The sequence below is a fragment of the Neobacillus sp. NPDC093182 genome, from assembly GCF_044754045.1.
This window is the reverse complement of sequence record NZ_JBIVOI010000023.1, coordinates 1-57,671: the sequence shown is the minus strand read 5'-3', so window position 1 is coordinate 57,671 and position 57,671 is coordinate 1. Positions and strand designations below refer to the sequence as shown.

55 protein-coding genes, 9 pseudogenes and 1 riboswitch (1 of these 65 running past the window's edge) are annotated in these 57,671 nt (G+C 35.0%); of the genes and pseudogenes, 53 read left to right on the top strand and 11 right to left on the bottom strand.

Translation table 11 applies throughout. The annotated features are described in order from the left end of the window. A pseudogene (locus ACIQAA_RS29430) lies at positions 1-297 on the top strand (CBO0543 family protein) (its annotated part extends 99 nt beyond the left edge of the window); the annotation flags it as partial. A gap of 312 nt (positions 298-609) precedes the next feature. Here the strand turns inward: ACIQAA_RS29430 and ACIQAA_RS29425 are convergent. After that, positions 610-897: pseudogene (locus ACIQAA_RS29425) on the bottom strand (Lrp/AsnC family transcriptional regulator); the annotation flags it as partial. Positions 898-1,251: 354 nt separating this feature from the next. Here ACIQAA_RS29425 and ACIQAA_RS29420 point away from each other — a divergent pair. The 19 genes and pseudogenes from ACIQAA_RS29420 to ACIQAA_RS29330 all read left to right on the top strand — a co-directional run. Then, positions 1,252-1,725: a hypothetical protein gene (locus tag ACIQAA_RS29420; RefSeq protein WP_402626685.1), complete on the top strand. Its 474-nt coding sequence runs from the start codon at positions 1,252-1,254 to the stop codon at positions 1,723-1,725. A gap of 284 nt (positions 1,726-2,009) precedes the next feature. Continuing rightward, positions 2,010-2,435 (top strand): hypothetical protein, encoded by a 426-nt coding sequence (locus tag ACIQAA_RS29415; RefSeq protein ID WP_402626683.1) that lies wholly within the window; start codon positions 2,010-2,012, stop codon positions 2,433-2,435. Positions 2,436-2,642: 207 nt separating this feature from the next. Beyond that, positions 2,643-2,741: riboswitch (purine riboswitch) on the top strand. Between the two features lie 69 nt (positions 2,742-2,810). Beyond that, on the top strand, positions 2,811-3,803 hold the full coding sequence (add, locus tag ACIQAA_RS29410; protein ID WP_402626681.1) for an adenosine deaminase: 993 nt from the start codon (positions 2,811-2,813) through the stop codon (positions 3,801-3,803). Between the two features lie 283 nt (positions 3,804-4,086). Further along, complete coding sequence (locus ACIQAA_RS29405; protein ID WP_071358291.1) at positions 4,087-4,524, top strand: VOC family protein; 438 nt, start codon at positions 4,087-4,089, stop codon at positions 4,522-4,524. A gap of 1,335 nt (positions 4,525-5,859) precedes the next feature. Continuing rightward, positions 5,860-6,429, top strand: coding sequence for an RNA polymerase sigma factor (locus ACIQAA_RS29400; protein ID WP_402626679.1), 570 nt, complete (start codon positions 5,860-5,862; stop codon positions 6,427-6,429). Then, positions 6,407-8,017, top strand: coding sequence for a DUF4179 domain-containing protein (locus tag ACIQAA_RS29395; protein ID WP_402626677.1), 1,611 nt, complete (start codon positions 6,407-6,409; stop codon positions 8,015-8,017). The genes ACIQAA_RS29400 and ACIQAA_RS29395 overlap by 23 nt, the downstream gene beginning before the upstream one ends. A 215-nt stretch (positions 8,018-8,232) precedes the next feature. Further along, the gene (locus ACIQAA_RS29390) at positions 8,233-8,397 is read left to right on the top strand and encodes an NUDIX hydrolase (protein WP_402626675.1); all 165 of its coding nucleotides are present in this window, start codon (positions 8,233-8,235) and stop codon (positions 8,395-8,397) included. Between the two features lie 302 nt (positions 8,398-8,699). Next, the gene (locus ACIQAA_RS29385; RefSeq protein ID WP_402626673.1) at positions 8,700-9,167 is read left to right on the top strand and encodes a UPF0158 family protein; all 468 of its coding nucleotides are present in this window, start codon (positions 8,700-8,702) and stop codon (positions 9,165-9,167) included. A 135-nt stretch (positions 9,168-9,302) separates the two neighbouring features. Continuing rightward, the gene (locus ACIQAA_RS29380) at positions 9,303-10,013 is read left to right on the top strand and encodes a class I SAM-dependent methyltransferase (RefSeq protein ID WP_402626671.1); all 711 of its coding nucleotides are present in this window, start codon (positions 9,303-9,305) and stop codon (positions 10,011-10,013) included. Between the two features lie 202 nt (positions 10,014-10,215). Next, a complete protein-coding gene (locus ACIQAA_RS29375; RefSeq protein ID WP_402626669.1) occupies positions 10,216-10,947 on the top strand; it encodes a class I SAM-dependent methyltransferase in 732 nt (243 codons plus the stop codon). Between the two features lie 667 nt (positions 10,948-11,614). After that, positions 11,615-12,131 (top strand): annotated as a pseudogene (locus ACIQAA_RS29370) (O-acetyl-ADP-ribose deacetylase). Positions 12,132-12,532: 401 nt separating this feature from the next. Continuing rightward, positions 12,533-13,096 (top strand): RNA polymerase sigma factor, encoded by a 564-nt coding sequence (locus tag ACIQAA_RS29365; RefSeq protein ID WP_402626667.1) that lies wholly within the window; start codon positions 12,533-12,535, stop codon positions 13,094-13,096. Beyond that, on the top strand, positions 13,074-13,844 hold the full coding sequence (locus ACIQAA_RS29360; RefSeq protein ID WP_402626665.1) for a hypothetical protein: 771 nt from the start codon (positions 13,074-13,076) through the stop codon (positions 13,842-13,844). The genes ACIQAA_RS29365 and ACIQAA_RS29360 overlap by 23 nt, the downstream gene beginning before the upstream one ends. Further along, positions 13,841-14,713: an ABC transporter ATP-binding protein gene (locus ACIQAA_RS29355; RefSeq protein ID WP_402626663.1), complete on the top strand. Its 873-nt coding sequence runs from the start codon at positions 13,841-13,843 to the stop codon at positions 14,711-14,713. The genes ACIQAA_RS29360 and ACIQAA_RS29355 overlap by 4 nt, the downstream gene beginning before the upstream one ends. Next, positions 14,710-15,840, top strand: a complete 1,131-nt coding sequence (locus ACIQAA_RS29350) for a hypothetical protein (protein ID WP_402626661.1) — start codon at positions 14,710-14,712, stop codon at positions 15,838-15,840. The genes ACIQAA_RS29355 and ACIQAA_RS29350 overlap by 4 nt, the downstream gene beginning before the upstream one ends. Positions 15,841-16,202: 362 nt before the next feature. Beyond that, positions 16,203-16,763: an RNA polymerase sigma factor gene (locus tag ACIQAA_RS29345; RefSeq protein WP_402626659.1), complete on the top strand. Its 561-nt coding sequence runs from the start codon at positions 16,203-16,205 to the stop codon at positions 16,761-16,763. Positions 16,764-16,951: 188 nt separating this feature from the next. Continuing rightward, a complete protein-coding gene (locus ACIQAA_RS29340) occupies positions 16,952-17,419 on the top strand; it encodes a GNAT family N-acetyltransferase (RefSeq protein WP_402626657.1) in 468 nt (155 codons plus the stop codon). Between the two features lie 543 nt (positions 17,420-17,962). Further along, the gene (locus ACIQAA_RS29335) at positions 17,963-18,184 is read left to right on the top strand and encodes a glycosyl transferase (RefSeq protein WP_402626655.1); all 222 of its coding nucleotides are present in this window, start codon (positions 17,963-17,965) and stop codon (positions 18,182-18,184) included. Between the two features lie 187 nt (positions 18,185-18,371). Then, positions 18,372-18,605 (top strand): annotated as a pseudogene (locus ACIQAA_RS29330) (glutamate racemase); the annotation flags it as partial. A gap of 483 nt (positions 18,606-19,088) precedes the next feature. Here ACIQAA_RS29330 and ACIQAA_RS29325 read toward each other — a convergent pair. From ACIQAA_RS29325 to ACIQAA_RS29315, 3 genes are all read right to left on the bottom strand, one after another. After that, a complete protein-coding gene (locus ACIQAA_RS29325) occupies positions 19,089-19,364 on the bottom strand; it encodes a hypothetical protein (protein WP_402626653.1) in 276 nt (91 codons plus the stop codon). Between the two features lie 159 nt (positions 19,365-19,523). Then, positions 19,524-19,952 carry a CBO0543 family protein gene (locus ACIQAA_RS29320; RefSeq protein WP_402626651.1) on the bottom strand — a complete coding sequence of 143 codons (429 nt, stop codon included), beginning with the start codon at positions 19,950-19,952 and terminating at the stop codon, positions 19,524-19,526. A gap of 370 nt (positions 19,953-20,322) precedes the next feature. Then, positions 20,323-20,874, bottom strand: coding sequence for a DUF3231 family protein (locus tag ACIQAA_RS29315; RefSeq protein WP_402626650.1), 552 nt, complete (start codon positions 20,872-20,874; stop codon positions 20,323-20,325). A gap of 438 nt (positions 20,875-21,312) precedes the next feature. Here ACIQAA_RS29315 and ACIQAA_RS29310 point away from each other — a divergent pair, with 438 nt between their 5' ends. Both ACIQAA_RS29310 and ACIQAA_RS29305 read left to right on the top strand, forming a co-directional pair. Continuing rightward, entirely contained in the window at positions 21,313-22,227 is a 915-nt protein-coding gene (locus ACIQAA_RS29310) for an MraY family glycosyltransferase (RefSeq protein ID WP_402626648.1), read from the top strand. Positions 22,228-22,476: 249 nt separating this feature from the next. Next, positions 22,477-22,692: a CPCC family cysteine-rich protein gene (locus ACIQAA_RS29305; RefSeq protein WP_402626647.1), complete on the top strand. Its 216-nt coding sequence runs from the start codon at positions 22,477-22,479 to the stop codon at positions 22,690-22,692. A gap of 52 nt (positions 22,693-22,744) precedes the next feature. On the opposite strand, the gene ACIQAA_RS29300 is transcribed toward ACIQAA_RS29305, so the two are convergent. Continuing rightward, positions 22,745-23,581 (bottom strand): alpha/beta fold hydrolase, encoded by an 837-nt coding sequence (locus ACIQAA_RS29300; RefSeq protein ID WP_402626645.1) that lies wholly within the window; start codon positions 23,579-23,581, stop codon positions 22,745-22,747. Between the two features lie 251 nt (positions 23,582-23,832). On the opposite strand from ACIQAA_RS29300, the gene ACIQAA_RS29295 reads away from it, so the two are divergent. From ACIQAA_RS29295 to ACIQAA_RS29185, 23 genes and pseudogenes are all read left to right on the top strand, one after another. After that, the gene (locus tag ACIQAA_RS29295) at positions 23,833-24,273 is read left to right on the top strand and encodes a MarR family winged helix-turn-helix transcriptional regulator (protein WP_402626644.1); all 441 of its coding nucleotides are present in this window, start codon (positions 23,833-23,835) and stop codon (positions 24,271-24,273) included. Between the two features lie 217 nt (positions 24,274-24,490). After that, positions 24,491-24,667, top strand: a pseudogene (locus tag ACIQAA_RS29290) (SDR family oxidoreductase); the annotation flags it as partial. A 225-nt stretch (positions 24,668-24,892) separates the two neighbouring features. After that, positions 24,893-25,597 carry a response regulator transcription factor gene (locus tag ACIQAA_RS29285; protein WP_402626643.1) on the top strand — a complete coding sequence of 235 codons (705 nt, stop codon included), beginning with the start codon at positions 24,893-24,895 and terminating at the stop codon, positions 25,595-25,597. Continuing rightward, positions 25,594-26,607, top strand: coding sequence for a sensor histidine kinase (locus tag ACIQAA_RS29280; RefSeq protein ID WP_402626641.1), 1,014 nt, complete (start codon positions 25,594-25,596; stop codon positions 26,605-26,607). The genes ACIQAA_RS29285 and ACIQAA_RS29280 overlap by 4 nt, the downstream gene beginning before the upstream one ends. 74 nt (positions 26,608-26,681) lie before the next feature. Continuing rightward, the gene (locus ACIQAA_RS29275; protein ID WP_402626640.1) at positions 26,682-27,446 is read left to right on the top strand and encodes an ABC transporter ATP-binding protein; all 765 of its coding nucleotides are present in this window, start codon (positions 26,682-26,684) and stop codon (positions 27,444-27,446) included. Beyond that, on the top strand, positions 27,421-29,307 hold the full coding sequence (locus ACIQAA_RS29270; protein ID WP_402626638.1) for an ABC transporter permease: 1,887 nt from the start codon (positions 27,421-27,423) through the stop codon (positions 29,305-29,307). Before ACIQAA_RS29275 ends, ACIQAA_RS29270 begins: the two co-directional genes overlap by 26 nt. A gap of 205 nt (positions 29,308-29,512) precedes the next feature. Continuing rightward, positions 29,513-29,869 carry an AMP-binding protein gene (locus tag ACIQAA_RS29265; RefSeq protein ID WP_402626636.1) on the top strand — a complete coding sequence of 119 codons (357 nt, stop codon included), beginning with the start codon at positions 29,513-29,515 and terminating at the stop codon, positions 29,867-29,869. Between the two features lie 465 nt (positions 29,870-30,334). After that, entirely contained in the window at positions 30,335-30,796 is a 462-nt protein-coding gene (locus ACIQAA_RS29260; protein ID WP_402626635.1) for a hypothetical protein, read from the top strand. A gap of 172 nt (positions 30,797-30,968) precedes the next feature. Next, positions 30,969-31,427, top strand: a complete 459-nt coding sequence (locus ACIQAA_RS29255; protein ID WP_402626633.1) for a hypothetical protein — start codon at positions 30,969-30,971, stop codon at positions 31,425-31,427. A 135-nt stretch (positions 31,428-31,562) separates the two neighbouring features. Further along, complete coding sequence (locus ACIQAA_RS29250) at positions 31,563-31,985, top strand: DUF7878 domain-containing protein (protein ID WP_402626631.1); 423 nt, start codon at positions 31,563-31,565, stop codon at positions 31,983-31,985. Between the two features lie 122 nt (positions 31,986-32,107). Next, on the top strand, positions 32,108-32,500 hold the full coding sequence (locus ACIQAA_RS29245) for an RDD family protein (RefSeq protein ID WP_402626629.1): 393 nt from the start codon (positions 32,108-32,110) through the stop codon (positions 32,498-32,500). Positions 32,501-32,814: 314 nt separating this feature from the next. Next, the gene (locus ACIQAA_RS29240) at positions 32,815-33,327 is read left to right on the top strand and encodes a GNAT family N-acetyltransferase (protein WP_402626627.1); all 513 of its coding nucleotides are present in this window, start codon (positions 32,815-32,817) and stop codon (positions 33,325-33,327) included. Positions 33,328-33,866: 539 nt separating this feature from the next. After that, positions 33,867-34,067 (top strand): cold-shock protein, encoded by a 201-nt coding sequence (locus tag ACIQAA_RS29235; RefSeq protein WP_168242950.1) that lies wholly within the window; start codon positions 33,867-33,869, stop codon positions 34,065-34,067. 411 nt (positions 34,068-34,478) lie between these two features. After that, positions 34,479-34,993: pseudogene (locus ACIQAA_RS29230) on the top strand (DinB family protein). A gap of 262 nt (positions 34,994-35,255) precedes the next feature. After that, on the top strand, positions 35,256-35,924 hold the full coding sequence (locus tag ACIQAA_RS29225; RefSeq protein ID WP_402626624.1) for a DNA alkylation repair protein: 669 nt from the start codon (positions 35,256-35,258) through the stop codon (positions 35,922-35,924). 436 nt (positions 35,925-36,360) lie between these two features. After that, positions 36,361-36,549, top strand: a complete 189-nt coding sequence (locus tag ACIQAA_RS29220) for a hypothetical protein (RefSeq protein WP_076370500.1) — start codon at positions 36,361-36,363, stop codon at positions 36,547-36,549. A 135-nt stretch (positions 36,550-36,684) separates the two neighbouring features. Beyond that, positions 36,685-37,343: pseudogene (locus tag ACIQAA_RS29215) on the top strand (DUF3885 domain-containing protein). A gap of 144 nt (positions 37,344-37,487) precedes the next feature. After that, on the top strand, positions 37,488-37,898 hold the full coding sequence (locus ACIQAA_RS29210; RefSeq protein ID WP_402626622.1) for a hypothetical protein: 411 nt from the start codon (positions 37,488-37,490) through the stop codon (positions 37,896-37,898). 420 nt (positions 37,899-38,318) lie between these two features. Then, positions 38,319-39,728, top strand: coding sequence for a spore germination protein (locus ACIQAA_RS29205; RefSeq protein ID WP_402626620.1), 1,410 nt, complete (start codon positions 38,319-38,321; stop codon positions 39,726-39,728). Positions 39,729-39,734: 6 nt separating this feature from the next. Beyond that, positions 39,735-40,919 (top strand): Ger(x)C family spore germination protein, encoded by a 1,185-nt coding sequence (locus ACIQAA_RS29200; protein WP_402626618.1) that lies wholly within the window; start codon positions 39,735-39,737, stop codon positions 40,917-40,919. Positions 40,920-40,923: 4 nt separating this feature from the next. Further along, complete coding sequence (locus ACIQAA_RS29195) at positions 40,924-42,009, top strand: GerAB/ArcD/ProY family transporter (RefSeq protein ID WP_402626616.1); 1,086 nt, start codon at positions 40,924-40,926, stop codon at positions 42,007-42,009. Continuing rightward, complete coding sequence (locus tag ACIQAA_RS29190) at positions 42,009-42,218, top strand: hypothetical protein (RefSeq protein WP_402626614.1); 210 nt, start codon at positions 42,009-42,011, stop codon at positions 42,216-42,218. The genes ACIQAA_RS29195 and ACIQAA_RS29190 overlap by 1 nt, the downstream gene beginning before the upstream one ends. Positions 42,219-42,645: 427 nt before the next feature. Then, positions 42,646-42,951, top strand: a pseudogene (locus ACIQAA_RS29185) (SRPBCC domain-containing protein); the annotation flags it as partial. A 249-nt stretch (positions 42,952-43,200) separates the two neighbouring features. Here the strand turns inward: ACIQAA_RS29185 and blaI are convergent. Further along, positions 43,201-43,581 carry a penicillinase repressor BlaI gene (gene blaI, locus ACIQAA_RS29180; protein ID WP_252202846.1) on the bottom strand — a complete coding sequence of 127 codons (381 nt, stop codon included), beginning with the start codon at positions 43,579-43,581 and terminating at the stop codon, positions 43,201-43,203. Further along, the gene (locus tag ACIQAA_RS29175) at positions 43,562-45,373 is read right to left on the bottom strand and encodes a BlaR1 family beta-lactam sensor/signal transducer (RefSeq protein ID WP_402626706.1); all 1,812 of its coding nucleotides are present in this window, start codon (positions 45,371-45,373) and stop codon (positions 43,562-43,564) included. The genes blaI and ACIQAA_RS29175 overlap by 20 nt, the downstream gene beginning before the upstream one ends. A 324-nt stretch (positions 45,374-45,697) precedes the next feature. On the opposite strand from ACIQAA_RS29175, the gene bla reads away from it, so the two are divergent. Both bla and ACIQAA_RS29165 read left to right on the top strand, forming a co-directional pair. After that, complete coding sequence (bla, locus tag ACIQAA_RS29170; protein ID WP_402626612.1) at positions 45,698-46,630, top strand: class A beta-lactamase; 933 nt, start codon at positions 45,698-45,700, stop codon at positions 46,628-46,630. Positions 46,631-47,203: 573 nt separating this feature from the next. After that, positions 47,204-48,313: a glycosyl hydrolase family 18 protein gene (locus ACIQAA_RS29165; RefSeq protein WP_402626610.1), complete on the top strand. Its 1,110-nt coding sequence runs from the start codon at positions 47,204-47,206 to the stop codon at positions 48,311-48,313. 95 nt (positions 48,314-48,408) lie between these two features. On the opposite strand, the gene ACIQAA_RS29160 is transcribed toward ACIQAA_RS29165, so the two are convergent. After that, on the bottom strand, positions 48,409-49,785 hold the full coding sequence (locus tag ACIQAA_RS29160; protein ID WP_402626608.1) for an aminotransferase-like domain-containing protein: 1,377 nt from the start codon (positions 49,783-49,785) through the stop codon (positions 48,409-48,411). Between the two features lie 164 nt (positions 49,786-49,949). On the opposite strand from ACIQAA_RS29160, the gene ACIQAA_RS29155 reads away from it, so the two are divergent. Both ACIQAA_RS29155 and ACIQAA_RS29150 read left to right on the top strand, forming a co-directional pair. Next, on the top strand, positions 49,950-50,852 hold the full coding sequence (locus tag ACIQAA_RS29155; protein WP_402626606.1) for a DMT family transporter: 903 nt from the start codon (positions 49,950-49,952) through the stop codon (positions 50,850-50,852). A 183-nt stretch (positions 50,853-51,035) separates the two neighbouring features. Further along, positions 51,036-51,641 carry an FMN-binding negative transcriptional regulator gene (locus tag ACIQAA_RS29150; RefSeq protein ID WP_402626604.1) on the top strand — a complete coding sequence of 202 codons (606 nt, stop codon included), beginning with the start codon at positions 51,036-51,038 and terminating at the stop codon, positions 51,639-51,641. A 377-nt stretch (positions 51,642-52,018) separates the two neighbouring features. Here ACIQAA_RS29150 and ACIQAA_RS29145 read toward each other — a convergent pair whose 3' ends face one another. Next, a complete protein-coding gene (locus ACIQAA_RS29145) occupies positions 52,019-52,699 on the bottom strand; it encodes a hypothetical protein (protein WP_402626602.1) in 681 nt (226 codons plus the stop codon). Between the two features lie 738 nt (positions 52,700-53,437). Between ACIQAA_RS29145 and ACIQAA_RS29140 the strand changes: the two genes are divergently transcribed. Continuing rightward, positions 53,438-53,578 carry a DUF4926 domain-containing protein gene (locus tag ACIQAA_RS29140; protein WP_402626600.1) on the top strand — a complete coding sequence of 47 codons (141 nt, stop codon included), beginning with the start codon at positions 53,438-53,440 and terminating at the stop codon, positions 53,576-53,578. Positions 53,579-53,876: 298 nt separating this feature from the next. Then, positions 53,877-54,035: pseudogene (locus tag ACIQAA_RS29135) on the top strand (excalibur calcium-binding domain-containing protein); the annotation flags it as partial. Positions 54,036-54,360: 325 nt separating this feature from the next. On the opposite strand, the gene ACIQAA_RS29130 reads toward ACIQAA_RS29135, so the two are convergent. After that, positions 54,361-54,606: a hypothetical protein gene (locus ACIQAA_RS29130; protein WP_402626598.1), complete on the bottom strand. Its 246-nt coding sequence runs from the start codon at positions 54,604-54,606 to the stop codon at positions 54,361-54,363. A gap of 307 nt (positions 54,607-54,913) precedes the next feature. After that, positions 54,914-55,459: a helix-turn-helix domain-containing protein gene (locus ACIQAA_RS29125; RefSeq protein WP_402626596.1), complete on the bottom strand. Its 546-nt coding sequence runs from the start codon at positions 55,457-55,459 to the stop codon at positions 54,914-54,916. A 144-nt stretch (positions 55,460-55,603) separates the two neighbouring features. Here ACIQAA_RS29125 and ACIQAA_RS29120 point away from each other — a divergent pair, with 144 nt between their 5' ends. Both ACIQAA_RS29120 and ACIQAA_RS29115 read left to right on the top strand, forming a co-directional pair. Then, complete coding sequence (locus ACIQAA_RS29120) at positions 55,604-56,947, top strand: D-serine ammonia-lyase (RefSeq protein WP_402626594.1); 1,344 nt, start codon at positions 55,604-55,606, stop codon at positions 56,945-56,947. Between the two features lie 146 nt (positions 56,948-57,093). Continuing rightward, positions 57,094-57,513, top strand: coding sequence for a hypothetical protein (locus tag ACIQAA_RS29115; RefSeq protein WP_402626592.1), 420 nt, complete (start codon positions 57,094-57,096; stop codon positions 57,511-57,513). The last annotated feature ends 158 nt before the right edge of the window (positions 57,514-57,671 follow it).

The following is a 57,671-nucleotide window of genomic DNA, read 5'->3' as shown; positions in this document are numbered from 1 at the left end:
ACGATTACAATTTTAGCTATGGTCGTATCTTACTCTGCAACCGTATTAATATACTTAGGGAGGTTCCCTGAAGGTTGGAAAAAACGTTCATTATGGTTTTTGTTATGGGTAGGAATATATTTATGTGCAGAGTATTTTAACAGTAAGTTTGGGTTTATTACATACCATAATGGGTGGAATATGTGGTGGTCTGTGTTATTTACAGGTATTATTTTTTTTACCTTGCCTATTCATCACAAAAGACCTTTGTTAGCTTGGTTATTATCAATAATAATTATAACTGAATCAGATATTTGAAATAATAAATGCCAAAGGCGATGTTGGGGAAATCAATGAGATTCTGAAAAGTGGAAGTTCTGATTCTGGAACGGAAAACTCCACTCCTAATTACTAAGACAAAGAAAAACCCGTTAAAAAAGAACCGGCCACGGCAATGGTTTTTGAGAATTCCGTAGAAAAATGTAATGCTGTGAAGCTACTACTCAGCTTTTCTTTGTCTTTAACGACTTTGTGAAAACTTGTACTTAAGCTAACGGGTGCAGTTCATCTTGGATTAATGCCTCCATTTGTTTAAGTGTATTCCTTCACAATGTCGCATGTTTATTGATACTATTTGTTAATAACAATGGATAATTTGTAGCTCACCAAATTGCTCAAACCTGTCAAGAATTCATCTAATATTTCATTGCATGGGAATTTGCATTCGAGAAGGTAACAACTTTCTCCACTGACTTTGTAGTTGTTTATGACGAATTGAACTTGTTCTTTTATAAACGACAGATAAGGTTGATGATTCGTGCTTTTCGTATAAATATGTATAATTGCGTGAACAAGATACCCCATTATTACTTGATTCTCTTTAATGGTGTACCCCTCAATAATCCCATTGTCCTCTAAGCATTGTTGGCAGTGATTCAAGCGAAGATCTCATGTGGAATGCAACAGTTCATGGATTAGATAAAAAAGCTACTGCTATTACTTTCTACCCGTTTGCTCACATAAGTAGAGCCCCGTCTGGTCCAAACGAAACAAATTCTAATAGGATTGATTTTGAACCAATTACAGTCAATTTAAAATAAGAAGATGTATGTGAAGAAATGCACTTATAGTAATGGGTGCAATAGTTGAAGATTGGGGTTGCTGCGGCAGCTCCTTTTCTTGTTCCACTAACGTGGCAGGTTACTTTAATAAACAACAAAAGCGAAACTTGGTGAGATTATAAACCGTCTATTTAGGATAAGGGGGAATTCTATGAAGATAAATAAGTATTTACATTCTTTTGTGATATTGTTTCTTTTATTCACTTCTTTTATATGTCCAAGTAAGCCACTCGCAACTACTTGGGCTTTTCAATTTGTAGTTTGGCAAGGTTATATTTATGTAATAAGCGATGAGTATGTGTCCGAAATTGATAGCGAAATTGGTCAAGTCACTAAATACTCAGATATGGAATCTTATGCTGGCAATTTCTCAAATACCTATAAAAAAGGTACTAAGTATTATTCAATCAAGGGGATTAGCACAGAAGAAGCAATAGCTATTGAAGAAACTGCTGGTGGATATATAAAGGCATATAGAGAATCGGAATATGAAGTAAGAAGTGCTTTTGATGGTTTTTTTGATGGACAACAGGGGAGTATTAAAATTTCTGTTTTATCAGTATTTGGTGTTATAGCAGTTATTTTAATTTATAAAATTATAAAGAATAAGCGTGTAAAAAGGTAAGTATTTATTCAACTAAAGGGGTGCGACTGTTCAACAAGAACAATCGCTTCTTGCGCTAACGGGGCAGGTTAGTTTAGGAAAATATGGATAGATATTCCAAGTGTGAAGGGTTTTACTGATTATGCGTAGAATATACTCTTTATTGAGAAAAATACGGAGGGATGAGAGTGGATTTTGTTCATTTTAATAAGAGAAGCAAGGGTTTATTTTATGCATTCCTTGTGGTTTTAGTTTTGTGATTCATTAGTTTTATAATTGCTGATTCTATAAACTTTAAATACCAAATGGCTCGTGAAAACTTTGTAAATCAAATAAATGGTAAAGACCTTTCGAATAATGAAATTAAAAGAATCGAAAATTCTCTACAAACTATTAATGAAAAATTTCATACATTTGAAAGCATTGCGATATATGAAAAAAAGACGGGAATCAATAATTTTCAATATTATTTTGATTTAGATTTAAAAGATGCTGAATATTTGTTTCTATTAAATACAGTTAAAAAAGATAATTTGATAACTGAGGGATTTCGTGTAGTAGAAGGATTAGAGGCTGGGGAATATTATGTCGTACATTATTATTATCCCGGTTGGTTTTTCTTAATCCCAATTGCTTTGTTTATTGTAAGTGGGGTGTTATTTTTAATTTGGCTTATTCCTCAAATTAAACAAGTTTACACGACTAGACTTTTTAAACCACAACTAAATTGATAAAGCAATAACATAGACTTCTTAAACCGAGTGTAATGCTTTTTTGTGTAGAGATTGTGAAAGAATGTTCTTAAGCTAACTGGGTGCATTACTGGAACAAAGGTAATGCATTTTTATTGTAGAATATGCTTTTACAAAAAAAATGATTTATCGGTGTTAGGCACCTTGTTGACAAACTAAACTTTTTTTATTATCCTTTAAAAAACGTTAATGAATTCAATAAAATTTCGTATAACTCCAATAATATGGTTTGGAGGTCTCTACCAGGAACCGAAATTCCTGATTACGAAGAAAGTACAAGATTTGTATTTTCTTCGTAGTCAGGAATTTTTTTTTCTGAATTCTAATCTAAAAATTTATTTCAGGAGGACAAAAATGAACTTTTTAGCATTGCCAAAAATTGAACTTCACTGTCATTTGGATGGAAGCCTTAGGATTGAAACTATTATCGATATTGCCCAGAAGGAAGGCATTCAGTTACCCTCTTTTGATAAGGATGAACTGCAAAAGGAACTGACTGCTCCGTTAGAATGTGAATCCCTTGATGAGTATTTAAAAAGATTTTCTCTTCCTAATTTGGTCATGCAGTCCAAGGAGAACTTAAGAAGAATTACTTTTGAGCTATTTGAGAATGCAACAAGGGAAAATGTGAAATATTTGGAAGTCAGATTTGCCCCGTTACTTCACACATTAAAAGGTCTTGGTGTTGAAGAAGTTATTCAATCTGTTATAGAGGGGATGAGGGAAGCTGAAATCTGTTACGAAATAAAAGGAAATATAATTTTATCTTGCATGAGGACGATGTCTGTAGAAAGCGCATTTGAGGTGGTTGAAAAGGGGAAAAAGTTCCTTGGAAAAGGTGTAGTGGCAATTGACCTATGTGCATCAGAAGAAGAAGGTTTTTGTGAAAGATTCGTAGATCCAATCGCATTAGCCAAAGAATATGGCTACAGAGTCACTATTCATGCCGGTGAAACGGGTATTGGTAACAACGTTCTAGAAGCTGTTGAACTGTTGGGTGCTGAAAGAGTAGGACATGGTGTATTTATTAAAGAATGTGCTGAGGCTTATAAGATCGTGAAAGAAAGACAGGTAGTGCTTGAAATGTGTCCAACAAGTAATGTTCAAACGAAAGCTGTTCATCATTATTCTGAACATCCGATTTATAAGTTTCATAAAGATGGAGTAAAAGTGACAATTAATACGGATAACAGGACAGTATCTGATACTACAATGGCAAAAGAAATCCATCTAGTTAACAAAGAATTTAATCTAAGCGAAGAAGATTACCGGCAAATTTATTTAAATAGTGTAGAAGCATCCTTTGCCGACCAAGAAACTAAAGAATGGTGCTTGGCAAAATATTAAATGAAAATTAGACTTAGTGACAAAAACAAACCCCGAACTCGAACATATCTTTTAACTACCATAAAAAATAAACTTTTGTAATGTATCAGATTGTGAAGAAATGTACTTAAAGTAACAGGGTGCAAGAGTTAAAGAGGGATTGCTGCGGCGGTCTCTTTTCTTGTTGTGCTAACGAAGCAGGTTTGTTGAAGAAGGATATTTTCTGTTTTAAGCGAATTAGAATTACAAACAAACCTAAACGAATACAGATAATGAAATAACAGGAACATAGGAGGTATGAGATATGAAGATCAATAGAATAGATCATGTGAGTATAAACGTAAATGATCTTTCAGAAGCTAAAGCGTTTTTTCTTGATTTAGGACTTGAAGTGCAAGCGGAATGGGAATTGGATGGAGAACAGTTGGACAGAATAGTTGGCCTTAATGATGTTAAAACGGCATGTGTAGGATTGGGGATGCCAGATGGTCAGGCATGGATAGAGCTAGTAAAATTTTATACGCCGTCAGATGAAAAAGATATTCAGCAACCTTTTGCAAATACGCTGGGTATCCGACATATTTGCTTTGCTGTTGAAGATATTGAAGCTATTGTTGCAAAATTGAAAAAGAAGGGCACAGAAGTCTTTAGTGAGATACAGCAATATGAAGAAAGTTATAAGTTATGCTACGTTCGTGGTCCAGAGGGAATTATTTTAGAGTTGGCGGAGAAAATCAGATAAATAGTGAATGGGACATTAAATGATTTAGATCTCCAACTTTAAAGATTTCTTCTTAAACTATCGGGTGCAAGAGTTGAAGATCAAGCGGCTAATTTTGGCTGCTTCTATTATTGAACTTAGAAGCAGCGAAAGAAGAAAGAGGAAAATCCATCTCTTTTTTGTGTCGCACTAGACAGATATTGTGAAGGAGCAAAATATAGTCTCAAAAAATAACCAAGGTCCCTTTAGGGTACTCTGGTAATGGTTGAAATAAAAGGATTAGTGATCTAGAAAAAATAAATTATTTATTTAAACGCATAATTAAATAAGCCGAAATATAAAGGTCCAATTAAGAAAATTAATGTAATTGCGATATTTTATTGGGAAATTAATTTACAAAAACTCAATGGTAAACAAGACAGGTAGTTACTACGGAAGTTCCTTCTTGTGCTAACGGGGTGCAAAAGTTAAACAAGGTGGTCATTGAAAATGATTGCCTTATTCTTTTTAGAGGAGATAAATAGATGGACAAAACAGTTACTTTTTCATTTAGTAGTACAATATATGAAGGTATAGAGGCGACAGAGACATTCACCTTTGTAAAATTTAGGTATTAACGAGGACATGGACGATGAAGCACTAAAAACAATTGATGAAGTTTTTCAAGCTTGGGTTTGGGATAAACTTAATATTTCTTTTAGTGTTGTTATAAACAAGGACAAACGCAGATAGTATAGATTATGTTCTGTAACAAAAGAGAAACAGCTTATTGCATTAACGAGGTGCTTTAACACAATAAGGAATAAAATTAAATAGCCTACAATATGCAAGATTTTATGCACTTCTTGTATATTTAGGCTGATTTTGTATTTATAAAACATACTGCAAACATTTTTTGATTGCGAAATACAATGCAATTTATGATTACATTTTAAAAATAGATGATAAGATGTATAATCTTAAAGAAAAGAATATGAGTATGGTGGAGTTCCTCTTCAGCTAATAGTATTAACAGAGCAAGAATAATTATTAGGTAATGTTACAGAAAAAATAGAATCGTGAATCAAGGGTTTTGTTGCGAACAAAATCCTTTTTTTATATGATACAGGTAGTTTGAGAAGCTCTTAACTTACAGTAATTACCTCAATGCAAGGATATCCTCACTAACTATATCTTTGAAATAAAAAGTTTGTCCCTTCTAGGGATTTTCTTTACCCCAAAGAATTACAAGGTTACCTTTATTTAGTTTTCCCCCTAATTTTTTTTTAAAAAGGTGAAATGATTTGCAAGTTATTCTCGTTATACTTGTTGAAAGAAATAATGAGTCAATCAATCTCAGTAGGAGGTTTTTATGAAATGGAAGAAGAAAGTCAGTGGATAGAAGAAGTGCTGTCAGGCAATAAACAAGCCTACGCACAAATAATTAATAAATATAAAAATCCATTATATGCAACGATTTTGAGAATGACAGGAAACCAGCAGGATGCAGCTGATTTGGTTCAGGAAGCCTTTATCAAAATTTATCACCAGCTTGGAAAGTTCGATGGAAAAGGTTCCTTTTCCAGTTGGATTTATCGAGTTGCCATCAATCACTGTATGGATGAATTCAGAAAGAAACGTTATAAAATGGAACGGGTTGAAATAAAGGAAAAAGATATCATGGATTCCCATCATCCCGAAGTGATCTTCTTAAAGAATGAGAAAAATAGACAATTAGAAAAACTAATTGCGGGTCTTCCAGAAGAGGAGCGAATGATTCTTCTTCTGAGATATGTAAATGAGCTAAGCTATAACGAAATCGGCGGACTAATGAGTCTCCCCTTATCCACTGTGCGGAATAAGCTTCATCGTGCCAAGAAAAGGTTAAGAGAAACAATCAAAGGGGAAAAAGGAGGGTATTTTCATGAAATGTGCAACCAGCGATAAACTGGAACAATGGTTTGATGGACTTGTCCAAGATGATGAATATAAATCCATTCAAACTCATTTAAAAACTTGCCAAGAATGCCAACAAATAATCGAGTTGTATTCAAATGAAAAACAATTTATAAAAGAAACCCTAGGTACACCGACATTACCTGACGATTTCGCAAACCATGTTCTAAGTGAACTTGAGCCTTATGCACCGAAGCAAAAGAGAAAAAAATGGAAACGTATGTTGCTTCCAGCTGCCGCTGCTGTACTAGCTATGGGATTAACAACCACTCTACATCCTAGCTTTGCAGAGTGGATTGGTGGATTTTTCTCAACGGACCAAGTGGATGAAGGATTAAGAATGGCTTCTGAATCAGGACTTACGAAACGAATCAATCAAGAAGTAACTGACCAGGGAATAACGTTTAAAGTTGAAGATGTGTTAGCGGATTCTTCAAGGGTAGCATTGTCTTATCAAATTTTGAATCATAACGGTAAAATACTGGATTCCTTTTTAGAAATGAGCGATTCATATAATGTCATAACAGCTTATGATCAAGATGGAAATAAAATTGACAGACTCGGAATTAGTTGGACGGATGGTGCAGATTACGGATTAATTGAATTTTCCATACGCGGGCTAGAATCCATCGAAGCTCTTAAGATAAAGTTTGAATTGGTTGAATTAAATGGAACAACGGGAAAATGGAATTTAGAAATCCCTATTGATTTAAAAGAGATTAAGAAAATGACAACGAAGCTCGTATTAGATGATCAAAAAACGAGTGAAAATGGGGTAGGCATTCACTTAAAGGAAGTTCAATTTGCTCCTTCCTCGAACGAAATTTTATATGACACTTATTTCACGACTGAAGAACAAGCTAAAGTTGAGGCTCAAATTCAAACGCTTGAAGACTCCTTTGGAAAGGAAAACGTTCATACGTTTACAGGCTATGGTACAGCTATCCAATATCATATTGAAAATAAAGAGGGAGATACCCTGTATCATCATAATACCTTCCAAGATCAAGGACATCCAAGTGATCGTGGGCTTCTACAAGGAATGGGGCAAGATACGGAGAAGCTTGGTTATATCGAATGGAATGAATCATTTGTCCCTCAAAGAAAAGAGGAACAGCTTACTTTTGTTTTAGATGGAGTGATGAAAACAGTACCTTCTGATTTTTCGATTAAAATAAAGCCTAAGGAATTAAAAAAGGATCCTCTTTCATTTGAATATGAAGGGAATTTTATCACGATAAAAAAAGTGCATAAGCAGAATAAATTTTCGCTACGTAAGGCGTTCCTCCCAATTAAAATGGAGCAGGTTGTAAAAATTGAAATGGAAGGCGGAAAGGAAGTCCCATCTACTGATCTAGGAGCTTGGGTATTAGTCGATGAAAAGGGAGAGACTTATGAAACGTTACACAGCGGAGCTATTCTTGATGAGAAAGATGAAAATGGTCGTTTTAAAACAAATACGACGCTTACCATATATGGGTTAAAAGAGGTACCTGAGGAATTCGCTCTACATTTATTATCAGTTACACGATATGAAGAAGTGGAAAAGGAATGGAAAGTTCCGTTATATAAAGAGTAATTATTTCTTTAAGGCTTGGGTTGCATACGCAGCCCTTTCTTATTCCACTACCAAAGCAAGTTGTTTAGGTAAATTGAAGAAGAAATTGTTAATAATTTAACACTTTTTACGAATAAGTAATTGTAATTAATAATATAGATTATATTTATTTACAACTCCGTAGCGATATAAAAAAAGATTAACCAATTCTTTTAGACATTACTGCTGCTAGACATTTGCAGGCAAATGAAACCGTTCAAGATGGTGTAAGTGAAATAAAAAAAATTGGAATTGATGTTCCTTTTGAAGATTTAGTACCATTAGGAGTAATTGATTATTGTGTAATTAAAGAGTATTTTATTGATAAGGAATTAGCAAACGTGTTTTTATATAAGTTTTGAGAATATATTAGATGACTTTACACTTCAAGCAGAAGTAGCTTCAGGTTTTGTGAGAGTCGAATTTAACGACTTTACAGAACTTTGGTTAGGTGAAAGAGAAACAATTGAAATCAAGAGATTTGAAATAAATAAAGATGGTAATAAGTCCATAATTGAAGAATAAGTGGGAAGGGATAAATTCGTACCACATCAAATTTCATTTTATAAAGCAATTATCCAAAAAATAAAAGAACAATTTAAATAGAAGAAACCTTCTTCAAGTAACGGGTGCGTTAGAAAAAAATATAAAAGGTGAGCTAATAGTGAATATACAAGTCAAACTTAAAGATATAATTGAGGAAATGGAAATACAGTTTGAAGAATCATGTTCATTGCTAAATATTAAAACGGGGGAAATAGTGTTAGTGGCATCGGAGGACTTAAGAGCTGCGGAAGACGAAAAACCATTTGATCATTTACCTGAATGGGAACAAGAAAATAGAATCATTGCAATCGATGTGGTTGAAAACTTTGAAAATTATATAGAGTTACCTACTAAATATGAAGTGAATGATTATGAAATAATGGAAAACTTTTGCTTAGCAGTCAGTGATCAACGGAAGCGGGAATCCTTATTAAGGGCAATTAGGGGTAAGGGTGCCTTTAGAAGGTTTAAGGACAAATTAATTGATTTTGAAATGGAAGAACAATGGTATTCATACCGTGACGATTGTTTTAAACAAATTGCGATTGAATGGTGTAAGGAAAATAAAATAAACTATATTGAATAGGTATGGCAAGGGTGATTACTGAACTATGGTAATCACCTTTTCTTATAAAAGTAAAGTGGCAGAATAGTTGAAGAAGGTATTAGCATTTAATAAAGAACTATAAAAGTATATATAAATATTTTGGGGGAAGTTCAATTGAGTAGACTTGATTTAATTCGTAAAGAAGAAAAGAAATATCACGATTTTTGTTATGAGAACTACAAATTATTTGAAGAAGGTTCTTGGTTATGCAAACCAGTTAAAACAGTAATGGATTTACTTCTTTTATTTAATAATAAAGAAAATATTCGGGTATTAGATTTAGGTTCAGGAGTAGGGAGAAATAGTATTCCAATTGCACAAGAAATAAAAAATAAAAATGGAAAAGTTATTTGTATAGATTTATTAGATTCAGCATTAGATAAATTGAAACTATATAGCGAAGAGTATGGAGTAGAAGAAGTAATCGAAACAAAAAAAGCAGATATAGGTAATTACGAGATTACTAATAATAAATTTGATTTCATTGTTGCCGTATCAACTTTGGAACACGTTGAATCAGAAGATATTTTTGAAAGTGTAATTAGGCAAATGGCATTAGGAACAAAAAATGAGGGAATAAACTGTATTATTGTTAATTCAGAAGTGGAAGAAATTGATATAGAATCCAACAGAAATTTAGATGTTATGATGGAGATAAATATTACGACAGTAAATATGATAAGTAAATTAAATAAAATATACGATGGTTGGGAAGTGCTAAACCAACTGGTTAAGCCGTTAGAATATAAAATTGTTCGTGATAAAAGAGAAGTATTATTAAAAACTAATGTTATCACTTATGTTGTAAGAAATAATTGTATTTAACTATTGGGTGCTGCGGCAGCCTTTTTCTTTTTGGTTCTTAAACTAAAGGGGAAGGTTAGTTGAATAAGGGGTGTGTTATAATATTAAAAGTTATTTTTTAATGAGGTGAAAGAAATGGTTAGAAGGAGAGAGATTGCCTCCTAAAAATGATGTTGTTTTAAATTTTTTAGGAGGCTATCTTAATTTAGGAGATGAATTAATTATGAAACAAAACAAGTATGATGATGAGAAATTTTTTTCTGCGTATAAAAAAATGCCACGTTCAGTAAAAGGACTTGAAGGTGCAGGAGAATGGCACCAATTAAAAGCATTAATACCAGATTTGCGAAATAAGAGTGTACTTGATTTGGGATGCGGTTTCGGTTGGCATTGCCGGTACGCTCGTGAGCAACAAGCAAGTTCAGTCATAGGTGTAGATATATCCGAAAAAATGATTCAAAAAGCTCGTGAAATGACGGATGATCCTTTGATTTCATACATTAAAATGCCAATTGAAGACATCAATTTTTCGGGCTCTCAATTTGATCTTGTCCTCAGTTCATTAGCTTTTCACTATATAAAGTCCTTTAAAACAATCGGTAAAAAGGTCTATGATTGTCTGAAGCCTGGAGGTTCATTTGTTTTTTCAGTTGAACATCCGATTTTCACATCTCGAAACGAACAAGATTGGTATTATGATGATAAAGGGAGTCGTCTGCATTGGGCAGTTGACAATTACCAAACGGAAGGATTGCGTGAAACAACATTCCTAACTGAAAACGTTATTAAATATCATCGTACTTTTTCAACCTATATAAATAACTTAATTGATGCTGGTTTTATTATAAAGGCAATCAAGGAACCTATTCCTTCTGAAGAAATGTTAAATAGTATTCCTGAAATGAAAGATGAACTCCGAAGACCTATGTTCTTAATAATCTTAGCAGAAAAGTAAATGGTGATAACCACTTTAATTGTACGTTCCTACAAAAGTAGGGACGTTTTTCTTATTAAACTAACGGGGACAAGAGTTAAAGATGGAGATCGCTGCAGCGATCTTTTTGCTTGTTGTACTAACGGAGCAGGTTTGTTTAATAAGCCTAAACAAAACAATATAAAATAAATGGATAATTTATTACAGGAGGAAGTGTATTTTTTTGCTATATGTCTAGAATTTGAACTAATAGAAGTAATAGGGCTTTAGCGAAGTACAGATTTGGCAATTGTTTACGGGAATTAGATGGAGTAATTGAACTTGATTTACCTAAGTTAATAAGTGGAGAGACTCCAAAAGATACTCCCATAAATGAAGTTGTAAAACTTATAAATAATAACCAAACTCAGCAAAATGCGTATAGGGTGTTCCACAAAATATATAAATATTATCTTGAATATAATGACTATCCTCTAAAAGGCGGATATTATGCATAAATTGACTAACTACTGTTTTGCACTAAAGGGTGCGCTGCTTCAATAAACGAAGGATCGCATTTTCTTTTTCAAGTAATCGGGTGAGTATAGTTAAAGAAGGAGTACAGAAGCAATGAATTATTTTTGGTTAGAATTACCTCAATGAAAGGATGATAAAAAAATCGTGTATAATCAAAACGAGGGTGTTGAAAATGGGAAAAATAAAAGTAATTAAAGGCGATATTACCAAACAAACCGTTGATGCCGTTGTCAATGCCGCAAATAAGCCTGCTTGGTGGCGGAGGCGTGGATGGTGCCATTCATCGTGCGGCAGGAAAGGATTTATACGATGAATGCGTTGCAATAAGAAACAAACAAGGTGGGTGTCAAACAGGAGAAGCTGTAATTACAACGGGCGGGAACTTGCCTGTAAAATATGTAATTCATACCGTTGGTCCCGTATGGAACGGCGGAGATAAAAACGAAGAAGAGCTATTGAGGAGTTGTTATTTAAATTCGCTTGATTTGGCACGTACAAACGGAATTGAAACCATCGCCTTTCCAAACATCAGCACTGGCATTTTTGGATACCCGAAAATACCAGCGGCTCAAATTGCAGTAAAATTAGTAAACGAATACCTTAAAAACAACGAAGGAATCAAGGAAGTTGTTTTTGTATGTTTTGATGAGGAAAATTATCAAAATTATCAAAAGTTTATTGGAAATTAAAAATTTTTTTTAGCTTTTAATCTTGTGAATAAATTCACTTACACTAACGGGTGCTTATCTACAGTATGTTTTCCCCCGTATTCAACGTAAGTAAAGATACCAAAAATGCCAGCTTTCAAACTTTGTAGATGCATTTTTTAGTAAGTAGTTATAAATAAAGACCTTCGGTTGAGATACTTCAATATAGAGGTATCATTTTTTTTGCAACTTATTGGCAGATCCTTTTCCTATTAAATATTCAGCATTTTGGCAAGTTGCAGAATTAATATGCCGAATGACTGTTTTATATTTGTTTAAAAATAAGTAATCGTTGGACAGGGTTGTAATTCTTATAAAAAATAAATTCAATTTTTTTAAATCCTTTTACCGTAAAATCTCGTTAGCTTATCGGAGGTGAGGTTATGACAGATACTGAATTGATTGCTGATATTAAGAGGGACAGTCGCTCGGCCCAGGAGTTATTGGTACGGCGGCACTATAAATTAGTGTACACCTTTCTTTATCGGCTGACGGGAGATAAGGAAATGGCAATGGATCTAACGCAAGAGACTTTTATCAAAATACTGAACAATATTTCAAAATATAAGCCATCCTCCAATTTTAAAAGCTGGCTTTTAACGGTAGCGAGCAACCTTGCTAAGGATTATCTGAAAAGCAAGGCCCATAAAGAAAGCCAGAATACATATGAGCTCTTTGAAAATGATATGCGAACAGAGAAGAGTGTTTCGTTCATTTTTGAAAAAAATGAAAAGAGGAAAGAGATTAAGATGGCTCTTGAAGGGCTTCCAGATTTCCAGCGGGAGGCGATCCTTCTCAAATATTACAATGATATGAAAATATCCGAAATTGCCTTGATCACAAATGCAAGTGTGCCGCCGGTTAAATCCAGGCTGAGGCAGGGGCTTGATAAGCTCAAATCTTATTTTCAAAGGGGTGAAATAGATGAGCGGAACTCAAATGGATAGGAAAATTGAAGACTATCTTGATTCTTATAGTGTCGATTTTCCTAATGCAGATGAGATGGAATCCTCCATAGAATATATAATGGCACAAGTTGGCCCAGTGGAAAACAGAGTAGGAACTGTTCAAGGACGGGCAAAAGCATTAGTTTCAAACAGTATAGTAGAACTTCAAAACTTTGGGTGGATGTTCTGGAACCTAAACAGCATTTTCCTTGTGCTGGGAATCATAAGCCTAGTCCGGTTGGACACCAATCCATATTTGACAGCTTTTTTTCTCGCTCCTCTACCATTTATTGTGGGGCTGTTTGAAATAATGAAGAGCAAGGAGGAGGGGCTGATTGAGCTTGAGATGACCTTCCAGTACAATACCCAGCAGGTATTGACATCACGGCTGCTTGTTGTCGGGTTTTATAATTTATTAATCAACTTCTTGGTATCAGCGGTGTGTATAGTAGTTAATCCAGAAGTTGTGTTCATAAAACTGTTTTTTTCTTGGACAGTTCCTTACGTTTTTGTGTCTGGTCTCGCCTTTCTTTTTGCATTGCAAACAAGAGGTACTGTGGTAAGTGGTATTCTGTTGGCTATATGGTTTGCCCTCTGCTATGGAGCATTTCAAATCCCTCATATAAGGGATGCATTACTAAAAATTGAAATTTTGCCGGCATTAGGAACTCTTTTGCTAGGAGTTCTGCTCTGGATAATACACTTTATTAAAATTAAAAAAGTCGGAAGATTGATGAGGCTATTATGAAACTTAAGATAGAGAATGTATCAAAGGTGTTTAAGGACAAACGAGCAGTAGATGGTGTAAATATTGAGCTGACAAATGGTGTATACGGATTCCTTGGGGCAAACGGCTCAGGAAAAACCACCCTTATGCGGATGTTGGCAACGGTATTACGGCCAACTTCGGGAAGCATTAGTTTTAATGGGGAAGATATCTGGAAAATGGATGACCGTTATCGCAATATTTTAGGCTATCTTCCTCAGCATATAGGGTATTATAAACATTTTTCGGTGGAGAAGTTCCTTTCGTATATTGCTAGTTTAAAAGGATTGAATAAAAATAAAGCAAATGAGAGAGTCGAAGAACTTCTCCAAACAGTAAACATTATTGATAAACGCAAAGTAAAAATGGGAAAACTGTCTGGTGGGATGAAGCAAAGGGTCGGAATTGCCCAAGCTTTGCTTAATAATCCTAAAATCCTGATTGTAGACGAGCCGACAGCCGGACTGGATCCAAAAGAAAGAATACGTTTTCGGAACCTGCTTGGGGAAATTTCTAAGGATCGGATTGTCCTTTTATCAACTCATATCGTTTCCGATATTGAATTTATTGCAAAGGAAATTCTCATTATGAAGGACGGAAAGTTGATCGAAAAAGATACACCTCAGAATTTAATGGAACGAATCCAGAAAAAGGTATGGAGTGTCCAGGCCGAGGAAACAGATATCCCTTATTACCAGGGTTCCTATAAAGTTGGCAATATTTCTAGAGGAACGGAAGGAATACAACTGAGGATTATTTCGGAGGAAAAACCTTCGGTTAGAGCAGTAAATGTGTCTGTTAATCTTGAAGATTTATACCTTTATTATTTTGATGAGGAGGTAGGGGCGTGAACATACTTAAGTGGGAACTAACCAAAGTATTCGAGCAAAAAAGCATTTATGTAATAGCAATCATCCTCTTTGGGCTGTTTACGTTCAGTAAATTTTCTAATACGTTCGAAACTGAATTTACCCAAAAAGCATACAAGAAATGGGAAGGGCCGCTTACTGAGGAAAAGATTGCAAAGGCAGAAAAGCTAAATGCTGAGTTAAATGAATATTTTTTTTCAAAAGAGCAAGCACCTGACGAATGGAAAAGTGCCCAAGCAGGATTGTTTGAAAACATTGCTTATGGTAAAAATATCGAAAATACGATTTTAGAAAGAGATAAAGAGTTAGAAAAACTAATTAATGACGCTAAGAGTAAGAATGATGAATCTTTGACAAGGATGCTCCAAATTCAGAGAGAAATGTATAATGAAATTAAAATAAATAAAATTTCTTATTTTCAAGGTCCAAATGAGACAGTCGATTTTGTAAATGTTTATGGTCTTATTTTAACAGGTGTTTTTCTTCTTGTAGGGTTGGCAGGAATCTATTCAAATGAACATTCTTCAGGGGTTGAAAATTTTATCCTTAGTACGAGGAATGGCAGAACGAAGACGATGATGGCAAAACTGTCTGCCTCATCCATTTTCGCGACAGTGACCGTTTTATTAGGGGAAGCATTCAATCTCATTACGCACACAATCATTTACGGTACGAAGGGTTGGGACCTTCCTATCCAGTATTCGTTCAAATATTACTTTTCTCCATATAGCTTGACTTTTATGGAATATCATCTTATTCAAATTGCTTTACATCTGCTTGGAGCCATTGCGTTTGCAGGTGTGATTGTAATAATTTCAATCCTATCAAATTCAACAGTTATCTCCTTCTTTGTTTCTGGGTTTCTATTTGGAATTCCTATACTCATAGACAGCATAATGGATATGCCGCAGCAATGGATCAAAGATGTAATGCGATACACCCTTACCAACATAATAAAAGTAGAAGAGTTGTTTATGGATTTTATTACTTTAAATGTATTCGGGTACACTGTTCTCGCACCATATCTAGGTATTGCTTTTTCTGTAGTAATTCTAGTACTATCTGTTATCCTCGCGAAGTTTTTAATTGTAAAAAAACAAATAGAATAAATATCTAAAGGCTAGGCAATTAAAAAAAGTAGTAGAGATTCGTGAAGAAATTAAGCTTAGTTTAGTTCAGTCAGAGTAACTCATATCGCGGTTTTTTTTTATGGATATTCCTACTGAATTAGTTGTTAAAAGTAACGGATGATTCTTGAATCGAATATTTTTTTCTCATTTCAAGATTTATGGAAAATAAATTGATTAGGAACGAAATCCAACGATATTTAATGATATGAATAATAGATGTATTTTCTAGCACTCAATTACGTTTTTTTATTTTCCATAATTTTCTAAATTTCCATTTCCTATTTTTCCAAATTACGGTATATTAATAATAAAGTGATATATTTGAAGTTGGGAGTCTAGCAATGAGTGAACAGCTGAGTGATTCGTCTTATCTTTCCCACTCCAAAGAACAAATTGAAAAAACAATAGAGGAAATTATTGCTGCCTATGATGAAAATCTAAGATATTCTGCTTTTAGGTTTGTTCGGGACTGGGAGTTAGTCAATGATATTTTGCAAGAGGTCTATTTAAAAGTTTTTAAAAATATAAATATTTTAATGAATAGTTCAGCAATAAAATCTTGGTTATATTCGATTACTGCTAATCAGTGTAAGGATTATTTACGAACAAAATATTGTAGAACGACTATCTTGACAGATGATTTTGAAGTCTTAACGCAAAAGAGTAACTTAGTTGAGATTGAAGTCCTTGAAAAATTGGACAAACTTTACCTTCAAAAGATTAATACTTCGTTACCAAAACATTATAAGGACCCTTTAATACTAAAATATTATTATCATTATAACTATATGGAGATAAGTGAAAAACTTAATATAAGTATTCAATGCTTAAAAACTCGTATTCATAGAGCAAAAAAAATGGTTAAGGAGAAATATTATTTTCAGATAAACTCTAGGGCTTGATTGTTTTTTACTTTATTTTAAACTTTATATATGGAGTCACTAGTGGTGTAGGTGAACACATAAAAACAGCAGCTTTTCTTCTTCAACTAACGGTGCAGGTTAGTTTAAGAAGGATTGACGCTCATTTTGTTGAATTTGGTATATTAACGAAGCAGGGTAAGTAAATAGGTATTGAGGTGTAAAATAGTATGTCAAATATAGCAATAAAATTAATAAGTTCAGACAATTGGAGAGAAGCACTTGAACTATCCGTACACGATGAACAACAGAAATTTGTTGCATCTGTTAGTCCTCCCGTCGCTATTGCTCTTGCTAAAGCGTATATAAGACCAGGTGGAAAAATGGTAGAGCCATATGGGATTTACAGTCAAAATAAGATGGTAGGCTTTTTCAATCTGCATTATACACCAGGTAGTAGAGATGATTACTGGCTGTTTCATTTTTTCATAGATAAAAGATTTCAAAGAAACCGATTGGGCTCAAAAGCATTAAATGAATTAATCAGACATATTAAAAATAACAATCCTTCTTGTAATCGTCTGAATTTAACGGTTCATCCTAAAAATGAATCAGGGAGATTATTTTATTTGAAATTTGGTTTTTCAGAAGATAATATAATGACCTTTGATGAACCTACTTTTTCCATATTTATATAGCCATCCTTTAGAGAACACATTTTATATTCATATTGAACTAACGGGTAGCTATTGTTTAAGATGATAGGCTGTCATTTTTGGCGGTCTTTTTTCTTGTCACTAACGGGCAGTTATATGTAGTATGGTTTTCGACCGTATTTAATAAATAAAGATACAAAAACAACCTATTTTCTATATTTGTTTACTTATTTATATTTAGTTAGTAATTATAGTTTTGAACGTAAGCAACGATAGGACTTTACTTGGAGGAGTGGGTATGGTAGGCTGGCTTGCCTGATGAAACCTTATCTTCAGCCTTTCAAGACAAATCGTACCCACAGAGGCTCCAAGTCAAGTCCTTAAACGCCTTTTCTATGGTTACATGTAAACAATGATAAGTGGTGCACCAGATCAATGTTTTGTTGCTGATACTATATATAAGCTACCGTTTGTTTAACAAAGACAGAGATTTTTTACAAGTGATTAGTGGGAATATTAGGAAAATGTGTTAAAATAAGAAATAGAGAGATATATTTATTATTTATCTGAAAAGGGGAACAGGTTGTGAAGAAACCAATGTTGTGTTTAATTTTGGGACCTATTTTAATATTACTTAGCACCCCTTTAGCTTACACTTCAGTTAATGTGGTGTATCATAATAAAAACTTAACTGGTGAATTTGTTCCTATATTAAATGGATTTATACATTCATTTATGCTAATCGGTACATTAATATTTATTGCTGGACTGTTAAGGATAATGAGGAATCAGAAAACTGCTATGTGAAGAACTGTTATAAAATTAATCGATACGTTAATCCAGGAGGATTAATGCACCTTTTTGTTGATTTAATATTGAGCTAACGGTGCAGTTTAGTTTAATAAGAAATAAGGAGTAACTAACAATAAAATTTAAAAAAATGGTATTCTTAATAAGTGATTAATAGCATTAATTTAGGAAAAGAGTGAAAGTAGTGAGAATAGGTTTTTTTGATTCTGGAATAGGTGGAATGACTGTACTTCATCAAACATTGAGGTTTTTACCGAATGAAGATTACATATTTTATGCAGATACCTTACACATTCCATATGGTGAAAAACCAAAAGAAGAGGTAAGGGAATATATTTTTAATGCAGTTGACTTTATGGCTAATCAAGGAATCAAAGCATTAGTCATTGCTTGTACTACTGCAACCAGTATCGCAGTAGTATTGGAACTGCAAAAAACTTAAAACGAATTCTCGAAGCAAGGAATCAAATTAACAATGGAACAGGAGATATTTTATTTTTTAAATCTGGTTATAAAGTTGAAGATAAAGAAACATTATCTAATTATAAAAAGTTGTTGGTAATGTTAGACAGGATAAGTTCTTTAACAACGGGTGCTTAAATCAAAAAGATAAGTCTGTTTCGACAGCTTATTCAGAATAAGTTTGTGAAATTTTGTACTTAAACAAACGGGTAGCGATTCTTCAATAATGGAGATCGCTTTTTTCCTTTTCAAGTAAAATGGCAGTTTAGTTGAAAAAGAGTGCAAGCAATTCTCTTTATTTCACATGTGACACAAATTGCGTAATAAAAAAACTACCTTGGAAAGGTAGTCTTAATGGATGGGGCGATAGACGTTGTTTAATAATTTCCACAATATAATATGAGCTTTGTCATTCAATGTGAAATTAATTTAGGTAAAATTACCTATTCTTTCTAAAAGCTATTATAGACGTTTTTAATGCAGCATAATTGCCAATAGCTGCATATCCATAAAACCAGCCCATAAATAGTCCAGCTGTTAGGCTGTGACGGTGACTAATAACAATGGAGAATATTAATCCAAATACTAATGCAATTGTTGGGATAAATTTCTTGGGAATGTGTATAAAGATTTTAATTATCTGGGTAAGAATCATCACTACTGGTACTGCTATCACAGCATCCCAAAAGTTTGTATGTATTGTTGGAAAATCCATTGCAGTCCTCTAAAGCTAATATGTACTTAGTGAAAAGTATTTAAACGATGGATTTATAAAAAATAATAAACTATGTCGTAGTTCGATGAAAGTAACTCAACATGAGGCACACATTCGCATATAAAAAAGCTAGGCAAGCCTAGCTCTAAAGGTAATTAATTATTCTTTTAGGTAAATATCTCGACATTTATTAACAATAAATTTGATGGTTATTCCAAGAATTATATAGTAAAAGAAAGAGTAATAATATTTCCATCTTATATAATAAACCAAATTTAAAGCCTTACTTATAGGTTCACCTATGAATGCAATTAGGACTGGCATAATTAATAAAGCTACCATATAATTTTTCCACTGTTCAAAAGTCTGGTATAGCAGCATGAAAGCAACTGCTACTATCGACATATCAAATGGCAGTGCACTAGGAGCTACTGGGAAAAACTTAAATGGGTAAGTCCAAAACTTTAGTTCAGAACCAATATCATTTAAAAAAATAGTAGGAATTATAGCTAAAGTACCAACTAGAATAATTTCTAACAATCTACGACGATTAACAAGCTTAGCCCAAATTATCCATGGAATCAACATAAAAGATAAGAGGACCCACCACAGGATAATAATTCATACTCTTTCCAATAGTTTATGAACTTTTGTACATTTTAATAATTTTCTTCAGCATATCTAATTGAAAATTTTACATTTTCATTCATGGCAATTTACCATTTGTAAAACCATTCTTCATGATAAAACTCACCTTTTTAGCAGTTTATATTAGTTTCAAGGAATCGTTATTTTCACTGAAAATGATAAAGTATTCCTTTCGTGGCAAGTGGTAGATGAAATAGCAGAAGCATCAGAAGAACATTACCAAACGCAAGTTATTCAAGAAATAAGGATTATGCAAAACCAAAAAAAGATTAATTAGTTAAGTCATCTTTCGATCCAAGGAGCACCAAAATCAATTACTTGGTGCCCCGGGAGGATAGTAATAAGGTGGAACTTTAATCCAGCCTCTTTTACGCATCGCGGTTTTAAGTTCCATTCCATATATCATTTTCTCGGCATGAAACCTTGCCCACATAAGACCGATATCATTTCGAACTGATTGAGTCATGTTAGTTGAACATAGCACTATATTGGAAGCAACCTTAATAGCAATAAAGTTTGCTATTTCATCATCTGTTACTTTTACACCTAAAGGGACGCTATTTGGCTCAGATTTAGGTTTTGATTGTGATATTGGTGATAAAGGGATTCCTTCATCGATCATAAATTTTTCGAGAATACCCTTTTGATGATTAGCTAATTTTTTTGACTCTTTTACTAAACTTATTAGTTCGTTATCAGTTGTTGTATTTAAAGCAGTTTCAAGTGCGGGTATTTCATCTGCTATTGCGGTGTAATATAGCCAACATCCCATTGCTTCACCTATGTGTGGACGAGGCTTTGGGTCAGTATCAATTGATGTTGTTCTTATGTAATCAATTATCGCTTCAAAAATGTTAGGCATTAAGATCAACCTCGATTTGATTAGAATTCAGTTACTACAAATAATTCCCATAAATAAATAATTCATGCATTGCTGCAAGTAACTTAATGTCACACTTCGATGATATTGTGAACTTAATATTGCTTGTTCAACTAAAGAAGCAGGTTACTTCAATAAGAATTATATTTTCAAAGTTAGCTGTAATCATCTAGTTTGTGGAATATAATGTAAATAATGGAGTGTTTTTTGCAAAGTTATAAACACTTATAACAGGGAGATGTGGGAGGAGATTTTATGACTTTTAAAAATTTGTTCAACTAACGGGTGTGTTGGTCCAGGAAGGATTAACGCCCTTTTTTGTTGAACTTTATTGAAGTAACTAAGCAGGTTAGTTGAAGATCCATATAGTCATATTATGGTAAAATATAAGTGTTATCTATGTTAAAAAGGAGGTGCAAAATGCTGTATATATCTTTAATAATTTGCTTCGTTGTTTCAATTCTTCTTTCTCTTATTGCAAAAAGGAGTGCAATGACTATCGAGGAAACGGATAAACCAGAAAACAAATTTCACAAAACGGTTATTCCAAGCCTTGGCGGACTAGCTATTATTATAAGTTTCATTGCTGGAATATCTATCGTAAGTCCCAATTTTACTTACACAATCCCAATTATAATCGGAGCAACTATTATCGCTATCACAGGTGTATTAGCTGAACGGTTCCAGTTAACTGTAAAGTGGAAGTTTATTGGTCAAACTATTGCTGCACTTGTTGTTATCGTGTGGGGTGGAGTTCAAGTTAGCTCTATTTATACTCTTCAAGGCGGTTACATTGAATTTGGTTATCTAACCATCCCGCTTACACTTGTATGGATTATTGGTATTACAAACGGAATTAATTTGAGTCCTTCCTTAGATGGTTTGGCGAAAGGTGTATCAACAATTGCTTTAATAACTATGACACTTATGGCGTATATAACAGGGGATTCCTTTGTTGCAAATACTGGAGGATTGCTTATTGCTTCTACATTAGGGTTTCTATTAGTTAGCTCTTACTCTCCAAAAATTTTGATAGGTGATAAAACATCCTTTTTTTTAGGATTTATGATTGCTGTTCTGAGCATATCTGGGTTTAATAACGTTATGATGATTTATATTCCAGCATATATTTTAGGAGTTCCAATTGTTTTGCATTATTATTTGCTTGGTAAAGGATTTACATTTAAACAGACTGTTTCAATCTGTTGTTCAATTGCTGCTATATTTAGCTTAGGAGCTTTTATATTCTCCACATCTATAATGTGGGGAGCTATTATCATCTTGACAGTTATTTTTGTTTCCAGTCAGTTCCTTTCAAAATATCGTTTTATTTAGGGGAAAAATTCTCAACTAACAGGTGTGATTCTTCAAGATGAAGGTCCCCTTTTTATACATAAGTTAGATTGTGAAAAATTGTACTTAAACTATCGAGGTGCAAGAGTTAAAGATGGAGATCGCTGCGGCGATCTTTTTGCTTGTTGTACTAACGTGGCAGTTTAGTTGAACAAGCTACATAAAAAAATATAATATTAAAATTGAACTACAAAAAATACAATTAAGAAATAAGAACGGAGGTTAGGGCTTTTGAGATATAATTGTCCCTGTCGTGGTTTTAAAACATTAGATGAGCCTTTCAGTTATGATATATGTGAAGTTTGTTATTGGGGGGGAGTACCAGCGAAGCTGACACCACCCGTAATAAGGAAATGTCAAGGTTATAATAAGTTGTTAAAAGTTAAGTGCTTCCAAAACGCATACCCCCGTCCTGTTTTGGATGGGGGTAAAATAAAGTTTTATTAAACAATGGCGCCCTTTAATGGAGTAACTAAGTAGATTCTCTTCTAAAACCTAATCAGCCCTTTAAAAATGAAAGCAGTGCTTCATTAAATTCTTTGGCATGTGTTGCATTGAACCCATGTGGACCACCCTTTATTAAAGCTAACTTAGAATTAGGAATTGTTTCATGTGTTCGCTTCCCACTATATTCAAATGGAACAATTGCATCTGAATCACCATGAATAACAAGGGTAGGTATATTAAATTTGGCTAAATCCCCTCTGAAATCCGTTTTACTGAAAGCAGCGATACAATCTAGTGTCCCTTTAGGTGATGCACCTGCTGCAATATCCCTATTGTAAAGTCGGAAAGGTTCACTAACTAAGTCAGTTCGATCTCCAGCAGCAAAAAATCCTCTCGTAAACTCATCAAGAAATGCTAGGCGATCTTTTTTTACACCATTTTCAAATTCTTGAATTGCTGCATCATCTAATACTCCCTCAGAATGAACTGCTGACTTGTAAAGAAATGGTGGTACAGCTCCTGCAAATACAGCCTTCTCTACTCTATTTGTTCCGTAGGTTCCGATATACCGAGCTACTTCTCCACCTCCCATTGAAAATCCGACCAGCGTCACATTTTGGAGATCTAAATGTTCTAGTAGCAGATGTAAATCAGTAGCAAATGTATCATAATCGTAACCGTTCCATGGCTGAGAAGATTTCCCGAATCCTCGACGGTCATAAGTAATAACTCTGTATCCAGCCTCAACGAGAGCAGGAACTTGGTATTCCCAAGATCGACCACTCAAAGGCCAACCGTGAATTAATACAACTGGCTTCCCTGTACCATGATCCTCATAATATAGTTCTATAGGTGTTTGATTTTCTGTTCCTACAGTAATTTTTGCCATTTTTCTACCTCCAAAAGATATTTTTAAGTAGTCACCTTCGACTACTTTCCCTATTAAAAGGGGAGAAAATTCTAAACAAAATAGATTTTGCAAAATTAAATTTTGTAAAATAAAATTGTTCACAATCTCATATTACGTTTAAATAAATCAGTTGTCAACAATTATATTTTGTAAAATTAAATTGTTTAATCATATTTTAATTTGGTACAATACAAATAAAGTTTTAATAAAAATTAAATGAGGTGCGAACATTGAATAATAACAAAGAGATTAAATTAGAAGACCAGCTTTGCTTTTCCCTATATGCTTGCTCTCGAGCAATACTTCGACTTTATCGTCCTTATTTGGATGAACTGAATCTTACGTATCCCCAATATTTAGTTTTGTTAGTACTGTGGGAGAAACAGCAAAGCTCAATTAAAGAACTCGGTGAACTACTTGAACTTGACTCAGGAACACTAACACCCATGTTAAAACGAATGGAAACTGCTCAACTTATTGAAAGAAAACGTGATAAGGAAGATGAGCGAATCGTACTTGTGAGCATTACTGAAAAAGGGGCTTCTATTAGAGAAAAAGCTATGTGTATTCCTCAATCTCTATTAAACACTTCCGGTATGTCAATGGAAGAGATCCAAGAATTAAATAAGGCGATTAAACACTTATCAGCTCAAGTAGATTCTGCCTTATAGGGATAGAACCACATGCCCAACAAGCTAAGGAAAATCATTACCCCCAAAACCAAAAAAACGCTATTCTTTCTGTAATATCATGGAAAGGATGGTGTTTTTATGTGTAGAGAGGTTTTAAATGACAATCGAAGAAAGGCAATCAGAAATAGAGAACCCTTTACATTTCTAATTTTCTTCCTTATTGCAGGTAGTGACAGCTTCGCTGGTACTACCCCAAACAAGAATGACTGCCACGGTATCTGAAAAGGTTATTGACCAAATGAAACAATTAGTTCCACTTGGTCGCCTAGGGGCACCACAGGATATTGCTAACGTCTATTTATTTTTAGCTTCTGATGAAGCGAAGTATATAAATGGTATCACCTTGCATGTGGATGGCGGAATTAGGATGTAACATTTAAAAAAGTAGGCACTGACCTTAGGCCTCAGGCTACTTATATGATTTTTTAGATAAAATTAAAAAAAGGGTCACTCGAAAGTCAATTATCCTGTCTTTTGCGTCAGCCCTTTTCTATTTTTGTATGAAAAGTCTTTTACATGAGGGGAATTTTTTCTACGACTAGCTATACATTTTTTCATTCTGTGACATAATGGTACTTGAAACAAGGAGTGATGGAACTTGCAAAAAATAATGATTGTTGAGGATGATCCTAAAATTGCAGAACATTTGAAAATGCATATTGAAAAATATGGCTATGGTGTGACCTGTGTGAATGACTTTGAACATGTAATGAGAGAATTTTATGATATAAATCCAGATTTAGTTCTTTTAGATATTAATTTGCCCAGTTTTGATGGGTATTACTGGTGCAGGCAGATTCGGAAGGAATCGGTATGCCCAGTAATTTTTATCTCGGCTCGGATAGGGGAGATGGATCAGGTATTAGCATTGGAAAATGGCGGAGATGATTATATTACAAAGCCGTTTAGTGCAGAAATAGTAATGGCTAAAATCCGTAGCCAGCTGCGCCGTGCTTATGGGGAATATGCCACAAGACAAGAGGAGCGAATATTAGAAAACGCTGGTCTTAAATTCTTTCCGGATCGAATGGAGTTGGCCCTCGGCACCAAAACCATTTCCTTATCAAAGAAGGAAGCAGATATTATTGAAAGCTTGATGGAACGATATCCACGGGTGGCTGGTCGTGAAGACTTACTAGAGAAACTTTGGGATGAACAAAGTTATGTCGATGAAAATACATTGAATGTGAATATCACGAGGGTTCGGAAAAAGTTTCAGGAACTTGGATTACACGATGCAGTGGAAACAGTAAGAGGGGCAGGGTATCGGTTAAACATTTCATGGAAGGAAGATAAGCGATGAGATTGTTTTTTAAGGAGTATTCCTTACTGATCGTTGTCCAGGCAGTTCAAATGCTCGTCATCCTTTCACTCTTCTGGTTAGATGGATACCGAGATATCCATCTATTTTTTTACGCAACTTTTCTCAACTTTTTCTTCCTTGGCTGCTACCTAACTTATTATTATTTATCACGTAAGAAGTTGTACCAGCGCTTGAATCAGCCGCTGGAATCACTAGATGACAGTTTTCAAAAAACAGATGACGCTCCGATTTCGATAGCTTTCGCCCAGGTGTTGCGTAACCAGTACATGTTATTTCAAAGTCAATTAGAAATGGTCGAAAAAGAGCAGGATGAGCATCGGAAGTTTATGGATCAATGGGTTCATCAGATGAAAACCCCTTTGTCGGTTATTGAACTCACTGCCCGAAATTTAGATGAACCTGAGTCCTCCAGCATCCGAGAAGAAACCGAACGGATGAAAACGGGCTTGAACACGGTTCTCTACATGGCACGGCTAAGAAGGATTGAGCAGGATTTTCATATTAGGGCGGTGAATCTCTCGAAATTGGTGGATGATGTGAACGGAGAAAATAAACGTTTGTTTATTCGCAACAAAGTCTATCCTAAGCTAGAAGAGGAAAAGGAAGGAATATTGGTTGCGACTGATGAAAAGTGGCTTTTTTTTATCCTATCTCAGTTGATCAATAATGCAGTTAAATATTCTTCCGAAACCAGTAATCAGATTATCATTTCCATTTATGAAAGAGGGAAAGAAGCCGTCCTGGAAGTAAAGGACTTTGGGATTGGCATTCCTGAAGTAGATAAAAGGCGGATATTTGATCCCTTTTATACTGGAGAAAATGGCAGGAAATTTCGAGAATCCACGGGAATGGGGTTGTATTTGACAAAGGAGACGCTAAACATCCTCGGGCACCGGATCGAAATGGAGTCAGAGGTAGGGAAAGGTACAACCATCTTCATCATTTTCTCAGAAACTCAAAACCTTACAAACCTTGTAAGGAAAGTGTAAGAAGAATCGATAGTTCAGGTAACAATGAGCAAGTTATACTATTCACAGATCAGAATTAGAAAGGGGATCTTGTGATGTTGGAAGTAAAACAGGTGAGTAAAATTTATGAAGGTAAAATTGTTTATAAGGCATTAAACAATATTAATTTATCCATTGAAAATGGGGAATTTGTTGGAATCATGGGTCCTTCAGGTAGTGGAAAAACGACCCTTTTGAATATGATTGCTACGATTGATGAACCAACAACTGGTGAGATATTGATTAATGGAAAAAATCCAAATCGTCTAAAGAAGGATGACTTGGCAAAATTCCGAAGACGTGAACTCGGGTTTGTTTTTCAAGACTTCAATTTGCTTCATACCTTAACCGTGGAGGAAAATATTGTTCTTCCGTTGACTCTCGATGGAAAAAAGGTCAAAGAGATGAAAGAGAAGGCGCATGTTATCGCAGAAAAATTAGGGATTACCCCTATTTTGAACAAGCGCACCTATGAAATATCTGGTGGTCAGGCACAAAGGGTTGCTGTGGCAAGGGCGATGATTCATGTGCCCAAGATGCTACTCGCCGATGAACCGACTGGGAATCTTGATTCGAAGTCATCGAAAGATGTTATGGAAATGTTGGAATGGATTAATAAGAATGAGCGCACAACAATGTTATTGGTGACCCATGATCCACTGGCAGCAAGTTTCTGCAATCGGGTGATTTTTATCCGAGACGGAGAGTTCTATTCAGAAATTCATCGTGGAGATAATCGCCAAGCCTTTTTCCAAAAGATTATCGATACACTTTCTTTACTAGGAGGGGATGGCCATGACCTTTCGCAGATTCGCGTTTAATAATGTCGTTCGCAACAAAAGGTTGTATGCAGCTTACTTCTTAAGCAGCATGTTTACGGTGATGGTGTTTTTTACCTTTGCGATTTTCTCTTTTCACCCAGCCTTAACTGGAAGTGTAATCTATGCAAACGTACAAGTAGGGATGAATATTGCAGCAGGAATCATCTATGTCTTTTCCTTTTTCTTCATTCTCTATTCAATGAGTTCATTCTTGCATACCCGAAAGAGAGAGTTTGGGTTATTGATGATGCAGGGTATGTCTATTAGACAAGCTCGATTAATGGTATTCATGGAAAACATTTTGATTGGATTTTTTGCAACAATAGGCGGAATATTATTAGGATTGATTTTTTCTAAAGGGATTTTATTGGTTGCTGAAAATGTGCTAATCATGGATGACGCACTAAACTTTTATATTCCAATGCAAGCCGTTGTTATCACCTTTGTTTCTTTTATTGTGTTATTTTTCTTTATTTCGCTATTTATATCTTATATATTGCGTAGTCGAAAACTGATTGAACTGATTAAAGGAAGTAAGCAATCAAAAGGTGAACCAAAGGCGAATCTCCTTTTGACGATTTTAGCTGTATTTCTGATTGGAATTGGCTATGTAGTTGCTTTGACTGCGAAGGGAAAGGACATCATAAACGTGATGTCTCCAGTAATGGTTGTCTTGATTATCGGTACGTATCTGTTATTCACTCAGTTAAGTGTTTATTTGATTCGAAGTTTTAAAAAGAATGATCACATCTTTTGGAATAAAACGAATATGATTTTCTTATCCGACCTTTCGTTCCGAATGAAAGATAATGCGCGTACTTTTTTTATCGTAGCGGTTGTTTCCACTGTAGCATTTATTGCGATTGGAACGCTAGTTGGTTTTAAAACACTTATTATAGAACAGGAAAAAGAGATAAAAAATCATTATCCGAATCCTTTTTCCTATACAACGAGCGAGGAATATACAACGAATGAGCAAAAAGAACAGGATATTGCTTTGATTAATGAAACTATTAAAGATGCGAATATGGAAGCGGTTCATGAGCAAACCATACTTCGCTATTATGACGACGTTAATCCACATTTCGTACTCGTCGTTCGTCAATCTGATTTTAATCGGTTTGCTAGTTTACTGGGAGAAAATCCAATAGATGTTCAAGAGGGAAAAGTGAAAGTAGTTAAAGTTCTTGCGGATAACTGGGGACTAGCCGAAACATTAGTTGAGCAGTCGGTAAAATTAAGTTCAGGTGTTACCTTGTCGCCAGATGAAGTGATTCATTCCAATGTTCTACCAGTAACGAGTTCTTATTATGTGATTTCTGATCAACATTACGAGGAACTGCCAGCTTCGTCTAGCGAAGAAGATTATCATGCATGGCAATTAGCTGATGAGGAAGAAACGATATTAGCAGCTTCTATAAAGATAGGAGAAGAAGTTTCGGGATTATTTTATTCACAAGAACTTCAAATTTACAAATTAAATAAACAATATGGACTCATGTTGTTTGTAGGGTTGTTTATTGGGATTGTCTTTTTTGCTTTGGCTGGAAGCTTCCTTTATTTCCGACTTTATACGGATTTAGATGAGGACAAACAGAAGTTCCGTTCTATTGCAAGAATGGGTTTAACAGAAAAAGAATTGAAAAAGGTTCTAACTAAACAAACAGCTATTCTTTTCTTCACGCCAATTGTTGTCGCATTGATTCATGGAGCGATAGCTTTAACTGCAGTGTCGCATCTTTTCCCTTATGACTTAATAAAGGTATCAACGATGGTACTGGGTGTCTTTTTAGTAATTCAAATTGTGTATTTTTACATTGTCCGCTACTTCTATATGAAGCAGGTTCGAACTGTCCTATGAAGGAGCAATTGTATTTGGATTTTGATGATTGGTTTTGATAATAGAGGGCTGTCTGATAAGTCTTCAAAATAAGGCAGGCGACAAGGATTTCTCTTCCTGCCTGTTTATCTTTTTGCTTTACTTTTAATATTTTATGGGCTAAAGCAATAATTTCAAACTCTACATATACCTTTAGAGCCCTTTTAAAGGAAATCGGTGGCGATTTGTGGGTAACTTGATTGTAACCACCGACCGATACAATCAACTCATCAAGAAAGAGGGAGAGATTGTCGTGAGGTGGGAGCTTGATTGGCTAGCAAACAGAGCGAGATTAACACCAAATAGAGAAAGAATTATTGATGCCGAACAAAAGAAGCAATGGACATTTGCTGAGCTCAATCAGATTTGTGAGCATACAGCAAATTGGTTATATAAAGAAGGCGTAAGAAAAGGAGAAAGGGTTGCTCTTTTGGCACCAAACGATATTAGCTATTTTCAATTGATTTGCGCATGCCTAAAGCTTGGAGCTGTATTTGTCCCGATAAATTGGCGATTAATTGCCATCGTCCTTTTAATTCGATAATATAGTGCATCATTTCAGCTTTACTCATGTTGCAGCTGGTTGCTAACTTGGATAATTTTAGGTATCATTAGAGTGAGAAACACATCTTCTAATACACCTCTTTCCCCCTCCACCAGGACCTGTAACAGAAGAGTGCATAGAGAATAAATAGGTTCGGAGCTAATAAGTAATCGTTGCAGCTATTTTAAAAGTGAACGACAAAAAATAACAAAACTCCTTTGTTTTCTTTTAGCTTGCCATAAAAATTACAAATTATTACAGAAGGTTTATTACATTTTAAAATTTTGTCCAGAGAGATTGTGAAGTTTTGTACTTAAAGTAACGGGTGCAATACTTTAAGATCTAGCTGCTGTGTAAAGGCAGCTTTTTCTTATTGTGCTAACGGGGCAGGTTAGCTTTACAAGGATAAATTCCAGAATAATTGAACTTAGATAAGAGAAAAATAGATAAAAAAGGACATTTTGTATGATTGGACTTATTTTTGCTGTTTTTCTCTTTAATTTAATTGCATTTAAAACTAACAAGCGGCTGACTAAAAATCAAATTGTTCATATTTGGGCATTTACTATCGTTTTTCAGGGTATTTTTGATTTGTATATTGACCAAAAATACCATGGTTATTGGTACTTTTCAAAAGATGTAGATTGGTCATCTTTACCTGCACTTACACTACTTGTACCACCTATAAATATGATGTTTTTAAATTGGTATCCATTTACATCTCTATTATTAAAAAGAGTTCTTTATTATATTTATTGGTTAATATTTATGGTGATCTATGAAGTAATAGCATTATTCCCTGAGCCTTGGGGGTACTTCAATTATGGATGGTGGAAATTATTGTATTCAGTAATTTGTGACCCTATCTTACTAATTATTTTATTAAATTATTATAAGTGGATATGTAAAATAGAAAAAAATCACTAACGAGAGCGTTTTTGTTAAGAGCAGGAACACTTTTTTTATTAAAGCAAAGGGGAGCAAGAGTTGAAGATCAATAAATGGATCTGCAGCTCTTTTTTCTTGTTGTACTAACGGAGCAGGTTAGTTAAACAAGCATATGTTAAAATACAGTTAAAAACAATAAGGATTGATTAGGTTGGTACAAGTAAAAATTGGGGATGTTTTTGATATAGTAACCCCTAATGGTATAGGATTATTTCAGTATGTTCATAAGGATGAAACAATGGGTCAATTAATCCGTATCCTACCCAGCTTATATGAGGAAGGGTATATCCTAGAAAACGAATTAGTGGAAAAGAAAGAAATGTACCTTGTTCACTTTCCTTTAGGTACGGCATTAAAGCAGAGGATAGTCAACAGAAAGGGGAATTTTAATCCCCCACTAGATTTTGTGTTACCAAAAAAATTTAGAAGTAAGCATACCATAAAAGGTGAATTTATCAATTGGCACATTATTGACTATGAGACTTGGAAAAGAGAACAAGTACAGGAACAGAGTGATGAACAAAAGCAATTGTCACCTTGGGGAACTTGGAATGACACTTTACTAAAAGAGAGATTAGCTGAAGGCTGGACATTAGATAAATGGATTTAGTTCTTCAGCTAACGGGGGTGCGTTTCTGTAAACAGCAGGGGCGCATTTTTTCTTATTGAAGTGACGGTGCAGGTTACTTGAAGAAGAGGGAATATTTGACCTAGTGTTGAATATTTCCTTCAGGAGAGTGATTTTATGGATGTTAGATTCTCGTTTGTTTTAGATAAAAATGTGCCAAACGGACCTCAATATTCTGCTTATGAACATGGTTTTATTGAAGGTGCTTTAAACATATATGTGGATGAAAAATTGTTTTTTGATGACCCATATATTAATCTTGCAGAACTAGGAATCCAACTGGGTGAATGGTTACATAAGATTCGTAGTGGTCTTAGAGAAAATATGGACTACGACACAATTGACCATGATGAGGCTATAATCAACTTTATTTATGAAGATAAAGACTACTGGAGAATTTATTCCATTTGGCAGGAGTTTGAAACACTCAAATACATTACCACAACTGCATTAGTTGAAGCAGTAACACATTATATTCAGGAGTTAAACAAGGAGCTTCACGAAATTGATTACGTTGTTACACTTGATGAGTTCCTTTGAAAATCCGTCCCTGATCAAAATGAAAAAATTGCACTAACGTGCAGGTTAGTATAAGAATACTTACCCAAAAACAAAGGCTATTAGTTTAGAATAGTAATATAAAAATGAAGGGGAGTTTCTTATTGTCTAGTGATAATACAACAACAAAGAGAATAATTGCTTTTGTAATTGATTACTTTTTAATCACATTATTAACTTTACTTGGAATTTTACTTTTTCTACACTATGCAGGAGATGACGAATATAGGGTTACAAAACAAATTGGGAATTTTATTAATACAATTGTTTTTACACTTCCTCTTTTTAAAGATTCCTTTATAAAGAGAAGTATTGGAAAAAGGATTTTTGGACTCAAAATTTATAATAGTAATGGTATGGAACTTCACTACTGGCAAATTCTCTTAAGAAATATTACGTTAATCATTTCTATAATTGAATTGGTTGTTTTCTTAAGCAGAAGCGATAAAAAGAGATTAGGTGACTTAATAGCAAAAACATATGTAGGTCCAAAATAGGTTATGAATAGCTATAGGCTTATTCAGCTACCTGGTGCTTTACTTTAAGATCAGGTTGCTTCGGCAGCCCTTTTCTTATTGTGCTAAGGTGGCAGGTTAGTTGAAGAAAGATTTATTTGTAGAGCTTTATTCCATGCAGGAGTTAAGCTCTTTATATTGAATACTGTTTATTAATGAGAAAAATATCCTTAAATAGAGGAGTGTTAGAATGATAACACGAGAAAGTTGGCTTGTTGATGAGTAGTAATCGCCATCAATTCATTCACATAAAAAGTTTTATAATTATTGTATTGAGCTAAGGGGAGAAGAAATTAATGATTAGAGAATTAAAAGTAGAAGATAAAGATGCCTATATAGATTTTGTTAATGACCATACTGATGAAAACGAGAATGACCCAGCATTAGTATCTCCTCCCAGTGATTTTATGGATTACCTAGTGGAACTTGAGAAAAGAAAAACAAGTCCGAGGGAAGGTTTTGTACCAGTAACTCGTTATTTTCTATTTTTTAATAGTAAGATAGCTGGTTATGTTGATTGTAGATGGAGTTTAACAGAAGCAACACTTCAATACGGCGGACATATCGGCTATAACATTGCACCCAGCTATAGAGGTCAGGGTCTTTCTAAAGACCTTTTGACATTTGCATTAGAACAATATAATAATAGTAACTTTGAAAAAGTATTGCTAACTGTAGATGAAGATAATATAGCTAGTAAAAAGAGCATTGAAAAAAAAGGTGGAGTAATGGAGAACTCTTATTATTATGAGGGTAAACTACATTGTAGATATTGGATCCCTTTAAACTATAGAAATGAAATGAAGTAGTTCCACTTATATAGAAATATCTGGTTTCGACACTTTAGTTTTAAAAAGAGTAATTATAATTTTGATATTTATTAGAAGGCAGAAATGTAGTATTAGAACCAGTGTTAAAAGGTTGGTATTTGGTTTAATAATAACGATTTTAGTTATTGATGTTGTATTGGCTTTACTACTAAATACATTAGTGAACTATGGTAGTAAATTAGAAAAAAGTGAATTAAGAGAAATTCAATTCTGTATAAAAGGCTTTCAATAAATTTGATCATGTTAATAATAGTTTGTGAAACATTTTACTTAAACTATCGGGTGCTTTACTTGAATAATAACAACATAAGAATCCAAACTAGTTGTGAAAATTCAGGAGTGGCAAATATGGTTGCATTTATGTCTTCTTGCAAATATTTTTAAAAAATGTTAAACTTTAGAAGAATTATTTTTGATCGGTGTAAAGGATAGTATAAGATTAACTTTTCGTCTTGATGATCACTGAGTGCAAGGATAGTAACACATTGTGTGGAAAGCACACAGCAGGAGGAAACAAAATGGAACAAGGTAAAGTAAAATGGTTTAACGCAGAAAAAGGTTTCGGATTTATCGAGCGTGAAGGCGGAGAAGACGTATTCGTTCATTTCTCAGCTATCCAAGGCGAAGGTTTCAAATCTTTAGACGAAGGTCAAACAGTTTCTTTTGACGTTGAGCAAGGTCAACGTGGAGCTCAAGCGGCTAACGTGCGTAAAGCTTAATAATAAGAACAAACTAAAGCAGGCTCTTTATAGAGTCTGTTTTTTTATTTCTCCTTTTAAAAACAAGGAGCCCCACTCACGAATGAGTAGGGCACATGTAAACAAGTAAATCAAATGGTAAACAAAGTGTACCATATTATCACGAATTCTCCTAATTACCTTTGAATAAACATTTTAAAGTGCTTATGGAGAGAGTGGCAAAATTGTCCATCTTTATTGGCGTATTTCGACTAACGGGGTGCGTTTGTTAAAGAGGGGGATCGCTGCGGCGGTCTTTTTTTATTGTTGTACTAACGGGCAGTTTAGTGAAAGAACAATCACTTTTTAGTACCAACTACTAATAGTAAGTGTTAAAATCAAAGAGGATGACTTTTATACTAAACAATGCTACTAATTTTAAGGAGAGATAAAATGAATCTTTTTGATTTATTGTTAGAATCAAACAATCAGTTAGTAGAGCAAGTTAAAGCATTGAATTATGAACAATTAAATGCCAAACCTGCTCAGGATAAGTGGAGTATCTCCCAAATTTGCCATCATTTATATTTGTCTGAAAATTTATTTACCAAGGCTATAGAAAAAGGATTAAAGGATAAAGACTATGAGAGTGTCGCCCATAAACCTATACATTTAGTTTCTGATAGAACCAAAAAATTTGAAACACCAGAGATTGCCAAACCAACTGAAGAGCCTTTTGATGTTGAAAATATGTTAAATTTATTAACGGAATCAAGGGAAAATTTATTAAACGTTCTTCGTGCAATCGATGATAAGTCTATCCTATCTAAAAAAGCAGCGAAACATCCTGCATTTGGTGAATTATCTTAGAACAATGGCTTGAATTACTGTACTTACACGAGCAAAGACATATTGAACAAATAAAAGATATAAAGTTAGCTAAACTTATAGTTGATAGGTATTTGTGAAGAGTTTCACTTAAACTAAAGGGTGCGTTTCTTTAAAAAGGAATGCTCTTTTCGTATCCAATTAAAAGGAAGTAAATGTTATTATTATATTAAAGATGGTTGCTCTTCTATTATAGGTGGAGAAAGCTTTAATACGATATATACTACAATATTAACTTTGGAGGCACACCACTTCAATAAGACTTATAACGAAATTAAGTTCTTGATATATCCCGTCAAGGACATATTATGAAACAGTGCTTTAATAAAGGAGTTGTATAAAATGAATGAAAATAAAGGTACAGAAATAAAACGCTTTTCAAAAGCAGAAAACATTCTACCTCAGATCAATAGTAAAACTAAGCTAGGCGACTTACGAAAAATCGCGAAGGACATTAAAAAAGATCACGAACTAGCTATGGAACTTTGGTCAACCGAAGAGTTTTTGCCCAGACTATTAGCAATCTTAATTATGGACAAAAAACTTCTTTCACAAGATGTGCTAAATAAGCTTGATAAGGATATGCAGACTCACACTCTTGATGAGCGAAATAACTTAATGGATTGGTTAATGGCTAATCAGCTCACCAAAGACAAGAAGAAAATTGCATTGATGGAGTCATGGGAAAATAGTCCTTCTGCTCTTCAAAGGCGAGCTTTCTGGTATTATCAAGGGCGTTTGAGATGGACTGGACAAACACCGCCTGATAACACCGCATACTTGCTATCTGCATTAGAAGCTAATATTACGCAGGAAGAACCGGAAGTTCAATGGGCTATGAATTTCACCGCAGGCTGGATAGGCGTTTATGATGAAAAGAATCGTGCACGTTGTATTAAACTTGGTGAGAAAACGGGTCTTTACAAAGATGAAATAGTAGCAAAAGGATGTACTCCCAGCTATTTGCCGGAGTTCATTACAATTGAAGTTAACAAACGACTTAATAATTAGTTACCTCTGAAAAATTTATTAGGGTTTAATGCAAAAAATAAAGGAATTCAAAGCCTCAATATGAAAATTGTAATAGGCTTGGACCGAAAAATAAAGAAAACAACGCGTTATGGCAGCTAGTTAGTGAAATATGCAAGGAAGATGTAAAGGATTAACCCACTATCTCTTTTTGGTCTGTAGGGCGCTTATCTTTAAGAAGAACAACTTTCCAGCTGCACAGTACAACGATACTGTTCAGCAGGAAATAAAAAAGGACGATTTCCACATAAATGGTGATCGTCCTTCTTCAACTAATGGGGGCTTTCCTTTAAGAAGGAGAAGTCTTTTATTTATTTTGTTGAAGATATTGTACTAACGATGCAGGATAATACAATAAGAAGAATATGTCTTATGTCTCATCAGACGAATATTATTCATTAAGAAAGGGATGATTACGATGACAAAATTATCTTATAGTGGTTTAAAATATGGGGAAAGTGATGTGGAAGTAAAATTACTGGTGGATATACAAAATGATTGGTTTGAGATAACGCATACGAAGGAAGTTTCTCAAGTAATGAATAAATCAACAGGTGAATATATCATAGTAAAACGGAACACCCTGAAATTTGAGGTTGTTTCATAGTACGATGAGATTGTGAAGTTTTGTACTTAAAGTAACGGGTGCGTTAATTTAAGATCCAGCTGCCTTTCCTGGGCAGCTTTTCTTGTTGAGCTAAAGAAGCAGTTTAGTTGAACAAGGAATGGTAAAACTAAAGAAATGGAATGTGGTGTGACAATGCTTTTAAATGAATATATGAATGAGTTTTTCCCTAACTTAAACCTTAGACCACCTTTGTTCTATAACTGGGAAATTGGCATACGGTTCGAATTAGGGGTAGAGTGGAATAGAGACTACAATTACGAAAACAGTTCATATCTACAGGGGGTTTATAAAAGGGCTGTCACGTTATATGAATCTTTACATTCACAAGACGAGGAAATTTTTGTTGTGGTAGATGTAAATGATTTGGAGATGGAAAAACATATAAGCACAAAGCGAGGATTTTTTCTCCCTATGTCTATGAAAAATCAATCTTATATAAATTGAAGCATATAGAAATGCCTTATATTTTCCCTGAAGATGATGAAGACGGAAAATATAAAACACATAGGTTTACTCTTAAATGCAAAACATCTGATATAAAATACGTTCCATTGTTAAAAGCAGTGTGTAATCAGGATTTAGGAATCCAACCAAGTATTTTTCATAGGATATATTTTTTAAATATCAAAAGGAAAACTATTTTTCACGTTTACGATGATAGAGGATGTGATGTACTTGCTACCTCACCTGAATCTATACTAGATGTTTATTATACATACAATGATTGGATATTAGATTACGACAAGAATGAAATAGATAAAGTGTTTAAATAAGAATATATCCTTGTTGAACGATAGGAGCGATTGCTGAATAAAGGTAATCGCCTTTTCATATTGAACAAAAGGTGCAGTTTAGTTTAATAAAGAAGAACAAATTGGGAAGATTAAGGGATAAATATAAATATGGGGTGAATATTAATGGTTAAACAATACTTAATATTATTAGGATTTTTATTATTCACTTTTACACCTTTACAAACTGTTGAAGCAGAAAATGTTTCAAAATTTGAACCAGAATTATATATGACAACAGAGGACATTATTTCAGATATTGTATTTCCAACCATAGATAAGAAGGTTCTAAAAGAATATAATAATAATTCGACAGATTGGCAATGGACAAGAATTGTTGGTATTGATTATAACGATAATCATTCTTATGATGTTGCAGTAAGGATTAGAGTAAATCCCAAAAATGACAGAGGAGATAACTATAAAGAGGACTTGGTTAAAATAAGGATATCTCCATCATGTGACAGTATTAAAATTAATAAAAAGAAATACAACCATGATTTTAAGATAGAAGTATTAGAATATAAACATTTGTAAGGTACTTGTTAAAGTAGCGGGTGAAAGAGTTCAGGATATAGCTGCCATATTCTTGGTGGCTTTTTCTTGTTGAGCTAACGAAGCAGGTTAGCGAAACAAATCTCTTTCTTGAAGAATTAGGAACAAAAGACTTAATGCAGGGAGAGATTATTAAAAATAAAGAATGATAATTTATAAAAAAGTTTGATAAAAATTCTTGCTTTTTGCAAGATTTTTTAAAAAAGAGGGATTTAAATGGGGATTTTTTCTTAATACTTATGTGTTTTTTATCGTTATTACATTTGTATTATATAAAAAAAAGAAAAGTCTAGATTAGACTGCATTTATGATAAGTTTTTATTGGTGGGATTTCTTAACAAAATTTGGGAAGAATAAATCAAGCGGAAGTATCTAAAAAAAACAGACCGGAGGGTGTAGCTTATGGATTTATTTGATCGGTATTTACTGAAGCCATTGCAACAACAACCAGATTTCAAATATCACCATTTCTACATCGGCCCCGACATCCCGGTTGCTTGCTCTTATCTGGACACACTCATTGATAAGAAGCAGATTCAACAGTTCATTCTGATTCCACTTTTGGAAATTCGCCTCAATATAGGAGAAACACCACAGGAAAAAAAGTTGCCGTGGATTCTTGACAGTCTTTCAGGGGTACCTTACTCCGTAGAATCGGATCCCGGAAAATGGGCGTCTCTACTTACGGAAGGCAAGTGTATTCTCCTCATGCAAAACGACGAGCAAGGATATGTGTTCGATGTTTCCAAGTTTCAACATCGAGGTATCACAGAGCCTAAGTCAGAGAAGACTGTCCGCGGCCCGGCAGAAGCCTTTACGGAGGATGTCATGACCAATGTGGCACTCATACGTAGCAGGATCAAAAATCCACTGCTTATGTTCGAATCCTATGATATTGGGCAAACGACGAGGACAAAGGTCTTGATGGCCTATTTAAAGGGGAAGGCATCCGAGGAGAGAATACAAACGTTTAGGGAACGGTTGAACAACATTCACACCGACGCCATATTTGAAAGTGCGAACATTGAAGAATGGATTGAACATAAAGAAATCACTCCTTTTCCAAGAGTGCTCAATACGGAGCGCCCTGACGTGGTTAGCTCTCACTTGACGGAAGGGAGAATTGTAATTATTACCGATGGCACTCCGCATTGTCTAATCGTTCCGGTCACGTTTTTTCAATTTTTCACCAGCGCGGAGGATTATTATCAAAGGGCGATGTATTCTACATTTTTAAGATGGTTGCGATTTTTAGGCTTCTTATTGTCGATTTACACACCGAGTATATATATTGCCCTGACTAATTACAGACCGGAGTTGATTCCAACCACATTGCTATTCAATCTGGCAGCACAAAGGGAAGGTGTTCCATTTCCTGCGTTTGTTGAAGCGTTCATTATGCTCCTTATGTTTGAAATACTGCGGGAAGCAGGGGTTCGAATGCCAAGCGCAACCGGTTCGGCAATTTCCATTGTCGGAGCCGTCGTACTTGGCCAAGCAGCAGTCGAGGCGGGGCTGGTTTCTGCAGCAATGGTCATTATTGTCGGAGTCACAGCGATTTCCAATTTCATCAGTCCCTCGTTTAGCTTTGGCATGGCGCAAAGGATTCTACAGTTTGTTTTTATGATATTGGCAATAAGCTTGGCGCTTTTTGGCATATTATGCGGTACGATCCTGTTGGTCGTGCACTTGGCATCTCTCAAAACAATTGGGGAGCCATACCTCTCTCCTGTCGCTCCACACCAGACAGGCCGATTGAGAGATGCGCTTGTCCGTGTACCTTGGTACAAAATGAAAAAGCCAGGAAGGTAAGATGTTATGACCCCATTTTTACGAACAGCAATTCCAATCTTGTTCCTTAGCCTAATGTTACAAGGTTGCGGAGACTATCGGGAAATTAATGATCTGGCCATCGTGGATATGGTCGGCGTCGATGTGGACGAGGACGGAAACTATTTGGGCTACTACCAAGTCGTCAATCCAAACGGTATTGCCAGTACGAAAACCGGGGGGAGCCGTTCCCCGATTTATACATATGTATTTAAGGGAAAGTCCTGGGCTGAATTTACAAGCAAGGCGACTCAAACCGTACCAAGAGAGATATTCGTTAGTCATTATCAAGCTTATATTGTGTCGAAACGTCTAGCTGCAAATGGATTGGGTGATCTATTGAATTTTTTGGAGAGCGATCCGAGTCGTCGCATGGCGACTGCCCTTTTTGTCACGAAAGATTCTGTGGGGGATATTATGAATACCTATGTTCCGCTCGAATCAAATGTAGGGAAAGACCTCCGAAACATTCAGCAACTGCAAGTTGACTTCACAGGAAAAGACGTTGGTGAATCAAAGATTAATACATTACTCGAAAACTTCGAAAGCTTAAAGCTCACTTTCGTTTCCAATATTATGTTATCAAGTAAAAAACCGATTACCACTACTAAACGTTATGAATCCATTGAAGGGAATACAGGAAACTTCACCTATACAGGCGTATCCATTATCAGGAAAGGTCAGTTCATTGGTGAACTGAAGGCCGAACAAGTAGTTCCACTTTACTTCATGTTGGGTAAAAGCAAAACTCTGCACCAACATATCGAGTTAAGCAGTGAAGAATTTGCCGATCTGCAAATGTTGTCCAAACCAAAGATTAAAAGACGGTTCACCCTTATAGATGGAGAGCCGACACTTCATCTTACTATCAAACCAAAGTTAAAATTGCTGAACATTCATCAGAATAAGCGTTTGGATTCCCAAACGTTGCGTCGATTGGAAAAGAGGTTTAACGAAGAAATGACGGATCAAGTTACGGACTTACTGAAGCTTGCCAAAAAGGAAAAATGGGACTTATTGGGACTTGAGGAACGGATCTCACATACAACTGGGAGGGGTTGGACTGAGTTAAAAGCAAATCCTGACAGTTGGATGAGAACGAAGGTTACTCTTGACATTAAATCATCAATAGTTAAAACAGGAGTATTAGTAACTCCCTATGAAGGAGGATAGTGTAATGGAAGATGCAACATTATCCAAAAGACAGTTTCTTTCGATCGTCATATTTACGACAATCAGCACCGCATTTTATTTACTCCCCCCCGTTCTTATCGCCGATGCAAAACAATATGCATGGCTTGTTCCTATATGGACAGGGTTCGCGGGTATTGGCATTTCGTTCCTTTGGGTTTATTTGGCCAACCAATTTCCCAAAGCAAACTTGATTCAAATTAGCAATCATGTATTGGGGCGAGTCGCCGGTATGGTTGTGAGTATATTACTTGTTTTCCAGATGATCCTTATTTGTTCGTGGGTGGTTAACAATTTAGACGATTTTATGACGACGACTTTGCTACCGAATACGAACGATTGGGTATTCGGTGCTTGCTTTTTGGTTATTGCGGTATACAGCACAGTAAAAGGAATCGAGACACTTGCCCGCACAACGGAGTTTTTTGCTCCGCTTCTTATACTAATTTTTTTCCTGTTCTTTTCAATCTCCATTAACGTTTGGGACTGGTCACGCTTTGCGCCCGTTCTGGAGATAGACTGGGAAGGAGTATTTTATAAATCAAGCTTTATGATTGCGTTTCCATATATGGATGCATTTACTTTCATCATGATCTTTCCTTATGTAAAGGAAAACCCCGGTCTCGTTTACCTGAAAGGAGCGCTGCTCGGCGTCCTATTTTTATCGGCGGTCACATTTCTTATCATTGGAACACTTGGGGTATCTCGCGCTTCGCACATTGCGTATCCTTTATTTACGTTATCCCAGGAATTGGAGCTCACTCAATTCCTGGAACACATAGAAGGGGGTTTCTCGATTTTTTGGCTTATTCTTGTGTTTATCAAACTTATGTTTACTTTCTATTGTGCGGTAACAGGTATTGCGCAGACATTCAACATCCAACATCGAGGTTTGATTTCTGCCCCACTCGCAATCATGATATTAGGGTTCGCCCAAAGTATGCATCAGAACATCATTGAGAATGTCGAGTGGATGAAAAAGTATTTGTTGCCGCAGGTATCGTTTGTTAATGTGGTGATTCCGACTCTGCTCATTGTTGTTCATTTTATAAACAAGAGGAGAAGAACATAATGTGGCCATTTGTCCTCAGCATATTAATCACGATTGCTCTTTTTGTCTACTTTGTTAACAAGCAAAGGCCAATTAAGGAATGGATTCTGTATTCTGTTATATCGCTGGTGGGGATCATGCAATTTTTTCTACTAATTATTGAAAAACCGATTCAGTTGCCCGCCATAATGGCAGAAGTGATTGATAGATTATATCGGAATGTTTGGTAAGAGCTACAATCAAAAATTATACCAGTAGGGGTCCTGACGGTAAAACGCGGATTTAATAGTATTTACGGATATTGAATATGCTTGAAAAGAAAAAAGGTGTTCCTTAGTTGGAACAGCCTTTCCCAATTACAAGAAGTTTGTGAAATATTGTACCTAAACTATCGGGTAGCTTATGTTTAACAAAGGGTTGCTGCGGCGGCTCTTTTTCTTGTTCCACTAACGGATCAGGTTAGTGGAAGAATGTCATTAGCTCTTATTTAACAATCGTTCCAGATTGTTGAATAAGGGGTTGTTCCTAGAAAGAATGTTTGAAATAATTGTAAGTGAATTATTATATAAATATTTACATATTTAAATTCAAGGGCTTGTAATCATAGTGATATAGGTTTCAACAAGTCAAAGTCAAATTCATTTTGGAGGGATGGACATGAACCAAAACAACGCAACAAAAAAAATCGCAACGCAAGTAGGTGAACGCGAGATTGTGATCACCCGCGTATTTGATGCTCCACGCGATCTTGTGTTTGATGCTTGGACGAAAGAGGAACACCTGTCGAAGTGGTGGGGACCTCGAGGTTTTACGACGACTTTTCAGAAGTTTGATATGAAACCGGGCGGTACATGGCAGTTTATCATGCACGGTCCTGATGGCGTTGATTATCCCAACACCAACGTCTTTTTCGAGGTCGTTAAACCCGAGCGAATCGTCATCAAACATGCTGTGTTTCCCCATCCAGCTATACTGTTCCACGTCATCATAAACTCGGGGATGGCTTTTAATGGTTGGATCATTTGAACTACTGGATAAACTTTTTAACTCCTTTCGTGTGTAGCTCTACACTTGTTTTTTAGTTTATGACTAACGGGCGTAGTATTTACAGAGAAGAAAGCGATAATTACATGAGAAATCTGTCCCCCGCTATTTTGATTTCGACCGAAAAAAGCGATTTGAAAAAATTCCAAATCGACTTTTTTAATATTATTACTTTTTAGGTTTCTTATTTAAAATAAAGCGTAGTTCATTGATATCATCATCAGATAGGGTATCTTCCTGAATGAATTGGACAAGCATGGATTTCAGGGTACCTCCATAGATACGGTTGATAAATGATTCGGTCTCGGCACGCTGGCACTCTTCCTGTGTATAGAGCGGGTAAAAGGTGTAAACTCTTAGATTTTTATTGACACCTACTACATCTTTTTGAACTAATCGATCGAGAAGAGTGCGTATGGTTTTCGGCTTCCAATCGGTACTCTCCTGTAAGGAAAATATGATGTCATTCGCTGTTTGAGGGGCTTTATCCCAAAGCACGTTCATGATTTCCCATTCTGATTCTGATATACTAGGAATGTTTTTCTCCATATTTCTCCCCTCCATTTTCTTTATAGATTCCTAAATCTTTTAAAATTGATAAAGTAATTTCTCCCGCCTTGCTTCCAGATGAATCATCTTCATTTTGTATATTGGTGGCAAAGAAATAAGTATTGTTCTTGGTCTCTACATACCCGATAAACCAACCATTGATGTTTTTTCCATTCACTGCTCCTGTACCTGTTTTTCCTGATAGGCGAGCTTCTTCATTCTTTTCTAAGAGTAGTGCTTCCTTCACAGCTTGGATATGCATTTCCTTATATCCCAATTGATTGTAATAAAAGGCTTGCAGCAGTTGGACTTGCTCGACTGGAGAAATTTTTAATGAGGATTCGAGCCAGAATTCACCAAATTCCCCAGATACATCGGAATTTCCATAGTTTATCTCTTGTAGATTGGATTGTATTGTTTCAAATCCTGTTCTACGATCTAATTCTTGAAAATACCAGTTTACAGATTTTTGTAAAGCAGATGAGACATCCTGATCCATATTCCAAGCGTCATAGGGTTGCTCCGTCCCATCCCATGAAAGGGTGGATTCTTCGGGTGATATCACATTTGATTCTAGTGCAAATAAGGCACTATAGATTTTGTATGTGGAATCAGGTGATACCCGCAACGTACTTTTCTCTTCATTATAAATGTGATATTGCTGTGCATTATGATCATATAAAACAAAGCTTCCTTCAAACCCTTTAAAGAATTGATGTAAATCCTCATAAACTGCTCCGTCATTATTAAAATAGTATCGGTCGTTTTCCGTCGCAAATGCGGAAACGAAAGGTAATTGGATTGTCAAAATGATACTGGCAAACACATAAATAAAGACGCTTTTTCTTATTGATTTTTTTGCGGAATGCTTATAGTCAGAAATTTGTTCAATTCGTTTTTTGATTTGAAGCTTCGAACCGTTTAATTGTGTCACTAACTGTAGCTTACTTGACCGTTTTGAAAGATCCAAAAAATTAATGATTGTATTTCCATATTCACTAAATGAATTATCATCAAGTAACTGTAAAACAGATGTATCACATGCGATTTCCCGATCCAATCTCATTTCTCTAAAAGCAAGCCAGACAAGGGGATTAAACCAATAAATGATTTGATAGAACAATATCACGTAATTTGTCAGCAAATCCTTGTTTTTATAGTGATTCAGTTCATGAAGAAAGATATACTCGTAATTTTTCAAGCTAAGCCAGTTTTCATGCTGAGAAGGTAAGACGATATATGTTTGAAAAAGTCCGAATATCATTGGAGATTGGACTCTTTTCGAAATAACAATCTTGATTGATTTTTTAATCTGTAGTCTTTTCTTGCATTCTTCGAAAAGCACGAGAACTTCTTGATTGGAAAACGCAGAAGAATAATTCTTTATCCTTCTAAGTGTGAGCCATCCACGAACCATAGTAAAGGTAAATAAAAGCATCCCTGACATCCATAAACCCATCACTCCCATATTAAGTAAGGCCAGGTCCGCCCGATTGACCGATACAGACAAGTCTTGTATTAGGTGTAGGCCCTGCATCATATCAGTTCCAGTTATTTCTATATTAGAGCTGGGTGCATTAGTCTGATATGTATCCCCACCGCTAAAGAGAGAACTAAAATTATATAAATCAGTAGGTATGAATGGAAGTGCTAAAGCCATAAAAAGAAACATCCACAAATGATAGTACCATTTTGCTGTTAATTGTCTTCCAAACCATTTTCGTATAAGTAGAATAACAGTAACGGAAAATGAAGACACCAATAGACCTATTATAAAATGAGTTAAAAACATGTCCTTCAATACCAACTCTCTTGATTTTTAAATTTTAAAAAACAGGTATATAGCATATTTATAGTGGCTTGATGGTAAAAAAATAAAGAATTGACTTTACTTGATTACATATGTAATACTATACTACAGATGTAATAAGACTACAAATGTAATCCGTTAAAACTCCTTGCATGAGGCTGTTTTTTCAATTCGTACATAAGAGTCTAATCAAATAATTAGGAGGTCTACATCATGAACAAAAGATAGGGTGCAAGAGTTAAAAGATCCGGCTGCTATCCCAGGAGAATACATAATAAATATTTTTTAGAAAGAGGTTGAATTTTAATGAAATCATTGAGCAACATTTTTAGTACTTCCACATTCAGAAAAATTGTGCCTGTACTATTTCTTTCATGTGCAACACTTGTAGGTTGTTCAAACAATAACGTTCATGCTGAATTAACTAAACCCAAAAAACAAGAAACTGCCACTAATCATGATTTTGCTAAGCTTGAAGAAAAATTTGATGCTAAACTTGGTGTCTTTGCGTTGGATACTGGTACAAACCAAACAGTAACCTATCATCCAGATGAGCGTTTTGCTTATGCCTCTACTCATAAGGCTCTAGCTGTAGGAGCACTTTTACAACAGAAATCAATAGAAGACCTTAATCAAAGAATTACCTATACACCTGAGGATCTTGTTAATTATAATCCGATTACAGAAAAGCATGTTGATACGGGGATGACTCTTAAGGAGCTTTCTGATGCTTCTCTTCGATACAGTGACAATACTGCTGGAAACCTTATCCTTAAACAACTGGGGGGACCGACTGGATTTAAAAAAGCACTGGAGGAAATTGGAGATAATGTTACCAACCCTGAGCGATTTGAGCCAGATTTAAATGAAGTTAATCCTGGTGAAACTCATGATACGAGTACACCAAGAGCACTTGCTACTAGTCTTCAGGCTTTTACATTGGGAGATACACTTCCAACTGAGAAACGTGAACTTTTAATAGATTGGATGAAGAGAAATACTACTGGAGATGCGTTAATTCGTGCTGGAGTGCCGAAAGGTTGGGTAGTGGCTGATAAGACTGGAGCAGGATCATATGGTACGCGAAATGACATTGCGATCATTTGGCCATCAAAAGGAGACCCTATTGTTCTTGCTGTACTTTCGAGTCGTGATAAAAAAGATGCTGATTATAACGACGAGCTTATTGCTGAGGCAACAGAAGAAGTAATTAAGGCCCTTAAAGTCAAAAATAAATAGAAAATGATTGTACTAAAAAAGGTTACGTTAAGTAGCCTTTTTTAGTAGATTAATTCCTATAACGATTGTTATGGTGACCCTTCTTCAACTCCCATGAAATAACGAAAGTCTTTCATTATCTGTGGTGCTATGAAGTGCAGCATGGTTGGCTAACAGGGCAGTTCCTGGCTTCAACATTCAATTTTTTATGGACAGCTAACGATGAGTGACTTTTAAGATGAAAGTCGCTTTTTTTATTCCATAAGAAAGATTGTGAAATAATGTACTTAAACTATAAGGTGCTTTAATTGAATAAATATTATAAAAACAACGCTCAGGGATTTTCGTTCTGAGCGTTTTTTTATGCCAATTTTAATGTTATTTATAATGTTAATTCGGTTGCTAATTCTGTTTCGATTTTGCCTTCTAAATGCGTTTTGTACTTCAAAACCGAACTACTTAAATTAACTTGTGGTGGTCTTTTTCCCGAGATCCTTTACGGGGGAAAGTCAATTCGTGAATAAGTTGCAACTTTTCTAATCAACCTAAGAAATATACAAACTTAAGAAATATACAATTTGAAGAAGGTGTATTATGGCGAAAAATTGTTATCGGTCATTCACCATCATTGCTTTAAGCATGGCATTATTACTAATGTCATCCTGTAGTCAGTTACAAAGAAAAGAGGAATACAATAAGGATAATAAAACTTCTCGTGAAGTTTTAGGTTTCTACACAGAAAAGGAAGGAACATATCCAGGGTCTCAACCTACAGTTAACTCGCATTTCAACAGTTTAAGCATCATTGCACCCTTTTGGTATAAGCTTGATGATAAACGTCCAGGCAGTCTTATAGATTCCGTTACAGCAGATCATAAGAGAAAGGTTATTCAGAGTGCTCATAAAAAACACCTGAAGGTATATATGGTTGTACATAATCTCTTCTATGAAACCGTCGAGAAGGGCAAGCTGGTAGCGAGTAATGTACTCGATAACGATAACAACCGCAATGTTTTCATTCAGAACTTACGCAATGAAATGAATCAGTTTAACTATGATGGTATTAATATTGACATGGAAAATTTGTATTTGACTGACCGAGATTCCTTTAGTCAGCTGATAAAAAAATTGTCTGATGCTCTGCATTGTGATGGAAAAGTAGTTACGGTTTCAGTCCCGGCAAACACAGGTGATTCCCGTGCTAATCCCTGGTCACCGTGGTTTGATTACGAAAAACTTGGTCTATATTCAGATGGGTTAATGATTATGACATACGATGAACACAACCCAAGAACAAAACCCGGGTCAACAGCATCAGTCAATTGGACAGAAGCAACTATTCGTTATGCATTGAAACATGAAGTACCACCATCAAAAATTTTACTTGGTATCGCTGGTTATGGATGGGACTGGGATACAACGGCAGGCAAAGCCATGTATAGCTCCTATGAAGAGTTAATGGGTCGGAAAACAAAATATAAAGCTAAAGTTCTATGGGACTCCCGTTCGCAAACACCTCATTTCAGTTACGTAGATGAAGAACATCATAGCCACCAGGCTTGGTTTGAGAATAGCCATAGTCTGCGGTTTAAGCTAAACCTTGTAGAAAAATATAACTTACGGGGAATCGGGATTTGGCGGCTCGGTTTGGAAGACCCAATGTACTGGACGACTATACCCGAGAAAATAAAAGTAAAAAAGTAATGGAATGGGTTCTGGTTACCTTGGCAATTAAGGTTAATACGAAAAGAGTCATAAGGGCAAGAAAACTCTTATGACATGGGTATATGTTCTATCACCTAAACCTGGAAAAAGTTATTTGGAGTAATATGATTTTTTCTACTATCAATTAAAGCAATACAGTGAGCCAATCGCTCTACCCCTAGTTTAATTTGACTCTCATTCACTTGAGAGATACTTAATCGAAGGAGATTTTCCTTTTTATATTCTGGTAAAAACATTCTAGAGGCATCATCAACATGAATATGCTGCTCGTTTAGCATATGAACTACCTGTTTTGCTGTCACATTCTCGGGCAACCTGATGGATAGATAGAAACCTGAAGTCGGTTTTGAAAAATAAGTATTAGCAGGCAGCAGTAATTCGCATGATTCTTGAAGGATTTTCATTTTAGTACGGTATACCTCTTTTATTTTTTTTAGATGGCTATTAAACATCCCACTTTTCAAATAAATTTCAAGAGCACCTTGAGAAAGAGCTGAACTATTAAAATCAGAACTGAATTTATAACGTAAAAACTTGTTAATCATTAAAGAAGGTAGAACGACAGTAGCAATCCTTAACCCTGGGAGAAAAATTTTCGAAAAGCTTTTAATATAAATCACTCTCCCAGAAGGATCAAAAGAAAATAAAGGATCTGATTTTGCATTTGGATCAAGGTCTCCTAAAAAATCATCTCCCACTATATACACATCGTATTTTTCAGCTAACTCAACGATTTTTTTCTTTTCACTATTCGTGTAAGAATGTCCAAGAGGATTGTGGAATCTCGGGATAATGTAGAAAAATTTTATATCATTATTACGAAAAATGTATTCCAGACGATCGAAATCAATCCCTTCCATCGTTAACTCAATTCCAAAAGTAGTAGCTTGGTGCAGATTGATGGACTCAATAAATCCGAAATAAGTAGGTTGTTCAATAAGAATATTGTTTTTGCCATTTGGAAATGGCATAGAAATTAATAAATTAAGGGCTTGCTGCGAACCAGATACAACGACTACTCTTTCAGGTTGAGTGAACACCTGTAAATTCTCCAAATATTTCACTAACTGTACTCGTAATGAGTAAAGCCCTTGTTGATCAGAGTATGTAAAAAGCTCTTCTTTATATTGTTCAATTGCTTGATTCATACAATGTTGAAATTCAAGATAAGGCATAACGTTTTTATCTGGACCAGCAGACAAGAAATCAATGACCTCATTTTCATTCGTTGTATTTTGAAATTCATTTACAACAAAGTAACCACTTTTAGGAACAGAATAAATTAAATGCTCCTTTTCTAGTTCCTCGTATGCCTTAATAACTGTATTTTTGCTACATGAAAAATGCTCAGATAGCTGACGAACAGAAGGGAGTTTACTACCTGCACGGAGTGATCCATCTCCTAGCCGAAGCTTAATTTCTTCCATTATACTAATATATTTTGAGCTCAAATCTCGAACCTCCTTTTAACTGAACCAGGACAGAAGGGTAAAAAAATAGTTTATTTTTATTGAGTGTACCCGTTATTATTTTGATTATATCAGAACTATTTTTTAATAAAAGTAGAAAATGGTACAGATATGATACAAAGTAAAAAAGATAGGGGTCGGATAAAATGCAGAGAGAAACCAGAGAGAAATTTGGATTATTGTCGGGACTAGTAGGTGTCATTTGTTTTAGCTTAACGCTCCCTTCTACAAGTATTGCAGTAGAGTATTTTGGGACTACGGTCGTCGGTTTAGGAAGAACAGTTGTTGCCGCTATTTTAGTTGCTGTTGTATTGATTGTTCGAAAAGAAAAACTACCTTCTCCACGCCAATTCATAAGTTTAATTATTGTTGCTGTTGGTGCAGTTTTAGGATTCCCTCTCCTCACTTCTTGGGCAATGGAATCCTTGCCTGTTTCTCATGGAGCTGTGGAATTAGCACTGTTGCCATTAGCCACCACAGGATTTGCAATGTTTAGAGCTGGTGAAGTCCCTTCACTCAAATTCTGTATTTCAAGTATAATCGGCTCTTTTGCTGTTATTGTGTATGCCCTTCATCTAGGCTTCGGTCAGTTACAATTTGCCGATTTAGCTTTATTAGCAGCAGTGATTATACTTGGACTTAGTTACGCAGAAGGAGGGAAATTAGCGAAAGAAATAGGTAGCTGGCAGGTAATTGCTTGGGCGATTATGATCGGTGCCCCATTTTTCATTATTCCAGTTGGGCTAAACCTTACGACTGAAATGCTCCATGCTCCTTTACAAGCTTGGGTTAGTTTTATTTATCTTGCGGTAGTTAGTCAATTTCTAGCATATGTTGCTTGGTATAGCGGAATGTCTATGGGCGGAATAGCAAGAGTTAGTCAAATTCAATACTTACAACCATTTTTGATGATTCTATTTGCAACAGTATTTCTAGATGAATCCATAACCCTTTTCACTCTTGTAATAGCAGTGATTGTTGTCTTTTCAGTAATATTAGGCAAAAATGCTCCCGTATCAAAAAAAGGTTCTGTTTCCGTGAAAAACTAACTTTTCATGTTCAATTGACATAGCTAAATAATTAAATATGAAAAGGAATAAATCTTATGGTATATAGCTAATGGTATGACAGAATTGTATTAGATGAAGAAGCATTAATGACTAGAAAAACGGTTATCTTATGGGGAAATTATAAATTGAATATAAGAAAAGATTCTGGGAGGAGAAAATAACATGTATATTCCTACACATTTTAAAATTAAAGACGAAACACTTGCCTTCGACATTATGAGGGAACATAGTTTTGCGACTCTTTTTTCTCAACATAATGGATTGCCTTTTGCGACTCATTTACCGTTAATATTGAACAAGGATAATTCATACTTATATGGACATTTTGCTCGTCCCAATCCTCAGTGGAAAGATATAAAAAACCAAACCATCTTAGCTATTTTTCATGGTCCGCATTGTTATATATCTCCATCTTGGTATGAGACGAATGAAGCAGTACCAACATGGAATTATGTGACCGTTCATGTTTACGGAGAAGTAGAACTAATAGAGGATGAACATGAGTTAATGGACTCCTTACATGATATGGTATTGAAGTACGAAGCTCCAGACAGTTCATACAGTTTACAAGATGTAGATGATGAGTTTCTCGCTGGTATGAACAAAGGAGTTCAAGGATTCAAAATAAAGATCAACAAAATAGAAGGGAAAGCAAAGTTAAGTCAAAACCACCCATTGCAGAGACAAGAGCTAATTGTTAATCAACTGGAGCAGATTTCAAATACAGATGAGCAACAGATTTCATTATTAATGAAGGCAAAACTATAAAAATATCGATGAATGTTACTTTAATAACTTGAGTTTTGATCCCAAAAAGGATTAACACTCTTTTTGCTTGATTTTTAATGTAAACACTTCTCTGTAAAAACCCTAGAAAGATTGTGAAGAAATATACTTAAACTAAAGGGTGCAAGAGTTAAAGATTGAGATCGCTGCAGCGGTATTTTTTCTTGTTGTACTTACTGGCAGGTTAGTTTTAAGAAAGAAGAGTCTATGGAGGTAGTGAATACCACCTATATTTAAAACTTAGGATATTCTTACAAAAAAAAATGAATGATGGGGTACTATCAAGCGTTTTCTTGACAGTGTCCCCTCATTCAACCACTCTGCGAATCGCTGTGCGTGAGGATCTTAAAAACTTAATATTAGTTCGTTTTAGAGTAATTTCGTAAAAACTTTTCCATTGTGGATAAGAGATCAGATAGATCACTTTCAGCATCTTTAGCAGCGATTTTTTGCGAAGTTATCTTTGTTCTGCTTTTGGTCTTATTTTTTTTATTTTTACTGTCATCGTTTGATTTTACAACTTCTTGACGTGACTGTTGTTTTTCGGATTCAGCCATTTTTGATTGGTTACTTGATTGGTTTCCAGCTTTGTCACTAGCTTGGTTATCAGATTTTTCTTTTTCAGCCTTTTCAATTTTTACCCCATAACTCATATTTTTAATGTGGAACATGGAAACGTGAACGATTTCCTGATTATTGATCAAAACAACAAAATCTTTATTTACCTCAGTGATTACACCCTCTACCTTCTCAGGACCGCCACGATTAATTTTTACCCATTTTAATTTCAATGACTCAAACAGGTCTTGGAAATTACCCGCCTTTTTAAATTCGGAATCGTTAGGAACTTCAATGTTGGATTTCATCTCGCCCTTTACATTATCAGTTAAACTTTTAATATGTTTAGTGTTGTAGTAAACGACCCCTTCATCTTCCGTGAGAAGGGCGATATGATCGTCACTTGCATCCATTAACTTCCCAATTCTGGATTCTGGTCCGCCTCGATCAACCCTGATTACTTTACCTATTAAATATTTCATGATGTCTCCCCTTTAAATTAAATATATATATTTACACCTTATCTATATGTATCACAGGATGATGTTGTCCTAATAAAATAGCCTGTTTATTTTTTAAACTAAGAGAAAAATAGGCCATTAAAACCAAATGATACCAGACAAAAATAGCTTTAATTATCCATGTAGTAGCCCACCACACGGGTCATGTATATGGTCCTGGGGGATGGTGGTGTTTCCAGGAGGGGAATCCATATATAAGGATTGTGAAAAAATGCACTTAAACTCCCATGAAAATAAAAACTGAAAAATGGCATGAAAAATAGACCCAGAAAAACCAGTTTTTAAAAAAGGCAGAGCCTCTTGAAGGATCGTATATAAGATTGGCTGATAAATCGCTTGTGAAACCTTTCTACTTAAAATGAAATCAGTTAAAGCTGGCGCAACAACCAGAAAAAGGATTAATCTCCCATGAGTACTACCCATAAAGGGCGCGACAGTCGGTGGTACACCGTGGTCGTTGGAGTCAGACTAACGGATGGGCTCAAAGGCACCATAGTTCAAAGACCTTCTTCGCCAGCATTAAAACAGTATAGACGGTCTTAGCCATTTTCATTCTCTGTGGTGCAGCGCTGATTTTGCGCTGCATGAATGGCTAACGGGTGCGATAGTGGAAGAACGAGGATTGCTGCGGCGATCCTTTTTGTTATTGAGCTAACGGGCAGGATAATTTAACAAGGTTAATTGGGAAATGGTGAATATATGAAACAATATGATGGCGTAAGGATAATTAAAAATGATCCCAATAATGAGTTTACTAAAGGACAAGTAGGCACTATCCTAGAGGTTTATGAGGATAACAATTATGAAGTAGAGATTTCACATAAAGGTGGAATAATATAGAAAACATTAGGACTATATTCACAAAATAAGTTACACTAATAATAATCAAATTAAAACATAAGACGAGAAATGTAACATGATGAAAAAAACTTTAATATTAACTTCTGCACTAACACTATCTATAATTGCTGGTTGTGGCAATCAAGACGAAGGAACGATGCCTGAGGCTAAAGAAACAGCTAGTTCGGAATCTAAAGTTGAAGATAAAAAAGCAGAAACTAAAGAAAAGGCAGAAGCTGAAGCCAAAGCGAAAGAAGAAGCTGAGGCTAAAGCAAAGGCTGAAGCTAAAGTACAAGCGGAGGCTGAAGCAAGTTCGACTACTTCTAGTGGAGGGTCAGAGTTCTTTGCCAACTGTACTGATTTAAGAAAGGTATATCCAAATGGCGTACCAGCTGATCATCCAGCATATCAATCTAAAATGGACAGAGATAAAGATAATTATGCTTGTGAGAATTAGTAGACTTATGAGGTAATTTATTTGTTTTAATCAGCTCCTCTCAAATAAATAAGAAGGGCTTATTTTTGTAAGGATATAACTTCTTCAACTATCGAAGCAGGTTAGTTAAACTAGAGAATAATTTTTGGATACATGATATTGAGAAAAGAGCCTTGATTTTTTCTTTATTTAAAATATAGTATAAGGGTGTTTACCCAATCACATTAGGTAATAGTAACATATCCTTTATTGTATTTTTATATTTATAGAGGAGGAATTACCTTGACTAATGATTATCAATTTACGCCATCCCTCCCAGCAGTCGGTCAACAAGATATAATTAATGTTAATGACCAGAGATTTGGATTCGGAAGCCCAGTATTTGGATTTGGCTACCCTTATTACCCATACCCACCATACCCTTATTATCCACCATACCTTTATTATCTACCATACCCATACCCTTACTATCCATATCCACCATACCCATATCCTTATTAATAAAAGAAAAGATTTGTCCTTCGTCAACCTCTGGGTTAAAACAAATAATAATAATTAAGTATACAAAAAAAAAGTATAAAGGAGTGGGCACAATCCCCATCTCCTTTTATTCTTCGGTTTAGTGTTTTATTCCAGTGTGGCAATAAAATACTAATAAAACTATTTCTAGAAGCCAACAAAAATAAGGGGAGTCATTGTTTGTGAAGAACTGTACTTAAAGTAACGGGTGCTTGAGTTTAGCAAAGAGTCGTAGCTGCGGCTCTTTTTCTTGTTCCACTAACGGGTCAGGTTAATACAAGAAGAAATCAATTTTGTGGTAATTCATTACAAAGAAAAGGATTGACTATTTGCTAATAGTCAATCCTTTTTCAAGTTTTAAATCCATATAAATACTTTTATTAAAAAATAGGAGGAGTTACCGAAAATAATATATTTGTTTCCTCAATAAATGGATTTTTCCATTTGTGTTTTAAGTTTGTTGGGATTTTTACACTGTCACCAGTATCCAGAGTATATTCCTCGTCATTTAAATAAATTTTTACTTTACCAGTTAAAACATAAGCAATTTCTTCCCCTTTATGACCCAAAAGTTTTTCTGATGATTGGGTATTAGGAGGTAGATTCATAATGACACTCGCCAAGTTACCGTTAAAATCAGGGGATAAAAGTTCATATGTTAAATTATCCACTACCATTTTTTTTCTGTTTTTATTTCGTACAACAAGACTCTTTGTGTTCGTTTCTTCCATGAAAAACATAAACATTGGTATATCAAGGTTTTTAGCTAATAACTTAAGAGTTTGTAAAGATGGATTCACTGTTCCTTTTTCTATCTGGCTCAACATAGATGGTGTTATATCAGTAAGCTTTGCTAATTCTCTACTAGTTAATCCTTTTCCTTTGCGGTAATCAGCAATTTTTCTTCCAATTTCATTTTCTTCCATTAATTCGTGCTCCTTATAATTAATTTTAAATAAATATATTAAATTAAACTTAACAAAAACAATGTGCAATGTTAATATTAATTTTGAATTAATTTATTAAGTATATTTTAATTGAAGTATCGAAATTGATAGGAGGTTAATCTTATGACAAAACTTGATGTGAATAAGTTGATAGTCCATTACCCATTGCTTCAGAAACTTATGTCGTTAGAAGAAGTTTTCTGGTCCAATCCAAAAATAGAACAATTTCCTTTAGGAATCAAAAAAGTCCCATTAACAAAAGAGGATGTTAAAGATGCAGAAGACCGATTAAACCGTTTTTCACCCTATATATCCAGAGTTTTTCCTGAGACTAAGGGGACAAATGGTATTATAGAATCACCGTTAGTAGAAATTCCTTCAATGAAGAAGAACCTAGAAATAAATTATCATACGACAATACCAGGTAACCTTCTTTTAAAATGTGACAATGATCTACCCATCTCTGGTTCTATTAAGGCAAGAGGAGGGATTTATGAAGTTCTAAAACACGCAGAATCACTAGCAATCCAACATCAGTTATTAACCATAGACGATGATTATTCCATTTTAGATAGTGAGAAATTCCGAAGTTTTTTTTCTAAATACTCTATTGTTGTAGGTTCTACTGGAAATCTGGGGTTAAGCATAGGTATAATCAGTGCGAAGTTGGGTTTTAAGGTGACTGTTCATATGTCAGCAGATGCAAAACAATGGAAGAAAGATTTACTTAGAAGTAAAAATGTGAATGTAGTTGAACATGAAGATGATTATAGTAAGGCAGTGGAGGAAGGAAGAAAGCAGGCAGGTACTGACCCTACTTGTCATTTTGTAGATGATGAAAATTCAAGGGATTTATTCCTTGGTTATTCTGTTGCAGCATCTCGATTAAGCAAACAGTTAAATGAATTGGGTATTACTGTAGATGAAGAACACCCTTTATTTGTTTACTTGCCATGTGGCGTTGGAGGAGGTCCAGGAGGTGTAACCTTTGGATTAAAATTAATGTTTCAAGATAATGTTCATTGTTTCTTTGGAGAGCCTACTCAGTCAGCTTGTATTTTATTAGGTTTAATGACTGGTCTTCATGATCAAATCTCAGTACAAGATATAGGAATTAATAATAAAACTGATGCAGACGGACTTGCGGTAGGAAGAGCATCTAAATTTGTTGGGAAAGTAATGGAACCTATTTTAAGCGGCAGTTACACTGTTAATGACGAGCATTTATATAAACTCCTTAAACAATTGTCCGATACTGAGGAAATTCAACTCGAACCTTCTGCCCTAGCAGGAATGATCGGTCCTATAAAGTTACTACATGAGGGAACTGCTTACTTAAACAGGAACAATCTTACTGAAAATTTAAGTCTGGGAACACATATTATATGGGCAACTGGCGGAAGTATGGTTCCAAAAGAAATTAAAGTTGATTATTATCAGAAGGGCATAGAGGCTTCTTTAAAATAGATACTGCAGCAAAATATTACTAAGTTCTAATTTTCATTAGGGATTTTTTCCAATAGTGAAGTATTCCTAAATTAAGAGAAAGAAAAAGGTTAGTTTGCGAGAAGAATACACTTAAACAAAAGGGGCTTTCCTGGGAGAGCTTTTTCTTGTGTCACTATAGGGGCAGCATTCCTTATGGAGGGGCTGAAGACTCTAAATGGATTCTTTCTAATGGAATTAAAATTCTTAATATAGTAAAGCCGGGTAGAACTTTTAATCCTACTCGTACAAAAGAAAGGGTAGCATTGATAAAACAATATTGGGGTCGTATCCCAGAAGCACCTAAAGGGTTAAGGGAAATTAGAAATAAACTTGAGCATTATGACGAGTACATAGAAGAATGGTTTTCGTCTACCGAAGGTGATTTTGCCTATAAGTTAGAGACAATAGGTATGATATATAGATACGATCCATCAAATGGTGGCGTTGTTTATTACTTAGAAAACTATGTTGTCATAAAAGATGTAATTGATTGGGTTAAACAGATGGGGCAACTGGTTATTAATTCGGATTATACATTATCTTAAAAGGATTTTACACGTCTTTTCACGTTATTCAACTAATGAAGCAGTTTAGCATTCCTGTAGATTGTTAAATATCAGGTTTGAAAAAAATAAAGCCCCTCAGTAAGATATGAGTAAGATACCACTCTAACTCAGAATCTTAAGGAGGAAGCCCTACTATG

Bases quoted from the DNA above. Each gene is read 5' to 3' on its own strand.
- ACIQAA_RS29420 (WP_402626685.1), top strand. From the start codon at position 1,252: ATGAAGATAAATAAGTATTTACATTCTTTTGTGATATTGTTTCTTTTA.
- ACIQAA_RS29415 (WP_402626683.1), top strand. From the start codon at position 2,010: ATGGCTCGTGAAAACTTTGTAAATCAAATAAATGGTAAAGACCTTTCG.
- add (WP_402626681.1), top strand. From the start codon at position 2,811: ATGAACTTTTTAGCATTGCCAAAAATTGAACTTCACTGTCATTTGGAT.
- ACIQAA_RS29405 (WP_071358291.1), top strand. From the start codon at position 4,087: ATGAAGATCAATAGAATAGATCATGTGAGTATAAACGTAAATGATCTT.
- ACIQAA_RS29400 (WP_402626679.1), top strand. From the start codon at position 5,860: ATGGAAGAAGAAAGTCAGTGGATAGAAGAAGTGCTGTCAGGCAATAAA.
- ACIQAA_RS29395 (WP_402626677.1), top strand. From the start codon at position 6,407: ATGAAATGTGCAACCAGCGATAAACTGGAACAATGGTTTGATGGACTT.
- ACIQAA_RS29375 (WP_402626669.1), top strand. From the start codon at position 10,216: ATGAAACAAAACAAGTATGATGATGAGAAATTTTTTTCTGCGTATAAA.
- ACIQAA_RS29365 (WP_402626667.1), top strand. From the start codon at position 12,533: ATGACAGATACTGAATTGATTGCTGATATTAAGAGGGACAGTCGCTCG.
- ACIQAA_RS29360 (WP_402626665.1), top strand. From the start codon at position 13,074: ATGAGCGGAACTCAAATGGATAGGAAAATTGAAGACTATCTTGATTCT.
- ACIQAA_RS29355 (WP_402626663.1), top strand. From the start codon at position 13,841: ATGAAACTTAAGATAGAGAATGTATCAAAGGTGTTTAAGGACAAACGA.
- ACIQAA_RS29345 (WP_402626659.1), top strand. From the start codon at position 16,203: ATGAGTGAACAGCTGAGTGATTCGTCTTATCTTTCCCACTCCAAAGAA.
- ACIQAA_RS29340 (WP_402626657.1), top strand. From the start codon at position 16,952: ATGTCAAATATAGCAATAAAATTAATAAGTTCAGACAATTGGAGAGAA.
- ACIQAA_RS29325 (WP_402626653.1), bottom strand. From the start codon at position 19,364: ATGGATTTTCCAACAATACATACAAACTTTTGGGATGCTGTGATAGCA.
- ACIQAA_RS29320 (WP_402626651.1), bottom strand. From the start codon at position 19,952: ATGTTGATTCCATGGATAATTTGGGCTAAGCTTGTTAATCGTCGTAGA.
- ACIQAA_RS29315 (WP_402626650.1), bottom strand. From the start codon at position 20,874: ATGCCTAACATTTTTGAAGCGATAATTGATTACATAAGAACAACATCA.
- ACIQAA_RS29310 (WP_402626648.1), top strand. From the start codon at position 21,313: ATGCTGTATATATCTTTAATAATTTGCTTCGTTGTTTCAATTCTTCTT.
- ACIQAA_RS29300 (WP_402626645.1), bottom strand. From the start codon at position 23,581: ATGGCAAAAATTACTGTAGGAACAGAAAATCAAACACCTATAGAACTA.
- ACIQAA_RS29280 (WP_402626641.1), top strand. From the start codon at position 25,594: ATGAGATTGTTTTTTAAGGAGTATTCCTTACTGATCGTTGTCCAGGCA.
- ACIQAA_RS29275 (WP_402626640.1), top strand. From the start codon at position 26,682: ATGTTGGAAGTAAAACAGGTGAGTAAAATTTATGAAGGTAAAATTGTT.
- ACIQAA_RS29270 (WP_402626638.1), top strand. From the start codon at position 27,421: ATGACCTTTCGCAGATTCGCGTTTAATAATGTCGTTCGCAACAAAAGG.
- ACIQAA_RS29260 (WP_402626635.1), top strand. From the start codon at position 30,335: ATGATTGGACTTATTTTTGCTGTTTTTCTCTTTAATTTAATTGCATTT.
- ACIQAA_RS29250 (WP_402626631.1), top strand. From the start codon at position 31,563: ATGGATGTTAGATTCTCGTTTGTTTTAGATAAAAATGTGCCAAACGGA.
- ACIQAA_RS29240 (WP_402626627.1), top strand. From the start codon at position 32,815: ATGATTAGAGAATTAAAAGTAGAAGATAAAGATGCCTATATAGATTTT.
- ACIQAA_RS29235 (WP_168242950.1), top strand. From the start codon at position 33,867: ATGGAACAAGGTAAAGTAAAATGGTTTAACGCAGAAAAAGGTTTCGGA.
- ACIQAA_RS29225 (WP_402626624.1), top strand. From the start codon at position 35,256: ATGAATGAAAATAAAGGTACAGAAATAAAACGCTTTTCAAAAGCAGAA.
- ACIQAA_RS29220 (WP_076370500.1), top strand. From the start codon at position 36,361: ATGACAAAATTATCTTATAGTGGTTTAAAATATGGGGAAAGTGATGTG.
- ACIQAA_RS29210 (WP_402626622.1), top strand. From the start codon at position 37,488: ATGGTTAAACAATACTTAATATTATTAGGATTTTTATTATTCACTTTT.
- ACIQAA_RS29205 (WP_402626620.1), top strand. From the start codon at position 38,319: ATGGATTTATTTGATCGGTATTTACTGAAGCCATTGCAACAACAACCA.
- ACIQAA_RS29200 (WP_402626618.1), top strand. From the start codon at position 39,735: ATGACCCCATTTTTACGAACAGCAATTCCAATCTTGTTCCTTAGCCTA.
- ACIQAA_RS29195 (WP_402626616.1), top strand. From the start codon at position 40,924: ATGGAAGATGCAACATTATCCAAAAGACAGTTTCTTTCGATCGTCATA.
- ACIQAA_RS29190 (WP_402626614.1), top strand. From the start codon at position 42,009: ATGTGGCCATTTGTCCTCAGCATATTAATCACGATTGCTCTTTTTGTC.
- blaI (WP_252202846.1), bottom strand. From the start codon at position 43,581: ATGGAGAAAAACATTCCTAGTATATCAGAATCAGAATGGGAAATCATG.
- ACIQAA_RS29175 (WP_402626706.1), bottom strand. From the start codon at position 45,373: ATGTTTTTAACTCATTTTATAATAGGTCTATTGGTGTCTTCATTTTCC.
- bla (WP_402626612.1), top strand. From the start codon at position 45,698: ATGAAATCATTGAGCAACATTTTTAGTACTTCCACATTCAGAAAAATT.
- ACIQAA_RS29165 (WP_402626610.1), top strand. From the start codon at position 47,204: ATGGCGAAAAATTGTTATCGGTCATTCACCATCATTGCTTTAAGCATG.
- ACIQAA_RS29155 (WP_402626606.1), top strand. From the start codon at position 49,950: ATGCAGAGAGAAACCAGAGAGAAATTTGGATTATTGTCGGGACTAGTA.
- ACIQAA_RS29150 (WP_402626604.1), top strand. From the start codon at position 51,036: ATGTATATTCCTACACATTTTAAAATTAAAGACGAAACACTTGCCTTC.
- ACIQAA_RS29145 (WP_402626602.1), bottom strand. From the start codon at position 52,699: ATGAAATATTTAATAGGTAAAGTAATCAGGGTTGATCGAGGCGGACCA.
- ACIQAA_RS29140 (WP_402626600.1), top strand. From the start codon at position 53,438: ATGAAACAATATGATGGCGTAAGGATAATTAAAAATGATCCCAATAAT.
- ACIQAA_RS29125 (WP_402626596.1), bottom strand. From the start codon at position 55,459: ATGGAAGAAAATGAAATTGGAAGAAAAATTGCTGATTACCGCAAAGGA.
- ACIQAA_RS29120 (WP_402626594.1), top strand. From the start codon at position 55,604: ATGACAAAACTTGATGTGAATAAGTTGATAGTCCATTACCCATTGCTT.